The sequence below is a fragment of the Polynucleobacter hallstattensis genome (assembly GCF_018881835.1).
Taxonomy (GTDB): domain Bacteria; phylum Pseudomonadota; class Gammaproteobacteria; order Burkholderiales; family Burkholderiaceae; genus Polynucleobacter; species Polynucleobacter hallstattensis.
Genome location: NZ_JACVPO010000002.1, coordinates 742,470 through 797,587 on the forward strand (window position 1 = coordinate 742,470; position 55,118 = coordinate 797,587).

Annotated in this window: 66 protein-coding genes and 1 riboswitch (2 of these 67 cut by a window edge); of the genes, 25 read left to right on the forward strand and 41 right to left on the reverse strand. The window is 45.0% G+C overall.

The genetic code is table 11. The annotated features are described in order from the left end of the window. Positions 1–399, forward strand: the end of a protein-coding gene (locus ICN26_RS10195; protein WP_215297081.1) for a hypothetical protein. It extends 405 nt beyond the left edge of the window; 399 of the gene's 804 nt are visible here — the last part of the coding sequence; its start codon lies off the left edge, out of view; the stop codon is at positions 397–399. A gap of 6 nt (positions 400–405) precedes the next feature. On the opposite strand, the gene ICN26_RS10200 is transcribed toward ICN26_RS10195, so the two are convergent. From ICN26_RS10200 to ICN26_RS10210, 3 genes are all read right to left on the reverse strand, one after another. Further along, the gene (locus ICN26_RS10200) at positions 406–1,353 is read right to left on the reverse strand and encodes a DNA cytosine methyltransferase (protein WP_215297082.1); all 948 of its coding nucleotides are present in this window, start codon (positions 1,351–1,353) and stop codon (positions 406–408) included. A gap of 305 nt (positions 1,354–1,658) precedes the next feature. After that, complete coding sequence (locus ICN26_RS10205; RefSeq protein ID WP_216268282.1) at positions 1,659–2,099, reverse strand: hypothetical protein; 441 nt, start codon at positions 2,097–2,099, stop codon at positions 1,659–1,661. Positions 2,100–2,114: 15 nt separating this feature from the next. Continuing rightward, positions 2,115–4,022, reverse strand: coding sequence for a DUF3857 domain-containing transglutaminase family protein (locus ICN26_RS10210; protein WP_216268283.1), 1,908 nt, complete (start codon positions 4,020–4,022; stop codon positions 2,115–2,117). A gap of 414 nt (positions 4,023–4,436) precedes the next feature. Between ICN26_RS10210 and ICN26_RS10215 the strand changes: the two genes are divergently transcribed. From ICN26_RS10215 to ICN26_RS10230, 4 genes are all read left to right on the forward strand, one after another. Continuing rightward, the gene (locus tag ICN26_RS10215) at positions 4,437–4,751 is read left to right on the forward strand and encodes a hypothetical protein (RefSeq protein ID WP_216268284.1); all 315 of its coding nucleotides are present in this window, start codon (positions 4,437–4,439) and stop codon (positions 4,749–4,751) included. Between the two features lie 205 nt (positions 4,752–4,956). Beyond that, positions 4,957–5,262, forward strand: coding sequence for a hypothetical protein (locus ICN26_RS10220; RefSeq protein ID WP_215358068.1), 306 nt, complete (start codon positions 4,957–4,959; stop codon positions 5,260–5,262). Next, positions 5,259–5,816 (forward strand): hypothetical protein, encoded by a 558-nt coding sequence (locus tag ICN26_RS10225; RefSeq protein ID WP_216268285.1) that lies wholly within the window; start codon positions 5,259–5,261, stop codon positions 5,814–5,816. Before ICN26_RS10220 ends, ICN26_RS10225 begins: the two co-directional genes overlap by 4 nt. Beyond that, on the forward strand, positions 5,813–6,229 hold the full coding sequence (locus ICN26_RS10230; protein WP_216268286.1) for an HAD domain-containing protein: 417 nt from the start codon (positions 5,813–5,815) through the stop codon (positions 6,227–6,229). Before ICN26_RS10225 ends, ICN26_RS10230 begins: the two co-directional genes overlap by 4 nt. Before the next feature lie 13 nt (positions 6,230–6,242). Here the strand turns inward: ICN26_RS10230 and ICN26_RS10235 are convergent, their stop codons facing one another. Both ICN26_RS10235 and ICN26_RS10240 read right to left on the reverse strand, forming a co-directional pair. Further along, the gene (locus tag ICN26_RS10235; RefSeq protein ID WP_216268287.1) at positions 6,243–6,662 is read right to left on the reverse strand and encodes a hypothetical protein; all 420 of its coding nucleotides are present in this window, start codon (positions 6,660–6,662) and stop codon (positions 6,243–6,245) included. A 133-nt stretch (positions 6,663–6,795) separates the two neighbouring features. Then, on the reverse strand, positions 6,796–6,981 hold the full coding sequence (locus ICN26_RS10240; protein ID WP_215310583.1) for a hypothetical protein: 186 nt from the start codon (positions 6,979–6,981) through the stop codon (positions 6,796–6,798). 114 nt (positions 6,982–7,095) lie between these two features. Here ICN26_RS10240 and ICN26_RS10245 point away from each other — a divergent pair, with 114 nt between their 5' ends. After that, a complete protein-coding gene (locus tag ICN26_RS10245) occupies positions 7,096–8,064 on the forward strand; it encodes a helix-turn-helix transcriptional regulator (protein WP_216268288.1) in 969 nt (322 codons plus the stop codon). Positions 8,065–8,144: 80 nt separating this feature from the next. Further along, complete coding sequence (locus tag ICN26_RS10250; protein WP_216268289.1) at positions 8,145–8,573, forward strand: hypothetical protein; 429 nt, start codon at positions 8,145–8,147, stop codon at positions 8,571–8,573. Between the two features lie 16 nt (positions 8,574–8,589). On the opposite strand, the gene ICN26_RS10255 is transcribed toward ICN26_RS10250, so the two are convergent. The 9 genes from ICN26_RS10255 to ICN26_RS10295 form a co-directional block, all read right to left on the reverse strand. Further along, on the reverse strand, positions 8,590–9,063 hold the full coding sequence (locus ICN26_RS10255) for an HD domain-containing protein (protein WP_216268290.1): 474 nt from the start codon (positions 9,061–9,063) through the stop codon (positions 8,590–8,592). Then, the gene (locus tag ICN26_RS10260; RefSeq protein WP_216268291.1) at positions 9,063–9,518 is read right to left on the reverse strand and encodes a DUF3293 domain-containing protein; all 456 of its coding nucleotides are present in this window, start codon (positions 9,516–9,518) and stop codon (positions 9,063–9,065) included. Before ICN26_RS10260 ends, ICN26_RS10255 begins: the two co-directional genes overlap by 1 nt. Then, on the reverse strand, positions 9,515–9,811 hold the full coding sequence (locus ICN26_RS10265; RefSeq protein ID WP_216268292.1) for a hypothetical protein: 297 nt from the start codon (positions 9,809–9,811) through the stop codon (positions 9,515–9,517). The genes ICN26_RS10260 and ICN26_RS10265 overlap by 4 nt, the downstream gene beginning before the upstream one ends. 2 nt (positions 9,812–9,813) lie before the next feature. Next, positions 9,814–10,098, reverse strand: coding sequence for a hypothetical protein (locus ICN26_RS10270; RefSeq protein ID WP_216268293.1), 285 nt, complete (start codon positions 10,096–10,098; stop codon positions 9,814–9,816). An 80-nt stretch (positions 10,099–10,178) separates the two neighbouring features. Then, entirely contained in the window at positions 10,179–10,541 is a 363-nt protein-coding gene (locus tag ICN26_RS10275) for a hypothetical protein (RefSeq protein ID WP_216268294.1), read from the reverse strand. A gap of 111 nt (positions 10,542–10,652) precedes the next feature. After that, a riboswitch (SAM-I-IV-variant riboswitch) is annotated at positions 10,653–10,751 on the reverse strand. A gap of 28 nt (positions 10,752–10,779) precedes the next feature. After that, entirely contained in the window at positions 10,780–12,237 is a 1,458-nt protein-coding gene (locus tag ICN26_RS10280; RefSeq protein WP_216268295.1) for a DUF2779 domain-containing protein, read from the reverse strand. 5 nt (positions 12,238–12,242) lie between these two features. Then, on the reverse strand, positions 12,243–12,788 hold the full coding sequence (locus ICN26_RS10285; RefSeq protein ID WP_216268467.1) for an HD domain-containing protein: 546 nt from the start codon (positions 12,786–12,788) through the stop codon (positions 12,243–12,245). Between the two features lie 106 nt (positions 12,789–12,894). Next, positions 12,895–13,131, reverse strand: coding sequence for a hypothetical protein (locus tag ICN26_RS10290; RefSeq protein ID WP_216268296.1), 237 nt, complete (start codon positions 13,129–13,131; stop codon positions 12,895–12,897). A gap of 42 nt (positions 13,132–13,173) precedes the next feature. After that, positions 13,174–14,322 carry a hypothetical protein gene (locus ICN26_RS10295; RefSeq protein WP_216268297.1) on the reverse strand — a complete coding sequence of 383 codons (1,149 nt, stop codon included), beginning with the start codon at positions 14,320–14,322 and terminating at the stop codon, positions 13,174–13,176. A gap of 432 nt (positions 14,323–14,754) precedes the next feature. On the opposite strand from ICN26_RS10295, the gene ICN26_RS10300 reads away from it, so the two are divergent. Next, positions 14,755–15,903 carry a Fic family protein gene (locus ICN26_RS10300; RefSeq protein WP_216268298.1) on the forward strand — a complete coding sequence of 383 codons (1,149 nt, stop codon included), beginning with the start codon at positions 14,755–14,757 and terminating at the stop codon, positions 15,901–15,903. 169 nt (positions 15,904–16,072) lie between these two features. Here ICN26_RS10300 and ICN26_RS10305 read toward each other — a convergent pair whose 3' ends face one another. After that, positions 16,073–17,824, reverse strand: a complete 1,752-nt coding sequence (locus tag ICN26_RS10305; protein WP_216268299.1) for an IlvD/Edd family dehydratase — start codon at positions 17,822–17,824, stop codon at positions 16,073–16,075. Positions 17,825–17,948: 124 nt separating this feature from the next. On the opposite strand from ICN26_RS10305, the gene ICN26_RS10310 reads away from it, so the two are divergent. Further along, positions 17,949–18,371, forward strand: coding sequence for a VOC family protein (locus tag ICN26_RS10310; RefSeq protein ID WP_215304897.1), 423 nt, complete (start codon positions 17,949–17,951; stop codon positions 18,369–18,371). A gap of 41 nt (positions 18,372–18,412) precedes the next feature. On the opposite strand, the gene ICN26_RS10315 is transcribed toward ICN26_RS10310, so the two are convergent. From ICN26_RS10315 to ICN26_RS10340, 6 genes are all read right to left on the reverse strand, one after another. Next, positions 18,413–20,470, reverse strand: coding sequence for a TonB-dependent receptor family protein (locus ICN26_RS10315; protein WP_216268300.1), 2,058 nt, complete (start codon positions 20,468–20,470; stop codon positions 18,413–18,415). A gap of 93 nt (positions 20,471–20,563) precedes the next feature. Further along, positions 20,564–20,677, reverse strand: a complete 114-nt coding sequence (gene hemP, locus ICN26_RS11100) for a hemin uptake protein HemP (protein WP_369411832.1) — start codon at positions 20,675–20,677, stop codon at positions 20,564–20,566. Between the two features lie 64 nt (positions 20,678–20,741). Continuing rightward, on the reverse strand, positions 20,742–21,305 hold the full coding sequence (locus ICN26_RS10325; protein WP_216268302.1) for an energy transducer TonB: 564 nt from the start codon (positions 21,303–21,305) through the stop codon (positions 20,742–20,744). Between the two features lie 145 nt (positions 21,306–21,450). After that, positions 21,451–22,650: a methyltransferase gene (locus tag ICN26_RS10330; RefSeq protein ID WP_216268303.1), complete on the reverse strand. Its 1,200-nt coding sequence runs from the start codon at positions 22,648–22,650 to the stop codon at positions 21,451–21,453. Between the two features lie 3 nt (positions 22,651–22,653). Beyond that, a complete protein-coding gene (locus ICN26_RS10335; protein ID WP_216268304.1) occupies positions 22,654–23,205 on the reverse strand; it encodes a carboxymuconolactone decarboxylase family protein in 552 nt (183 codons plus the stop codon). Between the two features lie 9 nt (positions 23,206–23,214). After that, a complete protein-coding gene (locus ICN26_RS10340; RefSeq protein WP_216268305.1) occupies positions 23,215–24,213 on the reverse strand; it encodes a tripartite tricarboxylate transporter substrate binding protein in 999 nt (332 codons plus the stop codon). Between the two features lie 90 nt (positions 24,214–24,303). Between ICN26_RS10340 and ICN26_RS10345 the strand changes: the two genes are divergently transcribed. Continuing rightward, on the forward strand, positions 24,304–25,071 hold the full coding sequence (locus ICN26_RS10345; protein WP_216268306.1) for a sulfurtransferase: 768 nt from the start codon (positions 24,304–24,306) through the stop codon (positions 25,069–25,071). A 12-nt stretch (positions 25,072–25,083) separates the two neighbouring features. On the opposite strand, the gene ICN26_RS10350 is transcribed toward ICN26_RS10345, so the two are convergent. After that, positions 25,084–25,386, reverse strand: a complete 303-nt coding sequence (locus ICN26_RS10350; protein WP_216268468.1) for an antibiotic biosynthesis monooxygenase family protein — start codon at positions 25,384–25,386, stop codon at positions 25,084–25,086. Positions 25,387–25,461: 75 nt separating this feature from the next. On the opposite strand from ICN26_RS10350, the gene ICN26_RS10355 reads away from it, so the two are divergent. The 4 genes from ICN26_RS10355 to ICN26_RS10370 are packed head-to-tail and all read left to right on the forward strand — an operon-like array spanning position 25,462 to position 28,470. Beyond that, positions 25,462–26,436, forward strand: a complete 975-nt coding sequence (locus ICN26_RS10355; RefSeq protein ID WP_216268307.1) for a D-2-hydroxyacid dehydrogenase family protein — start codon at positions 25,462–25,464, stop codon at positions 26,434–26,436. Further along, a complete protein-coding gene (locus ICN26_RS10360; RefSeq protein WP_255534474.1) occupies positions 26,394–26,978 on the forward strand; it encodes a chromate transporter in 585 nt (194 codons plus the stop codon). The genes ICN26_RS10355 and ICN26_RS10360 overlap by 43 nt, the downstream gene beginning before the upstream one ends. Next, on the forward strand, positions 26,978–27,499 hold the full coding sequence (locus tag ICN26_RS10365; RefSeq protein WP_216268308.1) for a chromate transporter: 522 nt from the start codon (positions 26,978–26,980) through the stop codon (positions 27,497–27,499). Before ICN26_RS10360 ends, ICN26_RS10365 begins: the two co-directional genes overlap by 1 nt. Then, complete coding sequence (locus ICN26_RS10370) at positions 27,496–28,470, forward strand: Bug family tripartite tricarboxylate transporter substrate binding protein (RefSeq protein WP_216268309.1); 975 nt, start codon at positions 27,496–27,498, stop codon at positions 28,468–28,470. Before ICN26_RS10365 ends, ICN26_RS10370 begins: the two co-directional genes overlap by 4 nt. Before the next feature lie 15 nt (positions 28,471–28,485). Here ICN26_RS10370 and crcB read toward each other — a convergent pair whose 3' ends face one another. From crcB to ICN26_RS10390, 4 genes are read right to left on the reverse strand one after another with little or no spacing between them, the layout of a single operon-like run. Next, complete coding sequence (gene crcB / locus ICN26_RS10375; protein WP_216268310.1) at positions 28,486–28,863, reverse strand: fluoride efflux transporter CrcB; 378 nt, start codon at positions 28,861–28,863, stop codon at positions 28,486–28,488. A 9-nt stretch (positions 28,864–28,872) separates the two neighbouring features. After that, positions 28,873–29,652 carry a 4,5-DOPA-extradiol-dioxygenase gene (gene ygiD, locus ICN26_RS10380; RefSeq protein ID WP_216268311.1) on the reverse strand — a complete coding sequence of 260 codons (780 nt, stop codon included), beginning with the start codon at positions 29,650–29,652 and terminating at the stop codon, positions 28,873–28,875. Positions 29,653–29,661: 9 nt separating this feature from the next. Continuing rightward, positions 29,662–29,799 (reverse strand): hypothetical protein, encoded by a 138-nt coding sequence (locus ICN26_RS10385; protein WP_170217005.1) that lies wholly within the window; start codon positions 29,797–29,799, stop codon positions 29,662–29,664. 44 nt (positions 29,800–29,843) lie between these two features. Continuing rightward, positions 29,844–30,011 carry a hypothetical protein gene (locus ICN26_RS10390; protein ID WP_216225094.1) on the reverse strand — a complete coding sequence of 56 codons (168 nt, stop codon included), beginning with the start codon at positions 30,009–30,011 and terminating at the stop codon, positions 29,844–29,846. A 28-nt stretch (positions 30,012–30,039) separates the two neighbouring features. Between ICN26_RS10390 and ICN26_RS10395 the strand changes: the two genes are divergently transcribed. Beyond that, positions 30,040–30,702, forward strand: a complete 663-nt coding sequence (locus ICN26_RS10395) for a site-2 protease family protein (protein ID WP_216268312.1) — start codon at positions 30,040–30,042, stop codon at positions 30,700–30,702. Positions 30,703–30,763: 61 nt separating this feature from the next. Beyond that, entirely contained in the window at positions 30,764–31,216 is a 453-nt protein-coding gene (locus ICN26_RS10400; RefSeq protein ID WP_216268313.1) for a c-type cytochrome, read from the forward strand. Here ICN26_RS10400 and ICN26_RS10405 read toward each other — a convergent pair whose 3' ends face one another. After that, positions 31,217–31,897, reverse strand: coding sequence for a cytochrome b/b6 domain-containing protein (locus tag ICN26_RS10405; RefSeq protein WP_216268314.1), 681 nt, complete (start codon positions 31,895–31,897; stop codon positions 31,217–31,219). A gap of 44 nt (positions 31,898–31,941) precedes the next feature. Here ICN26_RS10405 and ICN26_RS10410 point away from each other — a divergent pair, with 44 nt between their 5' ends. Next, positions 31,942–33,147: an MFS transporter gene (locus ICN26_RS10410; RefSeq protein WP_216268315.1), complete on the forward strand. Its 1,206-nt coding sequence runs from the start codon at positions 31,942–31,944 to the stop codon at positions 33,145–33,147. A gap of 16 nt (positions 33,148–33,163) precedes the next feature. On the opposite strand, the gene ICN26_RS10415 is transcribed toward ICN26_RS10410, so the two are convergent. Beyond that, positions 33,164–34,105: a 3-hydroxyacyl-CoA dehydrogenase family protein gene (locus tag ICN26_RS10415; protein ID WP_216268316.1), complete on the reverse strand. Its 942-nt coding sequence runs from the start codon at positions 34,103–34,105 to the stop codon at positions 33,164–33,166. A gap of 84 nt (positions 34,106–34,189) precedes the next feature. Between ICN26_RS10415 and ICN26_RS10420 the strand changes: the two genes are divergently transcribed. The 4 genes from ICN26_RS10420 to ICN26_RS10435 all read left to right on the forward strand — a co-directional run bounded on the left by ICN26_RS10420 (position 34,190) and on the right by ICN26_RS10435 (position 39,126). Continuing rightward, entirely contained in the window at positions 34,190–35,119 is a 930-nt protein-coding gene (locus tag ICN26_RS10420; protein WP_216268317.1) for a 2-hydroxyacid dehydrogenase, read from the forward strand. Positions 35,120–35,131: 12 nt separating this feature from the next. Next, entirely contained in the window at positions 35,132–36,058 is a 927-nt protein-coding gene (locus ICN26_RS10425) for a dihydrodipicolinate synthase family protein (protein WP_216268318.1), read from the forward strand. 28 nt (positions 36,059–36,086) lie between these two features. Continuing rightward, a complete protein-coding gene (locus ICN26_RS10430; RefSeq protein WP_216268319.1) occupies positions 36,087–37,037 on the forward strand; it encodes a TAXI family TRAP transporter solute-binding subunit in 951 nt (316 codons plus the stop codon). Between the two features lie 76 nt (positions 37,038–37,113). Continuing rightward, the gene (locus ICN26_RS10435) at positions 37,114–39,126 is read left to right on the forward strand and encodes a TRAP transporter permease (protein ID WP_216268320.1); all 2,013 of its coding nucleotides are present in this window, start codon (positions 37,114–37,116) and stop codon (positions 39,124–39,126) included. A gap of 78 nt (positions 39,127–39,204) precedes the next feature. Here the strand turns inward: ICN26_RS10435 and ICN26_RS10440 are convergent, their stop codons facing one another. Continuing rightward, positions 39,205–40,338 carry a mandelate racemase/muconate lactonizing enzyme family protein gene (locus ICN26_RS10440; RefSeq protein ID WP_216268321.1) on the reverse strand — a complete coding sequence of 378 codons (1,134 nt, stop codon included), beginning with the start codon at positions 40,336–40,338 and terminating at the stop codon, positions 39,205–39,207. Between the two features lie 128 nt (positions 40,339–40,466). Between ICN26_RS10440 and ICN26_RS10445 the strand changes: the two genes are divergently transcribed. Further along, entirely contained in the window at positions 40,467–41,909 is a 1,443-nt protein-coding gene (locus ICN26_RS10445) for a M23 family metallopeptidase (RefSeq protein ID WP_216268322.1), read from the forward strand. Between the two features lie 65 nt (positions 41,910–41,974). Here the strand turns inward: ICN26_RS10445 and ICN26_RS10450 are convergent, their stop codons facing one another. Further along, positions 41,975–42,415, reverse strand: a complete 441-nt coding sequence (locus tag ICN26_RS10450; protein ID WP_216268323.1) for a universal stress protein — start codon at positions 42,413–42,415, stop codon at positions 41,975–41,977. Positions 42,416–42,522: 107 nt separating this feature from the next. Here ICN26_RS10450 and ICN26_RS10455 point away from each other — a divergent pair, with 107 nt between their 5' ends. Together ICN26_RS10455 and ICN26_RS10460 are read left to right on the forward strand one after the other, a co-directional pair. Beyond that, positions 42,523–42,906 (forward strand): DUF2177 family protein, encoded by a 384-nt coding sequence (locus ICN26_RS10455; protein WP_369411828.1) that lies wholly within the window; start codon positions 42,523–42,525, stop codon positions 42,904–42,906. A gap of 13 nt (positions 42,907–42,919) precedes the next feature. Continuing rightward, on the forward strand, positions 42,920–44,548 hold the full coding sequence (locus ICN26_RS10460; RefSeq protein WP_216268325.1) for a SulP family inorganic anion transporter: 1,629 nt from the start codon (positions 42,920–42,922) through the stop codon (positions 44,546–44,548). 5 nt (positions 44,549–44,553) lie between these two features. On the opposite strand, the gene ICN26_RS10465 is transcribed toward ICN26_RS10460, so the two are convergent. Continuing rightward, positions 44,554–45,285, reverse strand: coding sequence for a sulfite exporter TauE/SafE family protein (locus tag ICN26_RS10465; protein WP_216268326.1), 732 nt, complete (start codon positions 45,283–45,285; stop codon positions 44,554–44,556). 66 nt (positions 45,286–45,351) lie between these two features. Between ICN26_RS10465 and ICN26_RS10470 the strand changes: the two genes are divergently transcribed. Next, entirely contained in the window at positions 45,352–46,110 is a 759-nt protein-coding gene (locus ICN26_RS10470) for a helix-turn-helix domain-containing protein (RefSeq protein WP_216268327.1), read from the forward strand. Here the strand turns inward: ICN26_RS10470 and ICN26_RS10475 are convergent. The 10 genes from ICN26_RS10475 to ICN26_RS10520 all read right to left on the reverse strand — a co-directional run. Beyond that, positions 46,107–46,367, reverse strand: a complete 261-nt coding sequence (locus ICN26_RS10475) for a hypothetical protein (RefSeq protein WP_216268328.1) — start codon at positions 46,365–46,367, stop codon at positions 46,107–46,109. The genes ICN26_RS10470 and ICN26_RS10475 overlap by 4 nt on opposite strands. Beyond that, on the reverse strand, positions 46,364–46,567 hold the full coding sequence (locus tag ICN26_RS10480; RefSeq protein ID WP_216268329.1) for a FixH family protein: 204 nt from the start codon (positions 46,565–46,567) through the stop codon (positions 46,364–46,366). Before ICN26_RS10480 ends, ICN26_RS10475 begins: the two co-directional genes overlap by 4 nt. 30 nt (positions 46,568–46,597) lie before the next feature. After that, positions 46,598–48,055 (reverse strand): cytochrome c oxidase accessory protein CcoG, encoded by a 1,458-nt coding sequence (ccoG, locus tag ICN26_RS10485; RefSeq protein WP_216268330.1) that lies wholly within the window; start codon positions 48,053–48,055, stop codon positions 46,598–46,600. 3 nt (positions 48,056–48,058) lie between these two features. Further along, positions 48,059–48,982 (reverse strand): cytochrome-c oxidase, cbb3-type subunit III, encoded by a 924-nt coding sequence (gene ccoP / locus ICN26_RS10490; RefSeq protein ID WP_216268331.1) that lies wholly within the window; start codon positions 48,980–48,982, stop codon positions 48,059–48,061. Then, positions 48,979–49,146 (reverse strand): cbb3-type cytochrome oxidase subunit 3, encoded by a 168-nt coding sequence (locus tag ICN26_RS10495; protein ID WP_216860410.1) that lies wholly within the window; start codon positions 49,144–49,146, stop codon positions 48,979–48,981. The genes ccoP and ICN26_RS10495 overlap by 4 nt, the downstream gene beginning before the upstream one ends. A gap of 5 nt (positions 49,147–49,151) precedes the next feature. Continuing rightward, positions 49,152–49,802 (reverse strand): cytochrome-c oxidase, cbb3-type subunit II, encoded by a 651-nt coding sequence (gene ccoO, locus ICN26_RS10500; RefSeq protein ID WP_216268332.1) that lies wholly within the window; start codon positions 49,800–49,802, stop codon positions 49,152–49,154. Positions 49,803–49,813: 11 nt separating this feature from the next. Then, complete coding sequence (gene ccoN, locus ICN26_RS10505; RefSeq protein WP_216268333.1) at positions 49,814–51,256, reverse strand: cytochrome-c oxidase, cbb3-type subunit I; 1,443 nt, start codon at positions 51,254–51,256, stop codon at positions 49,814–49,816. Positions 51,257–51,426: 170 nt separating this feature from the next. Further along, complete coding sequence (gene ccoS / locus ICN26_RS10510; protein ID WP_216268334.1) at positions 51,427–51,606, reverse strand: cbb3-type cytochrome oxidase assembly protein CcoS; 180 nt, start codon at positions 51,604–51,606, stop codon at positions 51,427–51,429. Between the two features lie 9 nt (positions 51,607–51,615). Further along, positions 51,616–54,111: a heavy metal translocating P-type ATPase gene (locus ICN26_RS10515; protein ID WP_255534476.1), complete on the reverse strand. Its 2,496-nt coding sequence runs from the start codon at positions 54,109–54,111 to the stop codon at positions 51,616–51,618. Next, a protein-coding gene (locus ICN26_RS10520; RefSeq protein ID WP_216268335.1) for an MFS transporter crosses the window boundary here: on the reverse strand, positions 54,062–55,118 show its 3' portion. Its footprint extends 188 nt past the window's final position; only the last 1,057 of its 1,245 coding nucleotides appear in the window; the start codon falls outside the window, past its right edge — the gene reads right to left on this strand; the stop codon is at positions 54,062–54,064. The genes ICN26_RS10515 and ICN26_RS10520 overlap by 50 nt, the downstream gene beginning before the upstream one ends.

Genomic DNA, 55,118 nt, shown 5'->3' on the forward strand with positions numbered 1-55,118 from the left:
TCGGACTACTGGAGGTTACGTCTATCGGGCGTTATCTCTGAAGATACGGCCAATTCAGACCAAAATTCACCGTTTTCAAAGCATTTCAATACTCTACTTCCATTTTTAGAGTACTTCGCATTTGACGGGACAGCCACAAAACTCTCATACCATCCTGCCAATGAAGTGATTGAATTTTCAGACCCTTGCGACATCACAACATGGAGACTGCTTAATAAGACGCAGCTAATTGCCAGCCTATGGCCACGGTTAGTTTTCTCGATCAGAAGCAAGAAAGGCATGCCCAGCGCAAGAATGTTTTCCTCTATGACAGTACAAGAAAAAGCATCCGTTATGCAATGGTCGCGCCAATTAAATGGGGAGCTAAAAGGGGCCTTGCACGTACGAATCAGACATTAAATGTAATTACTTTTTGATTCTAGGTTTTTTTCCTGTGGCTAAATAGGCAACCATTTGCTCTGCCACCGCCTCAATCGCGTCTACAGCCACGCTATTCCCCAGCTGTTTCATTGCCTGACCCTTTGCAACTGGAAATTTAAAGGACTTAGGGAAGCCCATCATCCTCTTCCCCTCATCTGGACCAAGTCGTCGAACCTCTCCATCAACCAAATATGCATCCCAATTACGCCGATCGTTGATACCGGAGCCCTTTCCACCCACCCTAAGGGTGAATCCAACCTCCCTTGAACAATCGCCGCCCCACACGTCTGACATATTGAACTTTAGTTTCTTCTTTTCAGGAAACTCAAACTGCTCTGGGTAAGCATAGTCATTACTAAATCCTATAATGAAAATTCTTGGTCTATGCTGGGGTAATCCGTAATCGGATGCCTTAACGATCTTGTAGTAAATCGTGTAATCCAACTCATTTTTTAAAATCTGCTTGATTGTGTCAAAAGTACGGCCATCATCATGATTCTCTAGATGGCGTACATTTTCTAAAAAGAATGCTTTTGGTTTTTTTTCTTCCAAAATATCGCGAATCCAGAAAAACATGTTGCCCCGATCTTCCCGCTCTTCGTTAAATCCTTTTTTATGCCCAGCCTGAGAAAAAGGCTGACAAGGAAATCCTGCGCACAAAATGTCGTGATCTTTAATTTGCTTTTGGATATTCGTTAAATTCGTTATGTCATTGTTGAATAATGGGCTCTCAAGCAAATCCTTTTCAAATAAATTAGGGGAAATTTTCCTAAAATTCTCGTAGTATGTTTGGCGTGCGAACGGATCTTTTTCAGATGCAAATACGCACTCAGCGCCTTGTCTATGAAAGGCTAAATGAAAGCCGCCGATCCCTGCGAATAGATCTATAAATCTTAATTTAGGCTTTGGTTTACTAGTTTTAGCGCTAGGCATTGTTTGCAATTCAAAATATTAGTCGAGTCATTTTATATCGGAGGGGTTAACCTTGCCTACCAAATCCCCCATAATCATGCCACCTTCTCGATAGATTGCAATACATCGATTCAAACGGACAGACTTTGCCAACTCTTCATCATCCTCACATAGGTGAACCTCTTTTTGACAATCGTCACAGAAACTTATCTTTTCATCGTCCGTAGGCGTTAACCCAGTCCACTGTGCCGTACATTTAAATGCAAATACGCAATTACGTATTGTTAACCCATCATTCATTTTTCATTCCTTTTTGCAAAATTACATTACAAATAAGCGGACGGCTGGGGCAATCTGCCGCTTTCAATCTGCTGATACTCAAAGTATTCATATCCAATCTCACCCTCAAAATTATTGCCAATAATGTTGATGCAACTTTCCGTCAGTGAGACTGAATTACCAGTTTGCTTATCTACGCCACGATCACCATGAATAATGATTTTTGGCAGTACAAAGCCCTTGTGACTATAGGTTCCTGACGTTATCTTTGGTAGCTTAAGCATCTGGTTAATCCCAATAAAAAGGAGTAATTCAAAAAAAGTGTTGTCTTTATCATCGGACTTAATTGATAGGTAACTTATCCAAGATTTGAATTTCCTTATTACAGCAGTCTCTATGGATACATCCCAGTTATATGCATAATTCTCGACCGAGATTTCCTCATCATGGGCAATGGGACCTCCAAAAAGTAATTCAATCTTTGCCATGATTAATAAAACCCCCTACTCATAAAAAACCTGTGCTCGCATATCTTTTATAAAAATCTGATAAAAGTCTTTCCACTTCTGAAGCTCTTCAGGCTGACATACGGCACCAGGTCGCTGGACTTTCAAGACTCTTGTTACAGAGACAACGTTTTTAGATTCTTCATAGGTTGATTCATACTCTATGCCGCCTTTCTTATAACTCGTATTTGGCGGGATTCGCGTTACCTTGGCATTGCTTGGGAAGCCAATCTTGTAGCTTTCCCCTATCCACTTAGTGGCACATGTATATGGCACAGTGAATTTCTCTGGAGGCCTGTCATTTGCAATGAGCGCTAGCTCACCGGGTGCGAGGCCTACAGGTATGGCTATAGCTCCTGGGCCAGGCACATTGGCAATAGCATCTAATGTGAACTCAGTATTTGTCGTAAACGGCTCATTTAAGTCATATACGTAACTGGTCGTGATCTTTCCTTCACCAGTCTGCCTAAATTTAGCCAGATCACTTCTGACGAGCTTTTCTGAAAGCGTAGTTTCCGCGCCCTCATATCTATAACGTGCATTAATTTCAGCACTGCCAAAGTACATGGTGTGCGTTTTTCCTTTAATCCGGCCATCCTTCTCTATTTGCATAGTGATACCGGTAAGGATTTTGCTATCTTCTTTTTTTGGCTTCGGCGTATGCCCCACCTTAGCTAACTTAGTTAATAAGGTCGGCTTATCTATCTCGCTTGATGGCAAGGTACCAAATGGCGCCATCTCTGCCGTAGAGTCCAAATAGAGGTCCCAAGCTGGAATATAGGTAATGACATGGTTAAAGGGCCCAATTACTGGATATTTAGGAAGCGTATAGGCTACGCCTGAGTTAATTAAGGCGCTACTTGCATTAATACCTTTAGCTGCCAGCAAGGCTATGAGCAACGCGTTGTGATCCTTGCAGTCGCCATAACGATTCTTCAGAATGCTTGTGGCGTCATGGGGCACGATACCTCCATCCCCAAGGTAGATGGCTACATATCGGATATTTCGAGATACCCAGTTATAAAGCGCTCGAGCCCGCTCCTTCTTTAGGTTCAGCGTCTTATCTGCAGCCACCTTCTTATCCACGTCTTTAGTAATTTCATCAGCCATCTTCTGAATATCAGGAGTTACCAATGACTTATCCGTAATGCGAGCCTCATAGGCTTTAGCAAAGTCTTCTTGGCTAGCAAAGGTTGAGATATAGATATGAGGGGAAAAATCACTGCTAGCTACCTGAAGCTGCTCTTTCTTTTTCATCTTCAGATTTTGATAGGTATAACTCACATGGCGCACACCGTCTATTACCTCATCCCTGGTTTGCTTAACGTCTTTGATATCGCTATAGAGCTTTAGATCTTCGGGATAATTTAAGTTGTACTCATAAGACAATACCTCTGCATTCGGAGAAAACGTCAGGCGCGTATAAAAGTATCCTGGCAATAGAGGCTTAAAGGTTGTGAGCTTGGTTTTGTAATAAGTCTTTGAACCAGGGGTTACCTTTGGAAAGATGATGATCTTGTGCTTCTGGTCTGAGAACATTGCCGCCCCAGCGCTGTTGTCATCCTCCACAGTTCTAATAGCATTGGGTGCTACAGATATCTTCTCGCCCTTAGGGGTAATGGTGTAAGCCTCTAAGACCTCTAGCTTAGATAGCGTTGAGTTGTATGGCAGATCCGCCTGGGACTCTGCATCAACCACCAATTGGGATTTAACTAGCGTAGTTAGTTCGTCAATTTCAACTACAGTGCCATCAGCTTGAATAGTTTCAGTGATTACTGCTCGCTCTACTGCTGAGAGAGATTCCAACTCTCCTCTACCTGCACTAGTGATACCAACATTGGCTAGCAATAAAAATCCTAGAAGAACCGCTCCAAGACTACTGATGGATTGAAGTGCAAATTTCATAGGATCTTTAACGTCTCACATACGACTGTATGTAAGCCTTTCGTTTGTTTACTTCGCCTGTAAAAATAATTCCTGCGCTGTCGTGAACCATGGCTAACGGCTCTTGTAATAGAGTCTTATCTGGAAGATAAGGATTACCATTTCGATCCCTGAGCCTAAATTTAGGCAATCCTAGGATCCTAGAGGTATCCACATAGACAGCAACCGCTAATGGGGTAGAGAGGGGTACACCTGATTTTCCAGCTGGTGATACCTGGAGCGGCATGAGGGCAATGAATATAAGGGAGCTAATCAAGGGGATCTTTTTTAGTTATTTAGTTTTTTTATTGTGTTGATCCACTAGCTCATTAGGTGAGCTCCATGGTTTTTATTCTGAAATTGTTGTGTTTTCAGATAACTTTTTGGGAGTCACCCATGAAATACCTCATCACCCTATTTTTAATTGCTCAAGCAGTTCTATTGGTGCGGGGCGTATCTGCCCAAGCCATTTATGGCCCAACCGGTAACTATGTTGGATATAGCCAAACATCCCCCAGTGGCGTGACTAATGTCTATAACGCTACCGGCCAGAATGTTCAGTCATTTCAGACTGATAACGGGCAGACTAATTTTTATAACCCTCAAGGCGCGTATCAAGGAGCCTCTACAACTCCTGTATTTGCAAGTCCTAATACAACGATCAATACTCCACGCCAAGCACCTCAGGCGCCTTCAGTGAAAGGTTGGTAAGAAATGAAACGATTACTTATTGCCGCCTTGTTGACGAGCTTCACGATCCCTAGTTTTGCAAGGACTGATGGTGGGGGCAAAAAGAGTTCTCAAAAATATAACAACCCAAGTGGTCATGAAAATTGCTATTACTGCTGGAAGGACTTAAGTACCACCTATACGCCCTCCCGTCATAAATACGCTAAAAAATCTTAAGGAGACCCAAATGAAACGATTACTTTTTATTGGCACCCTTCTTATCTCTAGCCTCAGCTATGCTCAAGTAACAAGCTGGGAAAACTCCCCCTTCAATTACAACAATAGTCAGTACAACTACAACAACAGTTCGTATAACTACAATAACTCCCCATATAACTACAACAACAGTCAGTACAACTACAACGCCAATAATGGGGTGTATGACAACAGCGGCAATCGTATTGGCTATGAGACCCAATCACCAACTGGCGTGACTAATGTCTTTGATAACAACGGAAATCGGATTGGGTACTCCCCTAGCAAAAGACAATGATCGCCGAAATGATCATCGATACCGAGGAGTTTCTGGCGGTATTGAAAAGATTAAAGCCTAGAAAAACGACAAAGGCCTCCTTAGCTGAAGAGCTTTATATTGCGCTCTTTAATGGTGAGGCCATCTTCTGCGTAAGAGGAGTCCAAACTAAATGCTTGGTTGAGAAATCAATCAACTGGAGGGGCTATATTGAAGTTAATTCTGGGGTTGTGCTGTCATTCTTAGCTGCAAGACCTGCCGGGTCGAATATCAAGCTGAGCGTTCGTGGCGATGTATTTCAGATAGAGAACATTAAGGTGCCCTGTAAGACCATGCAATCCCCAGAGTGGATTACTGCAATGAGCTTTGAGGCTCACCTACATGACGATCCTAAAGCTAAACCTCACACCATCAATTTGTATTGCCCAAAATGCGGCAAGAAGCGCGGGGAATTCTTTAAACAAAAGATTGTGAAGCAAAGGGAACTGGGTGATCCACCTCCCCCAAAGTATCCAAGCTCAAGAAAATGTGCAGCTTGTAGACACGAATGGCTAGAATTTAACGACCCATTATGAATAAATTACTCTTCTTGGATTTTGATGGAGCACTCCACCCAACCCACTTCGCTGGTGAAGACCCTTTCAATAGAGTTCATCTGCTTGAGGAAACTCTTGAAGGATCAAATATCGGAATTGTGATTTCTTCGAGTTGGCGCTTTACACATAGCCTTGAAAAACTACAGAAACTATTACCAAACTCAATCTCCAGTATGGTTATTGGCGTTACTGGATCACCAGTCATTGGCAAACATCCGCGCTATCTGGAAATTCGGGCCTTCTTACAATCTCATGGACATAGTAACTGGAGAGCTTTAGATGACTCCTACTGGGAGTTTCCAACTCCATGCCCAGAACTCATTCGCTGCAACCCCAATACCGGGATCTCAGATAAGCAGATCCAGGAATTAAGCAAATGGATGCTTATCTGACAGTTGCTTATTTTTAGTAAGTATTCCACCCGCCAGCTCCATTAGGCAAAGTTTGTATGAGTTTTCCATTAGGTGTGTAGGTGTTGTAACCGCCCGCACCACTAGGCAATGTTTGAGTCACCCCACCATTTGGCCCATACGTGTTGTAACCACCCGCACCATTTGGCAAAGTTTGTGTGAGCTGCCCATTAGGTGAATACGTGTTGTACCCGCCAGCGCCATTGGGTAACGTCTGAGTCAACTGTCCATTTGGTCCATAGGTGTTGTACCCACCAGCGCCGTTGGGTAAGGTCTGAGTTAGCGCTCCATTGCGACCATAGGTGTTATAGCCACCCGCACCGTTGGGCAATGTCTGAATAGGTTGGGCCGCTACAAACTCAATGCAAGATAAAGTAACTGCAAAAACGATCGTCTTTATGTTTGAAATGCTCATAGAGCCTCCGGATTTATTAAAGAAAGATCCACTTCATGAAATTGAGCCTGCAATTCTTCCGACTCTGAAAACTCATCCAATAGATACCCTATGGAGGGAGTAATTCTTCGCACGGCGTAATTGAGCATGCTCATTAACGTCTCCGATACTTAGCTCGCACTTTTTCACGCTGCACAAATGACACATGCGCAATTAATGCCTCGCTGAAAAACATAAATAAGCCGATAAAGAAGGCTTGAACTAGCCCCAAATCCAGCCCGCCCTGCTCTAGGCAATAAGCACTGATAAACATTAAGAATAGACCTAATAACTTAACCATTTTTCACCCCTTTTGTTGATATAGGTCAGATTAATGACCCACTAGCTCACGAAATGAGCTATAAAGTGATTAAAGTTATAAAAACAACAAAAGATATAACCATTAGGGGCTCTTATGAGTGATATGGAACGGCTGCACCGCATTAAGTACATGATTCAGCAGCGTAAATGCGTACCTAGGGAAGATTTCTTGTCTGAGCTAGAGGTATCACCAGCAACCTTTAAGCGCGATCTTGAGTACCTACGTAGCCGCCTAAAGGCTTCTATCGTTTATGACCGCTTTATGGGTGGATATAAGTTTGAGAACCCAGACCAAGTAGACAAGATCGAAATGCCAGGGCTTTGGTTCTCTGAAAAAGAGGCTACTGCTTTAGTACTCATGCAGCACTTACTCTCTTCGCTTGATCAGGGTGGACTTATTGGCCCACATATTGAACCCTTAACTGCAATCATCGATGGCATCTTAGGTCAGAGCGAGACATCTGCCAAGGAACTTCGCAAGCGAATCAAAGTGCTTGGAATGGGTGCGCGAAAAAATTCAATCGATAACTTCTCTGAAATTGGTGCAGCTCTACTCAAACGAAATCGCCTGGAGATTTCTTATTACGCTAAAGGGAAGGATGAACTCACAGAGAGGGAGATATCCCCCCAACGCCTTATCTTTTATCGCGAGAACTGGTACCTGGATGGATATTGTCACTTACGCGATGGTTTGCGAAGTTTTGCAGTGGATGGGATTCGCAAGGCAACCTTAAGCAATAAGAGGGCACAAGAGATATCGGAGAAGGAGTGTCAAGAACACTTCTCAGAAAGCTATGGCATCTTCTCTGGTAAAGCCACCCAAAGGGCCAAGTTGCGCTTTACTCCTGAACATGCTCGTTGGGTTTCTGGCGAGAATTGGCACGGTCAACAGGTTGGCAGTTTTGATAAGGATGGTTATTACACACTTGAGTTTGACTACAACCAAGATCCTGAGTTGGTAATGGATATCCTAAAACATGGATCCGGGGTTGAGGTTCTAGGACCAGCAAGTCTTAAGAAGCGAATTAAAGATGAACTCACTAAATCCCTGGAAAGATATTAATCATGGAAGACCTCCTAAGAGAACCATCCCCACTACTGACAAGAGAATCTCCAAGACAAATAATCCTTGAAGACTTCAAAATGGATTTGCCTATTACGGGTGGCTGGGGTTACGACTTTGATACAGCTTGCGTAATAGATAAAAAAGATTCTTCGGTGAATCCAAATATGCCCTTCGATGGTCTAGGTATTGAGTATGTCTTTGTGGAAAAACGAATTTATGAAGAAATGATTATCTTTCGCCAATCCCACGAGAAGTTTTCTGGAATACGCTGGGACCTTGAAAAGCAAGAGCTTATATCTCGAGATGAAAAGCACTACGACAAGCTAATCTTTAACGTCCTCGGGTTCTCCGATGCTATATGGGATGAACTCACCAGTCGTTTTGAAGTAATCCAAAAGAGCGGTGAGCTTGAAAAAATGGTTGAATTAGATGCCTATAGAGAATCTAAGGCATATCGATTTAAAAGAGAGTTTTACTTCGATATCACAAGCTTCTACGGAACATAAATAGAATTGGTATGGCCTACTTTCCAAGACTCCAGTCGTGAGCTAAATCAATAAAGATGGCGGCCTCTGGGGAGAGGAACTCAGATGATGGAAAAATCCCCACGCGACCTAAATCTAATCGATCTGCATCCCAGCAAGTTTGAATGGTTGCATCCAGAGAGACATCTCCGCCAGAATGGTGCTTCAACGCGTAGCAAAGTCTATCTAATTGCTTTGGCTCTAGATCATAGAAGTCCCCGTGAATACCATGTGCAAACTCGGCAGCTCGCTGCCCATGTAAGGGATCACGCCCATCATTTAACCTGCAGCTGTCATGCAAAAAACCAAAAAGCTCAATCACCATCAAGTCAGCCTTGCGGAGTTGGCCAATATTTTTTCCATGATGCAAGACTCGCGCCCAGTGGTTGGCACCATGAATCCCTTGCCAATCGAGCTTAAATTCAGATCTGATGAGGGCAATCATGCCAGAGCAATCGTATTCAGCTTTCATTAATTAAGTCCTCTAACGGGGTAGCGCAAATTGAGGCTCACTAAGCCATCATCGCATTCAATCCATAGATAGGCATTTTGTCCATATCGCCCCGCTAAGAGTTCTGCACTTTGATGTGAGATTCCCAGCACAAGAACGCTTGGCTCACTAGGCCAAATATTTAATGGGTCCCCGCCCTCTCCTGCAATAAACTCCAGCCCAAGAGATTTAATATCTTCAACTAAGGCATTGTGTTTATGTACATTGACTTCTGCAGTCGCAAGAATGCTGTGAGGATTAAAAGCAGTTAAGAATGCAGCACTCTTAGCCCCATATCTCTTCATCGATGAGATCAACTCTAGGCTGGGTTGACCAACCCTAAGATGGATATCTCCATCTTCTCCGTGAATAACATAGAACGCATCGCTATATGCCTTTGCTAAATCAGCAGGAATATCCTGGATTGGATTACTCATATCGTGAGCTCATCTAGTTTTTCTTGGCTTTCTGCCATCGGAGATTCATCCCCTAGGTTTATAAGTGGCCTCAATTTATACCTATCGGTGATGGCCTCCGTGGAATAACCTTTAACCAGCTTTGTTCCACGCCACATTTGGTTAAATTTACGACTTGTCACTGTTTTAATCTCATACGCATCTTCGCGGCCGTCATACATTCCTAAATGACAGACTACCTCAACTATTAACCCAAGGTTTTCGGGGCAGCCACCAACGATGACACATAAGGTTCCAGGTTTTAAGTGTGACATCGTTATCTCCTAGCTAGTTCTGTAGGTGTTGTAGCATCTAACGCCTTGTTAATACGATGATGCAGCTTTAAGGCCGTTGAGAAGTAATACAACTTTGGGTTTAACTTGATGTTGGCGTATTCCCAATCCTTAATTTCTAGGCTTACCCCTTTTGCCCAGTAGTAATACTTGCCACCGTCTTCAATTGCTATGCCGGTATATCGATACTCCGATAACCCTTGCTCGGCCGGATCAAACTTCTTGAACTCATCTGAATGCAGTTCAACACTAATTAATTGGAAATTCATTTTCTTCTCCTATTTAGCCAATTGGACAAATGTCGGGGCTTGGCAATTCGGTTTAACTCCGCCCTCACTACTTTATGAATCTAGTGGATCACTGCCTCCGCTACTTCAGGCTTTCCCTCTGGGTCTTTTTTTTGGCTAGTAACCAAGAATTCCTTAGTCTCTAGGGCAACTTTCAGATATTCATCAGTAGCAGCTCTAAAGTTATCTACGCCATCTTCTTTGCTAAAGATGTAGGTAAGGCTATAAATCAAGTTATCCGCATCTTCACCATCAACTGTGACGGTATTTCCTTCATCGCTATCAACAACCCTAAGGCCTCTTGAAAATACAGGCTTTTCACTATCAACCCAACTCATATCGAGACGGTCAATATCAAACCGAAGGCTGCGAAACAAATTATTTACAGTAAAACGGGCGCCGCCTAAATATGTGTAGTCACGCATAAGACCTCCAAATAAATTAATTAGCTTTACAAACAAATTATCAAGACTGGGAGGCTCAAATATTGAGCTAGATCTTCTTTGCCCAATAAAAAACCCACCAAATTTGATGGGTTTGTCGCTTTTGATTACCCTTTCAGGGTCTCATCTTTTTAGCACCTTACTAGCGTTAGCAGGTTGCTGTGGCGACAAAGCCATCTCTTGATGTAGATTTGATTATGCTAACTTTAGTTAAATCTTGTCAAGATGATTTCTGACCCCATGCTTGCACAATCTTGACCATTGCAATCGTATCTTGCTTGCAGTACTTAAGCATGGCATGCCGCACATTCTCTTTTCGCTCTGGAGTAGTTTGGCTATGTATAGCTTCTTTATAAGCTTCTTGTGCCATTGCCCCATCACTAACCTCTAGGTTTGCATAATCCAATTCAGGTGCAATTGTGGGCAGGACGTCTTTGATTGACCAAGACCCCTTCATATCAGGGTGGTAGTAATGATTACGCGCTAGTGGCAGTAAATCAAAGAAGCGATCAGGAATTGCTAATAGCCCTGAAGAAAGATGTGGGAAGGCTGTGGCTAACTCTTTAATACGCGCCCCTTCAAAACCAGCGTTGTAAACAATTACTGGTCCCTGTGTAGAAACGGCCTCAATCAATGTTCTGGCGAACATTTCCCTGGGGTCGTTTCCCGAAAGATCTAAAAACTCTTTATGCGTGATCGATCCGTCGGTCTGCTCAATATGACATGACCACTGAAATGGCAGTTGCATATAAGGACGCGTGCCCGCCCAGACCGGAACAGCAAAACCAATAGTTTCAAAATCGAGGTAATAACGTGGATATGGCAAAGCCTGTATTTGCTTAATAGCCTCGGACTCTAGTATGGCCTGACCACTGAGAGTGGCCGCATGCACTTTGAGGTGCTTGGGATTACTCAAACGTTCGGAGGGCACATCACGCAAATCTTTGTAGCCATCGCTCCTTAATTCGGAAGCAATCGATTTGCCGTAGGGCAAGATTTCGACTGGATACTCCACGCCCTCTTCAGGCGGAGAGCAATAGGCAATAAAGTCACAGGTAAATGGATCTGTACATTGTTCACCAGGAGCAATCGCAGGCTCAATTGTTAATGCTAAGGTTTTTTCGGCGGCTTCAACCCAAGATTGCACTTGAGAGATATTCGGCTTTACCTGGTTTGATAAATCAGCCTCAGCAAATAAACCTTCGTAATTTCCATCGCCCTGATAGACAAATTTATTATTGATATAAGCTAAGGCCATGCTAGTTGGTGAACAACCCGCCTTCTCCATAACCCAACTTTGAACTGTTACATCATCAACATGGTAGCTTTTCACGCCAGTAGAAGATTTGACTTCCACTAGACGATATCCATCTTTTTCTGGGAAGAGTAAATCTGCGCGAATCATGACGTTCTCTTCAAAGAAGGCACCCTCGAAGATTGTTTGGTGTTTCGATACAGCCTCTTTAGTTTGGGCGATAGCCTCTACCCGATTAAGAGTCTCTATAAAAACTCCGCCTAGATAATTCTGGCGAGCAATATCTCCGACTTTGTTGCCCTCATCAAATCTAACCTGGGTTGCTGCGCTAATTTGGATGAGCTCAGGCCGATTTATTTGCAGCCATAGGCGTTTAGGGCACTGGCGGTGGGCAATGATCTTTGACTTGCTCAGACTTGCCATGAGAGTTACTTACCTATCTCAGATTGATACTCGGCCCTACCTTTTTCAAGTAAAGCATCAAATACTTTCTCTAACTTGGAGTTTGACCCTCTAATTCCAGCAACCACAGCAGCCGCCCATTCAAAGTATTCCTGCTTTCTTTTGGTATCCCAACCACTTGGGGGTGAAGCCAAGATATCCCGAAGATTGCAAATCTTATCGGCAAGTTTGACTAACTTAGCCTCATGAGATGAATGAGGGGCGTGTGCAATTTGCTGCAGCTTGCGCTCTGCCTTAGGTAGCGTCTTGTCGTCTGTCACCTCCAAAACGATTGAGGCTACGTTCTTTCCGAATGCTTTAGTTAACTCTTCAGCCGTAGTTTGGGTATCTTCAATCGTGTCATGCAATAAGGCAGCGCATAGGACATCCCAATTTTGAACACCGCCCTCGTTTACAAGAACTTCAACTAATGCGATTGGGTGATTGATGTATGGAGATGCTTCAACGTCCTTGCGGCGCTGGTCTCGATGCTTAGTTGCAGAAAATGCAAGGGCAGTGACAAATTGATTAATCATGATTCTTCCATTCTATAAGGTTTGTCTAGTGCCACTAGACTCCATTACAGCCTGAACACACGATAAGGCAAGTAAAGCTCATCAGGTGAGCCACTCGCCTGACTTACTCGATAAAGGGCTCCCGAGTCCAATGATCGCGCCCCTCGACCTTGCCTGTAGAGATCTTGGTTTTACGGTGCGATTCCTCTGATCTTATGGCCTCCTCGAAAGCCTTCTCTTGAGCCTCTGCTTCAGCCTTATTTTTTGCTAACTCGGAAGCAGGCACGACATCTTTACTGTCAATCATCTGCTTGAGAGTTTTCATGCCTTTTATTTTTCCAACATACTCAAGATCACTCATGCGTTAATCATAATTCTTTCTCGAGTGCGTACTCGGAAAACTTTATTCAAATCCATCGTCTCTAATGGGCTCATTCTGTCCGGGCAGACTCATACCGCTTGCCACCTTATAAATTGGATCCCTTGCGTTAATTTGCTCTTGCGCCCAACTTATCCAGCCGCCTAGCTCTTCTTTGTTTTTACGCCTTACAACCCTGTTGCTCTTTATGGCTTTTACAAACTCTCTAAGTACGGCCAATTCATTCCAGCGCTCTGCTGCATCCTTGAGCTGACCCCATTTCCAAGCATCGACCTCCTTGGCCCATTTGATATCAGCTAGGCGCTTACGCTCTGCCTGCTCTCTGGCTTCGCTAGCCTCTCGCTCCACTCTTGCTATCTTGGCATCAAATGAAAGCTCAGCAATGAGATTTATCAATTTCCCAAGCTGCTCCTCAACGCTAGTCTTTTCAGAGTCTTTAACAATCTTCCAGCCATATATATCGTTATGACGAATTCTTAGCTCTAACCTTCCAGATGGGATGTATTCAATATCCATCATGTATGAGTGAGTGTGCCCACCACTAGTCCAGCTGCTTTTTCTTTTCATTGGCTTTGGCGGCTTAGTACTTACTTCATAGAACTCAATTGTCACTACGTCATCATCCCTCTTAAATGCAGTAACTTCTGCATTGGAGTATTTTCTATGACCACCCAGCCTATAGCCGCGAGAGATAAATTCGTTGATGAGGGTCTGAAGTATTCGCTTTACCCGTGGAACGCTATGTGGACCAATCTGGACATCAAAGCCAGCTTTAGATTCTGACCTTCCAAATTTGGAATGGTTTTCCATCTGGAAGTCTTTGAAGGTCTTCTCGATCTCTTCATGGAATTTATTGCCCTTATAAATCTCTATGACAGGAATGGGCTCAGCAGGTTTATTTAACCTAGCCTCCATGATCGCTTTATCCCGAGTCCGGACATGTATCAGGGGATCATGCTCGTTCCACCAAGGCTCTAATGGAGGCCTCTGCACTGCTATCTTCCCATGCTCCAGCTTGGCCCAGTAACCCAATGGCGGCTTTGGTACACCGTATTGCTTGCACCACTTGCCAAGGGCAACATCGGAGAGCCCAATCCGCAGCGCAACCTTAGTGGCCGGCTCAGTCCACAGGAGTTCATATATTTCAGTGCGTGTGTATGATTCTCTTTCCATCAATAACCCCCTTCACAATGTGAAGACAATTAAAGCAAATTGTAAGGATGGAATGTGGGGGTACTTTTGGGGGTACTTAGTGAAATTCGAACTCTTTTAACCTCTTCCAAGTACCTGTATTTAGAGCAGAAAGAGGCTTTTAGTTCGATCTCCGCCGACCCACCATTTTGTAGTACGTAACAGTCCAACGCCACCCACCAGGGTGGCGTTTTTCTTTATATATAAAGGCTCGTCAAGGGTGCGCAAGCCATCCCCCTTTGGAGCGCCCTTGACGGAATACCAATCGGGTGTAATTGGGTGTAGAAATGGGTAAAATCTGCATTTAAAGCACTTGCAAGCTTGATTTACCCCTAATTAATGGGGACTTTAATAGCTTGACTCTTTATTAAAGAATCCTTTAATATACATATTTACATTAAAGAGCTCTTTAATATGAACCGAGTTAGCGGTACTTACGTTGTTACAACTACCCTTAGCGAATCCGTTAAGGCATTTGTTCCTGCGTTACTACCACCCAAAGATCCTGCGCTCTCACCTGCCTGTTATGTAGAGCAAAACCAAGCTGCTGAGCTCGCATTAGCGCGCCTATCTGGTGTGACAGGTTTAGTGCCATCGATTGATTGGTTGCTTTATGGCGCCATCCGTAAAGAGGCTTTGCTGACCTCCCAGATTGAAGGCACTCAAGCCACCCTCGCCGACCTGTTTGATGATGAGGCTGGCTTAGATATTAAGAATGCTGATGACATTGAAGAAGTCACCAACTACATGCAAGCATTTCGGTTTGTTAGAGAAAACTTGCGCGATGAGCCTGGTCTGCCTATTAGCGTTCGTCTTTTATGTAGTGCCCATCAATTACTGCTCAATGGCGTAAGAGGTACAGGCAAGCAACCGGGTGAGCTTCGTAAATCCCAAAACTGGATTGGTGGCACAAGGCCGGGTAATGCAGTTTTTGTTCCACCGCCGGCAGATGAGGTGCCTAAGCTTCTCACCAATCTCGAGCAATTTATTCACAAGGAAGATGATGGTCTACCGCGTCTGGTAAATATCGCCCTTGCTCATGCCCAGTTTGAAACCATTCACCCATTCTTAGATGGTAATGGTCGTATTGGGCGACTTCTGATTGCGGCATTGATGGAATATTTTGGCTTGCTACCAGAGCCTCTGATGTATTTAAGCTCTTACTTAAAAGAGCATCAAATGGAGTATTACCGCTTACTTGGCGCTATCAGAACTGAGGGTGATTGGGAGTCGTGGGTCAGCTTCTTTTTAGAAGGTGTTACCGAGGCAGCTACATCAGCTGAAAGAGGAATTATTGAAGTGGCATCTAGAGTATCAGCTGATAGGCGTCTGTTGCTTGCATCTCAAAATGCAAGTCCTGCGAGTTTGCGCCTCTTTGAATTGTTACCAATGATGCCGCGCTTTACGATTGATCGCATCAAGGCAGAGCTAAAGACAACCTTTCCAACTGCGAATGCTGCGGCCAGGACTTTAGAAGGACTTGGAATCGTTACCGAGGTAACTGGTCAATCTCGCAACCGCAGCTTTAGCTATCAACCTTACATTGATTTGATTTCAAAGTAAGGTTGATATCAAGCTTGATGCTTAGTTAAATCCACATATTGCCTAGGTGCTGGGCAATACGATCCATCGGTTGCTCAGAGCTAGCCACCGGTGCACCTAGACTTGCTGTTCGCACCCGTATAGGTTGAGGTCGATGATCAGGCCTCTCTTTATATTGCGCAATCTTGATTCAACGTTTTGGTGTTTTGCCCACCATCTTTACCGCTCGCAAGAAATCAAAGTCAACGCCCTTGTCTGCTTGCGTAACAGTATCTAAAAATAGTTTGAGATAGCCACGCTCTGCAGTGGGCTCTATCACTGGATTCTCTTTTGCACGCTTGGCTAACTCTTCCTCAGAGATCAACAAACTAATCTCACGATTCTTCACGCTCAAGCGAATACGGTCACCATTATTTACAAATGCCAGTGGTCCACCTACTGCGGCCTCTGGAGTCACGTGCAACACAATGGTTCCGAACGCTGTACCACTCATGCGTCCATCAGAAATTCGCACAATATCTTTTACGCCAGCACGAGCAAGCTTCATCGGAATCGGAATGTACCCCGCCTCAGGCATACCAGGTGCGCCTTTAGGGCCAATGTTCTTCAGTACCAAAATATCATCTGCCGTCACATCTAGGTCTGGACTATCAATGCGATTGGCTAGGTCTTCACTGTTTTCAAACACAACAGCGCGGCCCTCATGCTCCATGAGTTTTTCATTGGCCGCGGATTGTTTGATGATGGCGCCACCGGGCGCTAAGTTGCCATGCAAAACTGCAATGCTGCCACGTGGATAAATCGGGTTATCGAACTTGCGCACTACATCTTGCTTAAAGCTTGGCGGAGCTGCATCAATCTCTTCGCCTAAAGTACGACCCGTTACCGTCATCGCATCGAGTTTTAATAAAGGCTTGAGCTCGCGTAGCAGCGTAGTCATGCCACCAGCATCATGGAAGTTTTCCATGTAGTGATCACCAGATGGCTTTAAATCGACTAACACTGGCGTCTCATCACCCATCTTATCGAGTGCATCCAGGTCTATCTCTAGACCCATACGACCAGCGATAGCAGCTAAATGTACGATGCCGTTAGTCGAGCCACCAATCGCCAATAAAACACGCATCGCGTTTTCAAAAGCATCTGCTGTTAATACCTTATCAATCGTTAAGCCGTCTTTTGCCATTTGCACAGCGCGAGTACCAGTTTCTTCTGCAATCCGAATGCGGTCGGCAGTGACCGCTGGCGGCGTTGCCCCACCAGGCACAGTCATACCGAGGGCCTCAGAGATACATGCCATCGTACTAGCAGTGCCCATGACTGAGCAGGTACCTACACTAGCTACCAATTGGTCATTCACTTCATCTTTTTCAGCTTCATCAATTTCGCCAGCACGGAATTTTCCCCAATAGCGGCGACAGTCAGTGCATGCACCCACACGCTCACTACGATGGGAGCCAGTCAGCATGGAGCCAGTAATCAACTGAATTGCTGGAAGACCGGCAGAAGCAGCGCCCATCATTTGCGCGGGTACGGTTTTATCGCAACCACCAATCATCACTACCGCATCCATCGGCTGAGCACGTAACATCTCTTCCGTATCCATTGACATCAGGTTACGCAAATACATGCTGGTAGGAGCGGCAAAGCTTTCATGGATTGAGATTGTTGGAAAATCCATCGGCAAGCCACCAGCCAACATCACGCCACGTTTTACAGCCTCAATCAATTGCGGCATGTTGCCGTGACAGGGGTTATAAGCGCTGCCAGTATTAATAATGCCAATGACGGGGCGATCTAAGGCGCTATTGGTATAGCCAGCACCCTTGATAAATGCTTTACGCAAAAACAAGGAGAAGCCTTTATCACCATAACTGGTTAAGCCTTTGCGAAGCCCGCCCTCTGGTGCCAGTTTTTTGGTCTCGTCCGAACTGTTGCTCATAGCTTGCCCAATAGAATGCTCAAGATCTTAGTCTCCGTTGAATATCAATGTAGTTCTTAGTTAAATATACTAAACTTTGTAAATTATCGTATCTACAACCAGCAAGATTTCATCAGGGGTCGCTATGTCCAACATTCAACCATTTCACCTTGCCTTTCCAGTAGACAATTTAGAGGCAGCCCGCACTTTTTACGGTAGCACCTTAGGTTGCGCGGAAGGTCGCAGCTCCGATGAGTGGATTGATTTTGACTTCTTTGGGCATCAATTAGTTGCCCACCTAGCACCTGAAGAATGCAGTCATGCAGCTTCAAATGAGGTTGACGGGCATCAAGTTCCCGTAAAACACTTTGGGGTGGTGCTGACAATGCCAGATTGGCATGCGTTGGCGGATAGATTAAGCAGTAGTGGCATGAAGTTCATCATCGAGCCACAGATTCGCTTCAAAGGAAAAGTAGGCGAGCAAGCTACGATGTTCTTTCTAGATCCTGCTGGTAATGCCCTGGAGTTCAAGGCATTTGAGGATCCCAGCCAACTATTTGCTAAATAATCGGCCGAGATAGAGAAGCTGACTGCAAGCAATCTACTGCATCAGAAAAACTGGTAACTCATACCCGCCTGGAAATTGATGGGTGCGCCAGCAAAAATCCCGTCAGGACTTCTACTGGAAATATAGCGCCTGTTCAACAAGTTGTTCACCACACCAAATACTTTCAAACTTTTATTGATAGCATAATTTGCACTCCAATTCACGGTGGTGATGGCAGGAATTTCCCCTAGAGTGCCAATGGAGTTTGGCAAAGCAGTATTTGCTGAATCGGCAAATTGAGGTGATAAGTAATTCAGACTAACTAAAGTATTGAGGCCATTTTTCTGATAGCTGATACCTAAATTCGATACCAACTCTGATGTGTATGGGATACGGTTTCCATCTTTTCCCATGGATGAGTTACCAACAAATTTAGCAACTGGAATATAAGTCAGATTCCCACTCAGACCCCATCCAGATTCAAGTCCATACCCTAAAGATAATTCCATGCCCTGATGTAAGCTCTTGCCGCCATTGGCTTTAGTAATACCCGCAGCAAGACTTTGATTGACGATTTGATTACTAAAGTTCATGCTAAATATCGCCGCATCATAGCTAAAACCATTATTAAATCCCCTTAGACCAAACTCGAAATTGGTTGATCTCTCAGGATCCAATTGCTGATCCACGCCCTTTTCACTAATGGCAGTTGTTAATTGAGCAGGCGCAAATCCTTTATATACGCTCGAGTAAATCTGTATCTCTGGAATCAGTTGCCAGCTTGCTCCAATTTGCGGAACAGTTTCTAAATTCTTTGCGCTACCTGACTTTTCAGTCAGGACATTATTTCGAGATTGGTTATAGCTTTCAATACGTATCCCAGGAGTCACTGCAAAGTCTTTTGATAGCAAGAATCTATTTTGCGCAAAGAGAGCCACTGAATTGGCTTTATTTTCTTCATGCCCCGACACTCTTCCAGACTTAGCTAAGCTTCGGGATGCCACTAGCTGGTTTGATTGCGACTCAGTATGCAAGCGCAGTCCGAATTCAAACTCATTATTCATACCCATTGCCTCATAGGCATGAGTCACACGCGAATCTACTCCGAGCATTTGAAATTCACGGTTGCGCCCGAACATACAATCATTATCACCATTGCACGGAGTAAAACTCGTTTTGTCTGAAGTCCGGCCACTAACGACTTGACGCCAGTAATCTCGATCTAGGCGACTCCAGTAAAGCAATGTATTCAGCTTTGTCCCGGCGCTGAGCTCCCAGGAATGGTTGAGGTCAACCGCATTTCTCTGCGTAACAAAGTAATCATTAGGAGCGGGATTTCCTGAAAATCGAGCAGCATATTGATTTGGTCTCAAGCCAACATATGAGGTATTAATATTGTTGTCATAGTGGGTATATTTCAGGCTGAGCCATTGATTTTGATCAATGGCCACCCCACCCTTGAAAAGAATGTCGTACATCTTGAAGCCATTGCCTTGATACCCATCACTCTCTGACTTAATGATGTTGATGCCTGCGATCGCTCCATTGCTTTCGGACTTTCCGCCGGCCTCGATTTGGGCAAATTGATAACCATAATTACCCGCTTTACCAGAAAGCTTAAAGCCCTCCTCCGGAGTCTTGGTCAGGTAATTAATAACACCTCCAATATTGGAAGGACCATACTGCAAGCCTGATGCCCCCTTTAAAACTTCAATGCCGCTCATACGATCAACAGGCGGGCTGTAATAAGAGGCGCTAGAAATAAATAGACTAGGATGAATAGGAGCGCCATCCTCCAGTAACAACACTTTCTGACTACGACTAGGATTCAGCCCACGAATCCCAATATTAGGAATGGAACCTAAGCCACCTTCATCGCCTCGTATATTGATGCCAGGAATAGTCTTAAGGGCATCTTGAATAGATAAGGGTTGAAGTAACTCTAACTGCTTTTGATTAATCACATCGACTGTACCCGGAATTTTCGAACGCGCATTTTCCTCGCTGCCGACAATATCCATTCTTGGTAAATCTATTTCCTTAGCCCCAATACCCAAGCTTAAGGAACATCCGAAAACTAAGGCTAAGCGTAAAGCCCAGGCCAATTTTTTTTGCTTCATATGCAATCTCCAGAGATAAAAACATCAAATCGCTGGCTAATCGCATATCAAAATACTTTTGCTGGCTAATAAATTAGGGTGCTTAGTGCATCACTATTTAGTCAAAATAAGCTTCTTTAATTTAGTAATTCTTAAAATATATCTTTCGCCATCATGGATGATGACAAGGGTTTTATCTTTGCCAAATAAAGTCGTACTGGCAATCACCTTGTTCAAACTCGATTGAGGATTTACAAAATCTGCTGTCGAGACATTTAACTCTGATTCCAATTTAAGTCTCTAACCTGAAGTGGACCGGGAGATGGTAGCAGTGAGATAAGGCTTGATCCTTAGTCTCTAGAGCAGAAAATTTCCACTCTCTAACACCCTCTATGGCGGATCTATCTAGTTTTTCATAGCCAGAACTTTTGACCAACTGAACATGTTCAACGCGCCCTCGACCATCAATACATAACTTGAGTTGAACGGCCCCTTGCTCACGCATACGCCTACTTAAAAGGGGGTAAATGGGTTTTGGATTGAAAAATATATCTCTATCACGAAAAGTTCTAGCTACTGGAGACAACATGCTTGGCTCATGATTACTGAAGTCCTTCGCAAGCGTTGATGCAAGGTAACTTGGAGTGATATTGATGTCCTGAGTTTGTTTTGATACTTTAGATACAGCGCGATGATCAAGCGAGTCCCTCAAACTGATAGAGAACCTCTCTGTTGCAAAAGTCTGTGGAGCCCTCTCTTGAAATATCCCCACTCCAAAAATAATGGAAATATGAATACCAATCACCCAAAGAGGAATGAGCTTAGACGCACTAATCTTTAATTTTTTTCCTATCAAGAAATAAAGCCCTTAAATACATCAACTCAAATATGAAAGATGATAATCATTCTCATTTATTTTATTGGATGTTTTGCGCGCCAACAACCCTTTAAATCAAAGGCCTGCTTGCTCCAAGGACATTAGGAAGGCTTACTAGATTAAGCTAATGCTTCTGATGAATTTGTAAGCGCCAGAGTGAAGTGATTTCAGCTGCTCTTGCAAAATGAAGAGAGTCTGAATCATCAAATGCTTTCGGATGTTTAGGTTTGGTATCAATACGTTCAAGAACAACTAATCCGGCGTCTTCAATCCAAGAGAGTAGTTCTTGTCGGGATCTGAGTTCAAGATGCTCAGCCAAATCAGACAGAATCAACCAGCCCTCACCTTGAGGCAGCAAATGTTCTTTCAATCCCGCTAAAAATCCTTTAAGCATCTGACTCTCTGGATCATAGACCGCATGCTCTAATAAGGAGCTAGGTCTTGCAGGCACCCATGGTGGGTTACAGATAATTAATGAAGCCTTTCCTGCTGGAAATAAATTGGCCTTCACAATGTCTATTTGAGAACCCAAACCTAGGAGTGCAATATTTTCTTTGGCACATATAAACGCTCGATCATCTTGATCAGTGGCAACAATTTTTTGGACATCCCGCATTGCCAAAATAATCGACAGCACACCAGTACCAACACCAATATCAAAAGCTATGGATGCCCCATCAAGGGATTTGGGTAAAGGGGCGCTACAAACTAACTCAATGTACTCACCCCGAACAGGTGAGAAAACGCCGTAATGAGGGTAAACGTAAATTGGCTCGCCATTTTCATCAGCCAGAATAGGTAATCCATTTTTGCGCCATTCATGAGCGCTGACTACGCCCAAGAGCTCACGCAAAGAAACTACATAAGACTGATCAACGGTGCCATACACCTCTGAACATGCTTGCGTGATATCGGGCGCACGACGTAAGGGGATGGTGTGATCCGGATTGCATTGGATTAACAACATACCTAGTATTCGGGCACGCTGAGATTGAATCAAGCGGTGTTGATTAAAAATATCTTTTGCTGTTTTCTTAGGGATGACATCATTAGACTTATCTATTCTCTTGCCGGCACGCTTTGATTTTTTTGATGGTTTATCTATACGACGAACTAAAGCCTGCAATAGCTGTCTAGCGTTTTGGAAATCGCCCTTCCAAAGAATAGCCGTACCTTCACATGCCAAATGATAAGCATCATCTGCCGTTAATGTATCGTCGGCAATCACCACTTTTTTATGTGCTGCTATGCCATTTTCAGAATGCCAAACTGCGCAGCAATTCTGGCCACCCTCTTCCCAATAAATGGAGCTACCCTCGTTCATGAATTACTCAGGAGGATGCTCCTCAGGATTGACATCTAAGGCGATCAAAAACCGAGAGACCATGTTGTAAGCTGCCACTACAGTGACAAGCTCAACGGTATCGGTATTTCCCAAAGCGGACTGTAAACGTTTCATCAGAGCGCTATCAACCTGGATATTGCGCGTCATCTGAAATGTGAGTGCTACTGCATCATTTTCAATAGTAGAAAATAAGGGGCTAGGAAAGCTTGGCTGGCCAATTAAACGTAGTGCTTGAACTTGCTCTTCAGTACCACCTGCTTTAATAAACGGCGGGGCGTGGTGAAAAAATTCATATTCGGCGCCATTAAGAACAGCCACCCCACACATTGCAAGCTCGCGCAGCTTTGGATCCAAGGAGAGATTATTGCGAATCTCACCCACGAAATGATTCCAACCCTCGGCAATGGGGGTGCTATGTAACAGCATGCGATCCAAATTAATAAACTGGCCACCACGTCTTTTACGAATAGCTGCTACCAACTCAGCAGGCTCAGATAAGTCCATCGGCTGATAGGGGATTAAACGCTCACTCATATCAATTCCTTATTGCGCTTCTTTAATATTGTTCTCAATCACGAACTTACCCCAAATCGCAATTTGCTTACCGATAAAGTCACGCAAAGTTTCTGGGTTACCGGCGACAATCTGAATCCCTTGAGACTTCAGTTTCTCCGATACAGCTGGTGTTTTTAATGCTTTAGTGACAGCCTCATTCATGGCATTCACAATTGCTGGTGGGGTTTTACCTGGGGCCAATACTGCCCACCATGCTGGCGCATTAAATCCAGGGAAACCACTTTCAGCAATCGTTGGCACATTCGGCAACTCAGGAGATCTTTTGGCGGTAGTGATTACTAAGGGAATAACACCGCCACTATCGACATGGGGCTTCACTAAGAATTCTGAGCCAACAGCCAGTGGAACTTGACCACCCAGTACATCTTGCATCAATGGGCCTCCACCACGGTAAGGAACGTGATTCCAATCAAAGCCTGCTTGCTTAGCTAAACGTGCCATCGCTAAGTGACCCAAGCTACCAATGCCAATAGATCCATAACTAAATGGTTTGCCAGCCTTAGACTGGTCTACCAACTGCTTAAAGCTGGTGATCCCAGAATTCTTACTAGCGACTAATACCATCGGTGAAGTGCCAATTAAGGTCACAGGCGCTATATCTTTAATCGTGTCATATGGGAGCTTATCTTTGAGGATTGGATTGACACCGTGCGTGTCAAATACCACTGCAAAGGTGTAACCATCGGGATCTGACCTTGTCATAGCAGCAGTTCCAATCACACCAGATGCCCCACCAATATTTTCAACAATGACGTTTTGCTTTAATTCCGCTTGTAATGCTGGGGCCAAGGTGCGCGCCACTTGATCCACAGAGCCCCCTGGCGGGAAAACAGCAATCAGACGAATCGGTTTTTGAGTGGGCCAAGCGCCCACACCGGTAGTTTGAGCGCTAGCAAAAGAACCAGCAAACATCACAAATAGGCTAAATAAAAGCGCTTTTTTAGTTATTTTCAAGTAAATCGGCATAACAACGTCTCCCTCGATTAAGACTGCAAGATTACCACCCATCCTCGCCGCTTGTTTGATAATAGATGCCAGAGCAAGATGAGATTACCCATGAAACCAATTTTGAACATAGCTGCTTACTTATTTGTCAGTCTAGACAATTTAACTGAGCTACGCACCAAGATCTTGGATGAGTGTAATTCTGGCGAGTTAAAGGGCACCATTCTCTTGACTGGTGAGGGTATCAATATGTTCTTAGCTGGAAGCGAACCAGCATTGCGTAGCTTTCTAGATTACTTGCGCCAGGATCCGCGTTTTGCACCCCTGCAAACCAAAGATAGCTGGTCTGAAACGCAGCCCTTTAAGAAGATGCTGGTCAAAATTAAGAATGAAATTATTCGAATGAATCATCCAGCGATTCGTCCGGAAGAGGGTCGCGCCAACTTCATCACACCAAAAAAATTACAAGAGTGGCTTGATCGTGGAACAGATGATTTAGGACGCCCGGTCGTCATGGTCGATACACGCAATGCTTTTGAAGTTGAGTATGGAACTTTTGAAAATGCACTGCATTTCAATATCGAGAAATTTACAGAATTTCCCGAGGCCATCACTGCACATAAAGATGAGCTAGCTGATAAAACTTTAGTAAGCTTTTGTACCGGCGGAATTCGTTGTGAAAAATCCGGGCTGTACATGCGCGAAATTGGCATGCAACACAGTTATCAGCTTGAAGGCGGCATTCTCAAGTACTTTGAAGAAGTAGGCTCCGCACATTACACCGGCAGCTGTTTTGTATTTGATGAGCGGGAAGCGCTAGAACCCAATCTAGACACCATCCCACTGGAGCGCTCAATCCGAAAAAAACAAAGCGCGTAATTACTGAAGTTACTAGCTCGATTTACCCACTAAAGTCATATGCTCAACAAAAGGGGGTTTTACGAAGAATGGCCCGACAATAGCTCGCCAATCAGCAAAAGCATCTGACCCCCTAAAGTCGACTGTATGGTTATCCAGGGTATCCCAGTAAATCAACAATAAATAACGGGCAGGACTTTCGATACTGCGATTCACCTTAAAGCCCTGAAAGCCTTTAGCTTTAGCTATCACCGTATTGACGCCACGCACAATAGCCTCTTCAAATTCAGCACCCTTAGTTGGGTCAATTTCAATATCGCAGTGCTCCAAAATCATGGGGATTTCCTTTGTCAAAATTACTCAGTGATCGATAGTAAACTCAAGCAGAATAACAAATCAGCAAAGAGAGTCATGGCCAATTTACCCAATATTGTCATCCTAGGAGATTACGAGCGCGCTCTGCGTCGCTTCTCTCAATGGGACCGGATAGAGCAAAATTCAAACCTCATCATTCATCATGAGCCTTTAAAGGATGAGGCCTTGTATGAGGCAGTCAAAGACGCTGATGTGATTGCCATCGTACGCGACCGATCCCCATTTAACGAAGCTATGATTGCGAGGCTGCCAAAGCTCAAATTATTGATGTTCACAGGCAAGCGGAATGGCACGCTAGATAGCGCCGCCCTTCTTTCTCGCAACATTCCGATTGCCTGCTCGCCTGGAGGCCCTTCGAAAGAAACTACTGCCGAGTTAACCTGGGCATTAATTTTGGGCGCTTCAAAACAATTGGTTCGCCAAAATAATCTGGTGAGCTCCGGTGGCTGGCGCGATGAACTCTCCGTTCTACCCATGCTCTCGGGTGAGCGTTTGGGCGTTATTGGTCTTGGCGCAATCGGCAGCGCTGTTGCTCGCGTTGGCAAGGCATTCGGTATGGAGATTGTCACCTGGAGTCCCAATATGACTCCTGAACGCGCTGCAATTGAAAATGCAAGCTCCGTCAGTCTCGATGAATTACTACGCACATCAAAAGTAGTTACCTTGCACTTAGTAGCAGGCCCTGGAACTAAAGGCCTCATCAGCGCCGATCAACTCGCCTTAATGCGTCCAGACTCCCTCCTGGTTAATACCTCGCGCTCTGCATTGATTAATATGTCCGACTTATGCGCCGCCCTCAAAAAAGGTTGCCCCGGCCAAGCTGCTGTTGACGTATTTGATATTGAACCATTACCGTCCAATGATCCCTTACGCAATACCCCAAATCTATTGGTAACTCCCCACTTAGGCTTTATCGCTGAACCTGTATTCAAAATGTTCTCTCAAGGGATTACTGAAACTCTGGAGGCATGGTTGGATCAAAAGCCAGCACCTTATCCATACCAGCCTTAACGCTTTTGAAAACGCTGACTCCAACAGAATTATTTATTACTTTTAGCAAAATCGGTATGTCTGGTTTTGGTGGGGTGTTGCCTTGGGCTCGCCGTACTTTGGTAGAGCGAGATAAGGTGCTGAGTTCAGAAGAGTTCAGCGCCATTCTTGGAATATGTCAAATTGTTCCAGGGCCCAATATTCTCAATCTTGCCGTCTGCATTGGCTCTCGTCTTTGTGGAGCTAAGGGTGCCTTTGCCGCAGCGCTTGGTCTGACTCTTGGGCCAATCTGCATTGTGATGTTGCTAGCAGTCTTGTATCAGCATTACAGCAATTTAGAAAATATTCAAGGACTACTCAGAGGTATCTCTGCAGTGGGCGTAGGATTAATTGCCTCTACCGGCATCAAAATGTTGCGTGATGAGTTTAAATATCCCGCAATGCTATTGGTCGTAGCCCTGACAGTGGTAGCCGCAAGCTATTTCCATTTAGGCCTTGGCTGGGTTGTTCTCCTGGTATCACCGCTTGCTTTGCTTTTAGCATTTAAGAAGGCGCGTAAGTGATGGGCATACTTCTCAGTCTATTCTTAAAGCTTTCTGCTTTTTCTCTCATTGCCTTCGGCGGGATTAATGCATTACTTCCCAGTCTCTTGGAGCTATCAGTTAATCAAGAGCAGTGGATCGACCTACAAACTTTTGCTGATTACTTTGCAATTGCGCAAGCTGCTCCCGGCCCGAATTTCATGACGGTTACCCTAATCGGCTGGCATGTTGGAGGGGTCCTAGGGGCGCTACTAGCTACTTTTGCTATTGCCTGGCCATCATCTATTTTGGTGTACTTTGTACAACGGCTGATCCTGAGTATGAATGATGAACAAAAAAAGAAGGCGATTCAGTATGCTGCTGCAGCACTAGCAATTGGCTTAGTGCTTTCCTCTGCATGGCAGATTGCGCTGCAAATCAATCATAGCTATGCTGCATATGGATTGACTCTACTCACTATTGGATTGACGGTATTTACCCGCTGGCACCCTTTATATTTGATTGCACTGGGCGCAGCCCTTGGACTAATGGGATTGATATGAAACTTACCTTACTTCGCACTTTAATTCCTGGCTTGGCGCTCTCGTTAGCGCTGACTGCGCAGGCTCAAAATACGTACCCTAACAAATCAATTAATTTAATAGTGCCTTATGGTGCAGGTGGCAGTGCAGATTCTCGGAGCAGACAACTGGCTCAGAAAATGAGCATCATTCTGAAGCAAGCTATTGTGATTGATAACAAACCAGGTGCCGGTGGAAATATCGGCACTGAGTTTATTGCAAAAGCTGCGCCAGATGGCTACACCATTGGGATGGGAAACTTTGCACCAATGGCGGTAAACAAAACGCTTTTTGGCAATTTACGGTATGACCCAGAGACGGATCTGACCCCCATCATCCTAATAGAAAAGGGTCCACTAATTCTGGTGGTGAACCCAAATTCCCCGTACAAAACTATTCAAGATATTGTTGCAGCAGCTAAGGCAAAACCAGGGACTCTGACATTCTCCTCAGGAGGAATCGGTGGCAGTCATCAACTCTCAGCTGAGCTGTTTATGCAAAATGCCGGCATTCAAATGATTCATGTGCCCTATAAGAGTGGTTCTGCTGCTTTAACGGATTTGATGGCAGGTAACGTCGATATGATGTTTGATCAGATGTACTCTGCAGTTCCCAATATCAAAGCAGATAAACTGCGTCCTATTGCCATCACGAGTAAAAAGAGATCTCCACTATTTCCAAATGTACCCAGCTTTGCAGAGCTGAGCTACCCTAAGGTGGAAGTACTCAATTGGCAAGGATTTATTGCGCCTGCTGGCACACCTAAGCGCATTATCGACACATTAAATAAGGCCGCTAATGAGGCGCTGAAAGATCCACAGCTAAGAGAGTTAATGCTCTCCCAAGGAAATGAAATTGGCGGTGGTAGTCCCGCCGATTTTGCAGCCCTGATCAAATCAGAGGCTGCAAAATGGAGTGCTGTGGTTAGGGCCGGAAACATCAAGCCCGAGTAAGCTAGATACGCAAACTTACTTCAGTGCCTGGTAAGTCAGAATACCTAAAAAAGTTAAGCAGAGTGAGCCAGCTAAATGTAGGAGCGCAGTACCCAGTGCCCAGCTCACTTCGCCACGCTGCATAAAACCGACCACTTCAGCAGAAAAGCTAGAGAAGGTAGTAAGGCCACCTAAAAAACCGGTAATCACAAATAACTTCCACTCGGGGGAGAGACTTTGGTTGTTACCAAAAAAGGCCACGGCAATTCCGACGAAATACCCGCCAACCATATTGGAAATAAAAGTTCCTAATGGCAGGGTTGAGGCAAGGCTGACTGTTGCGAGATTAAAGCCCGCCCTTAGCAAGGCTCCAAGACCAGCACCACAAAAAATTGCAAAAATAGATGGCCACATATTAGATATTTATTGGATTGAGAAAGTCAGCATGCTAATGGATCCCATTTCCACTCCATTGATCAATACCTTAGGAGCCTCACCTTGCTCTTGTAGGGCAAGCACATACAAAGCTGGCCAATAATGCTCAGGGGTCGGAATAGATAAATGCGCGGCATCACCACACTGCTCCCAATGAATTAAATTGTCGTGATGATTTGCATGCATCTCAGAAACAAAAAAATCATTGAACTCTCTAGCCCATGGATAAGGTGTTGCACCCTCCTCCCAATGAATGGTGCGCAAGTTATGCACAACATTACCGCTAGCCAAGATCAAGATATTCTCGTCACGCAAAGGACGCAATTTTTTAGCAAGCTCGTAATGCTCACTCGCAGATATGGAGCCATCTAGACTTAGTTGTACTACCGGTACATCTGCATTTGGATAGAGGTATGTCAGAACAGACCATGCGCCATGATCAACACCCCACTCGTTCTCCTCAAGCACCACGGGAACATCCAATAATTCTTTTACGCGATCTGCCAGCGCAGGACTACCTAGTGCTGGATATTGAATATCAAACAAGGCTTGAGGAAATCCACCAAAGTCATGAATAGTTTTGGGTTTAGCCATTGCTGTAACCCAAACTCCACGGGTTACCCAATGGGCCGAGATGACCAAGATGGCATCTGGGCGTTTGAGTGATTTACCAAGATTGGCCCAAGCAGCCGTATAGCGATTGGGCTCAATGGCGTACATCGGACTGCCATGGCCAGCAAATACTGCAGGTTGGCGATGGCTAGTCATTAATGCAGATTAGCCAAATACGTAGCCAGTGTGAGCTGCAACCAATGCAAACAAAATAGCCAAACTAGTAGCGGCTGCCAACATCACGATCAAGGTGATGATTTTCTTATTAACTTCTTCTTTTGACTCTTTATGCCATTCGTTCATGCTAATTCCCTATTAAACACATTATTTGATAGCTTAATTATCCACTATCGGCCGCGACCAGCCTTGCGCATCATGGCTTTTCCACCCCCAAAGCCTGCCTGAGGCCTACCGCCTGGGCCGGATGGGCCTTTGGGGGCTGGTGGACGGGCTACGGGCTTAGCTACTACAGGCTTAGCGGGGGTTTTTGATTCAGGTTTTTTATCGTCAGTCACTTTTTGCTCCTATGGATATCATATTGCCATGTTTACTGACTATTCTATCCAAGCTGTAGCCATTAATGCGATTCCTTTGATTTTCGCCATTACGATTCATGAGGCTGCCCATGGGTATGCAGCCCGTCAATTTGGCGACAATACCGCTTATATGCTCGGGAGAGTCAGCCTCAACCCCATTAAACATATAGATCCGGTGGGAACTATTCTTATTCCCCTACTGTTGATTCTGAGTGGTTCCCCCTTTTTAGTGGGTTATGCCAAGCCGGTACCAGTCAATTTTGGGCGACTACGCAACCCTCGAATTGACTCCATCTGGGTGGCCTTAGCTGGGCCTGGATCCAATTTCATCCAAGCCCTCATTTGGGCCATCTACTTAATTACCCTCTTTGGTTTTGACGTCAATGAGCGATTTCTCTTGGCTGTGGCTCAAGCGGGAATCACCTGGAACTTAGTCTTACTCGTGTTTAACCTATTTCCGCTACCCCCACTAGATGGAGGTCGCATTCTGGCCAGCTTACTGCCAGCACGACAATCCATCGCCTTCGGAAAACTAGAGCCTTACGGATTCTTTATCGTTCTAGCCCTCGTCTTTACAGGCATCATTGGCAGCTTTTGGATGGAGCCCTTGACGGCCTTTTTTAAGAGTGTTGTTTACTTTGTCACACTTCCCCTGCAAATGCTTTTCTGAAGTATTCTAAAAAAATTCGAACTCATCAACAGTAACCCACTGACCTCACTGGAGCTTAACTATGAAACTAAAACATGTAATTTTGGCCGCCATCATGCCCGCACTAGTCTCAGGAACAGGCCTTGCTTATGCACAATTTAAAAAACCAGAAGACGCTATTAAATATCGTCAAAGTGCTTTTACTGTGATGGCCAATTCCTTTGGAAAAATTGCTGCGGTTGTTAAAGGCGAGGTGCCATTTAATAAAGATGAAGTAGCGAAAAACGCGGCAGTTGTTGCCATGATCTCGACTTTGCCATGGCAAGCATTTAGCCCAGGTACAGAGGGTGGTAATGCACTTCCAGGCGTATGGTCAGATAACGCTAAATTTAAAGCAGCTGGTGAAAAAATGCAGTTGGCTGTTGCCAATCTGAATACCGCTGCGCAGTCAGGTGATCAAGAAGCAATTAAAAAGGCTTTTGGTGCAGCAGGCGCTACCTGCAAAGGTTGTCATGATGACTTTAAGAAAAAGTAATCACCTAGAAATGAAGTAACCCAGAGTTATCGCAATGAGGCTGAGTAGTAATAGCGCAAAGCCTCTTTGCAAACTTCCATCCTTGGAAGCCTGACCCAAGTCTGCAGAGGGATTGATTTCTGTTTCGCTTGGGTCAATTTCTTTATCACCCACTAACATGGGTTTGATTAAATTCTCACCTTTGAATTTTTGGTAATACAAGATCGCGCACAGATGAAGTGCAATCAAAATAATGAGAATGTTCTCGTTAAAATAATGAATTGACGTAAACAGCTGTACTGCATCATTAGAAACATATTTTGCAAAAGGCCCCTCAAAGGAAATGTCATCATTTGCAAAAAGACCGGTTACCGCTTGAAGTCCAACTGAAAAAAGTAAAGCCAGAACAGACAATGCGCCCAAGGGATTGTGGCCAAGCCCCACCTTAGTTTTACCGCTCAGAAAACGTATTAAGTCCTTTGGACTTGCTACAAAATGAATAAAGCGCGCATGGTAAGAGCCAACAAAGCCCCATATGATTCTGAAGACAATCAAGCTGAATACGCAGTATCCAGAAAACGCATGCCAACTCATCGCATTTCCGCCGATCTTGACAGTAACAAAACTCAGAATAATGCCGGCAACCAAGAGCCAGTGAAACAAGCGAATCGGCAAATCCCAAACGCGGATGATTTTTTTCATATCTAAAGAATAAATCACTACCCCCTTTAGAATAAGAAAAATTCATGAAAACTAGCCAAGCCTTTAAAACTCTGCTGCTCTACCGTATAGGCGCAACCTTGAGCTATCAAATCATGATGGTTGCAGTGGGGTGGCATATCTATGAGATTACCAATAGCGTTATTTCTCTTGGCCTAATTGGTCTTGCGGAGCTGATTCCCTACTTTGCGTTAGCACTCTATGCTGGCCATGCAGTAGATCGCCATTCTCGGAAATGGATCGCTGCGATTGCTTGCACTTTCCATATTGCCGTTGCCTTATTTCTAGTTGCAATAGCACTTGACTGGTTAGCGCCGCCCGTTCTCTTGATTTATTCAGCGGTAGCTTTTTTAGGTTTAGCTCGCGCACTATTGCGTCCTTCTTATCAGGCCATCTTTGGACAAATTATTCCCCGAGATCAAATGCCGCGCTATACCGCATATGCATCCTCTGCATTTCAGATTTGCGTAGTAGCTGGACCAGGTCTGGGCGGGCTCATGATTGGATTTGCTGGGTTGGAGTGGACCTATGCGCTGGCTGCATTGAGTGGAGCTGTCGGCCTATATGGAGTGAGCTTTATTCGCATCAAACATGAAAAGTCAGAGGGTATGAGTAATGATTTCCTCAAAAGCTTTTTGGAAGGCTTCAATTACGTACGAAAACACGAACTGATTGTCAGCATCATGCTGCTCGACATGTTTGCCGTGCTATTTGGTGGCGCAGTATCTATACTCCCCGCTTTTGTTAAGGAGGTTCTTAATGCTGGTCCAGAAACCTTGGGAATTCTGAGGGCGGCACCAGCAGCTGGAGCCGTTATTACAGGTCTTTATTTAGCGCGTCGACCACTGCTGGAAGATTCTGGAAGGCATTTATTGCTATCGGTTGGAGGCTTCGGGATTTCCATTATTGCCTTCGGACTTTCAAACAATCTTTGGCTTTGTGCACTCTTCTTATTCATTTCCGGCTGCTTTGACTCTATCTCGGTAGTCATCCGTGGCAGCATTATGCAATTGACTACCCCAGATCAGATGCGGGGCAGGATCAGTGCAATCAATGGGATATTTATTGGCTCCTCCAATGAATTGGGGGCACTTGAATCTGGCATTGCAGCGAGTCTTATGGGGCTTATTCCGTCAATCGTATTTGGTGGAGGTGCGACCTTGCTAGTTGTCTTGCTGACCTACAAGCTTGCACCCCAACTCAGAAAACTCAATCTCAAAGATCTTACCTAAATCGACTTAGTTAGTCTTAGTCAATCTGAGGCAGATCTTTTTGAATAATCTTTAGACCTTCGCGCAAGGCCTCCTGGTAGCGCTCTCGCTCCGCCTTCATGGTCTCTGCAGTCCAAGCATAAAAACCCTCGCCGGTTTTCATACCCAGCTTGCCACTAGCGATGCGATCACTTAAGCATTTGGCAATATCGGGGGAGTTATTGAGGGTTGGATAAATCGTTGCGCCACCGGCACCATGCACATCCAATCCAGCATGATCTCTCTGCATTGCAGGTCCTGCAGCGATGTAACGAAAGCCAAAGCCAAAACGTACGGCCTTATCGATATCTTCTAAGCTAGCAATCCCAGCATCAACCATTGCGAAGGCTTCGCGGGACAAGGCATGCTGCAAGCGATTTGCCAAGAAACCTGGCAAATCTTTTTTCACAGTTACGGGAACCATGCCGCAAGCTGTCATCAGACGAGAAAGGCTTTCGCCCACCATCGGCGAAGTCTTTGCACCGTAAACCACTTCTACGCAAGGCACTAGATGCGCAGGCATGAAGAAATGCAAGCCAATCATCCGTGCCGCTGTTTTCAGTCCCGCTGAAATATCACTAATTGGAAAGCTGGTGCTATTACTCGCCAAGACCGCCTCTGGTTTTGCATATTGCTCTAGTTTGGCAAATAACTCTTGCTTGATATCCAAGCGCTCAGGCACGCACTCGATCACTAAATCGATTTCTGACCAATCTATTTCCTCCAGGGAGCCTGCTGTAGAGAGTAAGTGAAGGCGGTGCTCATAACCAAGATCGATCATGGTGTTGGCAAAGTAATCCGGTAAAAGTGCACGGCGCTCGGTAGTGGGCTCCAGCACCTGAACCGCACAGCCCCCGCGTGCGCAAACAGCAGCTACATCAGCGCCCATAGTGCCGCCACCAACGATAACGACCTTAGTTTCAGATGGGGTAAATAACATCTCAATTTCTCCTTCAGGGGCAAGATAAGGATCAAAAATCCTCTTACAATGCCTTCATTATTCCAATAAAAAAGTAAGTGAGACATGATCCCAGTCAATTCAGTGCTGCAGGTCGGGCAATTTCCTGAGGTAATGCAAGCGGCAATTGACCGGCGCATTAGCCCGGTTCGCTTTCCCGATCTCAACGCCAATCTACCTCCAGGCTCTTATGAGAGTATTTTGATTCGCTCAAACACTCAGCTACCCGCCCAATTACTTGAGAAGCTTCCTACGGTAAAGATGGTGGCTACTTGTGGCGTAGGTTATGACAATCTTCCTCTGGACTACCTGAAGGTCAATGGAATCAAGGCTAGCAATACTCCGGGTGTTTTAAATGACGCAGTTTGCGAGCTGGCGATTGGCATGCTCTTTGGTTTATTGCGTCGTATTCCACAGGCGCACGAGTTTGTTAAAAGTACTGCTTGGTCCAAGGGTTTATTTACCGTCACCACAACGCTTGCTGGTAAACAGGTCGGGATTGCAGGCATGGGTCGCATTGGACAAGATCTGGCAAAACGCTTAGAGCCTTTTAAGGTTAATTTGGCCTATACCGGCCCGACGCGAAAAGAGCTGCCCTACGAGTACTTTTCCGACATTCAATCTTTGGCAAAGGCATCTGACGTCCTTTTTCTCGCTTGCCCTGCCACCCCAGAAACAGAAAAAATGATCAATGCTGAAGTCTTAGAAGCTCTCGGACCTCAAGGCTATCTTATTAATATTGCACGCGGTAGCGTAGTAGATGAGGCTGCACTTTTAGTTGCACTGCAGCAAAAATGGATTGCTGGGGCAGCGCTCGATGTGTTTGAAAATGAACCAAATCCAAACCCAGGGTTCTTAAATATCGATAATGTTCTATTAACTCCGCATATTGGAAGTGCAACCTCCGAAACACGGCAATTAATGACAAATTTAGCGATAGATAATTTAGAAGCTTTCTATAATAAAAAACCACTTCTGACCGAAGTAAAAAATTAAAACGGAGCAAGTATGACTATTACCTTACATCCCTCAACATTACCTGCGGTACTCTCGCCTGTATTGACTCCGTTTAAAGCTGACGGTAGCCCTGATGCACAAAAATTGCTCAAGCAATGCCAATGGCTCGAAGCTAATGGTGTTGGACAAGCAATCTTCGGTACAAATTCAGAGGCCAACTCTATTTCAGCTCCACAAAAAATGGATACGCTAACAGCACTCATTAAAGGCGGCTTGAATCCCGCCCATATGATGCCTGGTACCGGCGCAACTTCGATTGACGCCACTGTCACGATGACCCGTCATGCAGTTCAACACCAATGTGCCGGCGTATTGATGTTGCCACCGTTCTATTACAAAGATGTCACTGATGATGGTCTGTTCGCCTTTTACTCAGAAGTCATCCAAAAAGTAGGTGATGCTGGTTTACAAATTTATATTTACAACATTCCACCAGTTACTAAGATTAATTTAAGCCTCTCTTTATTAGAGCGTCTCGCCAAAGCCTATCCAAAGACGATCGTTGGCATGAAAGATAGTTCCGGTGATTGGGCTTACACAGAATCCGTGATTAAACTGTTAGCACCCTCCGGTTTCCGCGTTTATGCTGGTAGCGAAGTCTTTCTCATGCGCACCTTGCACGCTGGTGGCGTAGGTTGTATCTCTGCCACAGCTAACGTAAACCCGGGGGCTATCTCCCATTTAGCAGCGCACTGGAAAGAATCTGATGCAGATCAACGGCAAACTGCTTTAGATCAAGTACGCTCTATATTTGCTCAATATCAAATGATTGCCGGTATGAAAACTGCGGTTGCGCATTACAGTAAGGATTCAGAGTGGTTGCGCGTGCGCCCACCACTGATGCAACTGAGTGCAGACCAGCAAGCAAAGCTATTGAGTGAGCTACAAAAAATTAATTTCAGCATGCCAGGCCTTTAATTTAATAGATGCAAAACAGGAGACAAAAATGAAACTTATAAAAGCAATTGCCGTATCTATCACGATGTTGTTCGGTGCTGCACAAGCACAAAACATCTCTATCGCAACCGGTGGTACCGGCGGCGTTTATTACCCAATGGGTGGAGGCCTAGCCTCAGTGTTATCCAAGCATGTACCAGGAATGTCAGCAACTGCTGAAGTGACAGGTGGTTCAGTAGATAATTTAAAACTCGTTGGCACTGGTAAACCATACGTTGGCTTCTCAATGGCTGATGCTGCTAAAGATGCTAAAGATGGTGAGGATAAATTTAAGGGCAAGCCAGTAGATTTACGCAATTTACTGATTCTGTATCCAAACCTCATGCACGTTGCTACCGTGGAATCCACTGGCATTAAGACCATGAAAGACCTCAAAGGTAAGCGCATCAGTACAGGCGCACCAGGCAGTGCTACAGAAGTAATGGCTTTTCGCTTGTTAGAGGCTGCAGGGCTGGACAAAGACAAAGATGTCAAGCGTGAGCGTTTGAGCGTTGCAGAATCTGTCAACGCTGTAAAAGACCGCAAGATTGATGCCTTCTTTTGGGTAGGTGGCTTACCAACTGCTGCTGTAACCGATTTAGCAAACAGTCCTGGCATGAAAATTGTCATGGTAGACACTAATGCTGAAGTCCCTGCTATGAATAAAAAATATGGCAATCTTTATTTCCCATCCGAGATTACAAAGCAAACTTATAGCGGCATGGAGAAAGATAACAAAGTAGCAGCGGTTGCCAATCTTTTGGTTGTGAACGCTACGATGTCTGATGCAGAGGCATACAAAATTGTTAAGGCTATTTTTGATAACCAACTTGAACTCGTCCGCTCACATGCTGAGTACAGAAATATCAAGTTAGAAAACCAAAAAGCAAATGCCTCACCGATTGCCTATCATCCAGGCGCACTAAAGTACTTTAAAGAAAAAGGTATCAAAGTAAACTAAGCGATATCGGGGTGAGTCAATCTCACCCCTTCTGCTTTATTGCCGTACATAAATATAAAAATAGATTGATTAAGACATGAATCAAAATGTAATTGATAACGAAACCCAAGAAAAATTAGATGCCTTCATTAAACAAGAGGAGGGTGATTCTAACGACTACAAAGGTATGCTGGCCGTATTCATTACGCTGGTAGCAATAGGCATGTCTTTATTTCATCTATATGCAGCTTATTCGATCGTTCCAACGCATCAGCTTAGAGTCATCCACGTTGCCTTGGTTTTGTTTTTAGTGTTCTTAAGCTTTCCGATTGCCGCTCGTTTTAAAAATAAATTGAAGTTTTGGGATGTTTTATTTGCCATAGGCTCCATTGCCATTGCTTATTACATTATGGCCGGCGGCGATAATCTCATGGACAGAAACACCGCCCCAAATTCTACCGATGTCATGGTTGGTATCGCCCTCATCCTGCTCATTCTTGAGGGCGTGAGAAGAACTAATGGCATGGTGCTCGTCACCGTTACAGTACTTTTCTTGCTATATGCCTTCTTTGGCAATTACCTTCCCGCCCCATGGACTCACAAAGGTTACGACTTAGATCGGCTCGTGGGTTATATGTATATGAGTCTTGAGGGTATTTATGGCACCGCAGTCGACGTCTCTGCGACTCTGATTATTCTTTTCACTATCTTTGGCGCCTTTTTACAATTTACTGGCGCGGGAAAATTCTTTATCGACTTCTCTTTTGCCGCAATGGGCGGCAAATCATCTGGGGTAGGTAGAACGATTGTCTTGTCCTCCTTCCTCATGGGTGGCCCATCAGGATCCGGTGTGGCAACTACCGTCACGGTCGGCTCTGTAGCTGCACCTATGCTTGAAAAAGTAGGTTACGAAAAAAATGCCGCGGGTGGTCTTTTGGCTGCAGGCGGACTTGGTGCGATCATCTCACCACCAGTATTGGGAGCGGCCGCCTTTCTGATTGCCGACTTCCTCAAAATCTCCTACTTAGATGTGTTGCTCATGGCAACTATCCCCACAATTTTGTTCTACCTTGGCTTGTTTGTCATGGTTGAAATTGACGTACGTAAGTACGGTATGAAAAATATTCATTTTCCATCCGCAGAAAGCGCCTGGCAGTTAACTAAAAAATATTGGTTTCATTTTTTCTCTTTGATTTCTATTGTAGTTTTCATGATGTTTGGCTTCTCGCCAGTGATGTCAGTCTTTTGGGCTACCGTTGTTTCTGCGCTGTCTAGCATGTTGCGCGAAGATACCGCAATCATTCCATGGGCCTGGTTCAAAGGTAAAGAACCTTTCATTTCTGGTCTTTATCGATCCAGCTTATCGAAGGCGCTCTCATCTGGTTCTACGGGCGTATTGGCGATTGCGGCAACGTGTGCAGGTGCAGGCCTCATCGTTGGTACTGTTACCCTCACTGGCCTAGGTCTCAAATTTAGTTCCATCGTGATTCAATATGCGGGAGGCTCATTGCTGCTAACGGCCATTTTTACAGCATTGATTGTGTGGATCGTTGGCCTCGCAGTACCAGTAACCGCCTCTTATATTATTTGCGCTGTGATTGCTGCGCCGGCACTCATTAACTTAGGTGTGCCTGCATTTGCTGCGCACATGTTCATCTTCTATTACGCCGTACTTTCTGAGGTGTCGCCCCCAACAGCTTTATCTCCATTTGCTGCAGCCGCAATTTGTAAAGGCAATCCCTATAGAACCACTTTACAAACTTGGAAATACGTTGCCCCAGCAATCTTGGTGCCATTTATGTTTGTCCTCGATAAATCAGGCGTGAGCTTGCTCCTGATGGGGTCTACCAGTGCACTAGAGCAGGCTGACTGGACGCAGATTGCATGGATTTCATTTACTGCTGTAGTTGGCATCATTTGTTTAGCTGGTGGCTTGCAGGGTTGGTTTATTGAAAAAACCAAAGTATTTGAGCGCGTCATTATGGTGATCTCCGGGGTGGCTTTAGCCTATCCCTCCACGGAGGCTGATCTCATTGGTTTTATTGGGTTTGCTTTGGTACTGATCACCCAACTCATTACTCATTACAAACTCAATCCCAAATCTACCTGAACATATTGAAGTAGTTCAAGATCATAAAAAAATCCCGCCTTTTGAGCGGGATTTTTTATTACCTAGTATGTAAATACATTAAACAATCTTCGTCCAAGCAGCCTTGCCAGCATACTTTTTGATAGCAGTTTCATCAAACTCAAATCCTAAGCCTGGTGTCTTATGTAAGATCAAATCGCCATTCTTGAAGGTGAGCTGCTTGTTAATCAATCTACGGAAGTTTAAGACCTGATCATCTAAGAAGAATTCCACAAAACGTGCATTTGGCGTTGCTGCCACTAAAGGAGCATGCAGATCATGCATCCAATGTGGGCAAACAATCACACCCTTCAAATCCGCATAAGCAGAAATACGGCGCCATTCCGTGATGCCACCGCAAACTGCCGCATCAGACTGCAAAATAGCGACGCCACCAGCTTCAATTAACTCCCTAAAACGCCAGCGTCCAGCCTCCATCTCACCAGTAGCAACGTTGATTTTGGTCTGACGAGCTAGGGCCGCATGCAGATCGATAGCATCCGGGGAAAATGGCTCTTCGATCCAATAGGGGTTGTAAGCCTCAAAGCGACGAACGTATTCAAGGGCAGTCGGTAGATCACGCCAGGCATTGTTAGCATCTAGGGTCAGCAAAACATCGTCGCCTACAGCCTTACGAGCAGCTTTAACCCTCGCCTCTTCTTCTCTTGGGGATAAGCGCCCTACCTTCATTTTGACGGCCTTAAAGCCCTGTTTTACGTAGGACTCCATTTCTTTACCCAGCATGGCGGGTGTTTTACCATCAAGGTAGTAGCCACCGCTGGCATAAGCTGGGACGCGATCATCTACGACTGATCCCAAGTATTGATGAAGAGGTAATTTCGCAGCACGCGCATTTAAGTCCCAGAGGGCAGTGTCGAGAATTGAGATGCCACGCATCACTGCGCCGGCCCGCCCTTGCAAAATAGACTCGTTATACATATCCATCCAGAGACCTTCACTGCGATGACTATTTTGACCAATCAGTTTTGGGGCTAGTAACTGCTCAACGGCAATCTTGGCAATATCTCCACCCGCACTGCCGACATAGCAAAATCCAATACCCTCATTACCATCCTTACCCCGCACTTTAACCAAGCAATAGTGCCGCTCTGAAACCGTTCGAGTGGAAAAAGAGGTGACCTTATCTAGAGGCACCGCTATAGCAGCAACTGATACAGACTCAATAATCGGCATGAAAATTCCTTTAACGAAAAATTTATTGTATCTACAACTTTTGCCACTTTCCTTGACCAACTTCAATAGAAAATTGCTGCACTACAACATAAAAAATAGGGGGCTTGGTGACAATATTGGATAATTGGATGGTGAAAAAAATAGCGGGCCAATTACCTTACTTATTGAGAAACGTCATCAACGTTGTCAGCCTCTCTCTGATCGTATTTATTTCAAGCGCGCAAGCACAACCAGCAAGTCAAACAAGTCAGGCTAGCAAAACCCCTCAGATAAAACAAAAAGCCGTCAGTACTAGTAATAAGCAGGCTGGCATTCAGCTGAAAGAAAATTCACTCAATCGCTCCACCAAAAGCATGAACTTAAATCCTGAATTATTTAAACGGATTGAGGGCGTATATAGCAATGAAAGCGGTGCGAATCTGGACTATCGGGTCCAGCGTGGTTGCCTACGTCGCAGCTTTAATGAGGAAAATCTTCCAGCTAATCTGGGTTTAGAAAACCGAGAATTGAATGATTTCTTCAAATCTCAAACTAAAGGGTTCTTTGATCGAATGCGGGGTGATTGCATCCCTTATGCATTAGCTCTAGGTAGCCGCAACCGCTTTGAATCCTTGAGTGTAATGAATGGTCCGATACAGGATGCCAAGACTGAGATTTGGACTTTTACGCCATCAGCAGCGGGCAACTTCTTGATTCAGCAAGACTACCTGAAAGATGAGTCCAAGCGCTTTACGGAAATCCAATTGCCTCTGAGTGCTGTTTTATATGACCCCAAAAAAGTGGGAGATAAATTACCCGTTGAACTGGTTTGGGAACTGAACTCCATCATCAAGCAAATTTACCCCGAAGAAAATAATGCGCTTGAAAATACCAATAGCATTGTTCGTCTGATTGTCGACTTTGGTGATAAGGAACGTTGGGCTCAAATCTGGGCAGTCGAAATTATTGAAGCATCCTCTAGTGAAGTATTTGCCAGCGCTTTTTGGGTCGAAAGAAGTGATATTCCCGGGGGCTTCTATACCGGCAGTGGGGAATCTATTGAACGTACCTTCTGGACTAACCCCCTGAGCTATCGACGCATCTCCCGCGGGGTTGGTAGTGTTAGAGCATCAAGCAAAAAAGCTGCGCCGCCAAAGAACGGCAGCGCTGCTGTCGCTGCCCCCAAGCAAAGATATCGCACCCATATGGGAATTGATTATTCTGCGCCAATTGGGACGCCAATCTTTAGTGTAGCCACAGGCAAGGTAGTGCATTTGGGCTATAGCGGCGCGTTTGGTAACCTCATCATTCTTGAGCATCCCGGTAATTACCGCACCTACTACGCCCACTTGAGTGGCTATAACACCGAACTAGAAGTGGGTAATGAAGTACGACGAGGCCTAGAGATTGGCTATGTCGGATCAACCGGACGCTCCACCGGCCCCCATCTCCATTTTGAATTGAGAAAAGATGGGGTCTATGTTGATCCCTATGCCGTAAAAACCCAGCTGGATTTATGGAGTATGCGTGATAGCGATAGCGGCTTACTTACCCGAGAAATTCTACTGCTGGGTACACCACTAATGAATTAGGAAATACAAATCAGCAATTGAAAAAGGGGCCTCCAAGGCCTCTTTATTTTTAGATGCGCCAGATATTAACCAAGCACCAATACCGGTATCTTAGAATGCACGATCACCTCGTGTGTTTCACTACCTAATAAGATACTCTTAATACCAGTGCGCTTGTGTGAGGCCATCACAATCACGTCAGCCTTTGATTTCTTGGCACCATCCAAAATACCCTCTGATAAATTGCTATTAGGAATATGGAGCGTGCTTGCTTTTACGCTAGCACCCAATAAAAGAGAAGCCTTTTTAAAGACATCCAAGGCATAAGCTTCGCAGACCTTCTTATGGTCTTTTTGAGAAATGCCGTAACCCATAGAGCTATCGGAATAGACCATCGGTGGCATTGGATCAGAAACATAAACCAATGTCACTGCAGCTTTATCGGCTTTTGCAAGCTCAGCTACCTTTTTTAAGGACTTTTTACTTACATCTGAACCATCCACTGGTACTAATAAGTGCTTGAACATATCAACTCCTATTAAATTAACCTTAATACCTTTCATTCCATCATAATCTTTATTGTTCAACTGTAAAAGCATAAAAAAAGGAAACTAAATTGCTCAAGTACTTTGCAGTGTATTTTTCGTTCCTCTTATCACTGATCATCATTGATTTGATTTGGCTTCTTGTCATCGCCAAAAATCTCTATCGTGACGAGATGGGTTCGCTCATGGCTAGCGAGCCAAAATTATGGGCAGGATTAGTTTTTTATCTCTTATATGCACTTGGGGCTTCGATTTTCGTGATCTTTCCAGCGATTTCAAAACAGTCCTGGATATATGCGGCGCAGTATGGGGCCCTCTTTGGTTTCTTTTGTTATATGACTTACGATCTAACCAATCTCGCAGTGATTCGCGACTTTTCTATGCGCTTGGCATTTGTAGACATTGTCTGGGGATCGGCTGTTACCGCGCTATCCGCAACTATCGCCTACTGGGTTGGCAATCGAGTGACTTAAGAGTCTTTTGCACATGCGTTTTTTTCACCCCAAACTACTCGATTCTCTTAAGGGCTATAACGGCGCCCTTTTAAGCAAAGATATATTGGCAGGCATTACGGTTGGGGTAGTCGCACTACCTTTAGCGATGGCATTTGCGATTGCCAGCGGACTCAAACCAGAAGCAGGTATTTTTACCGCAATCATCGCTGGTGGATTCATTTCTATCTTGGGCGGCAGTCGTGTACAAATTGGTGGGCCAGCTGGTGCATTTATTGTCATCGTATACGGCATTGTTGAGAACTATGGCGTTGCCAATTTACTCCTAGCGACTGTAATGTCTGGAGTATTTTTATTTCTGATGGGTCTCTTTCGGCTAGGGACATTAATTCGCTTTATTCCGATCGCGGTCATTATTGGTTTTACTAATGGCATTGCCGTACTGATTGGACTATCTCAAGTAAAAGAATTTTTTGGTCTTCAAATCACTAAAATGCCTGCTGAGTTTTTTCAAGCAGTCCAAACTCTGTATGCTGCTGCAGACACTATTAATCCTCACGCTTTCATACTATCGATCGGAACCCTCGCCATTCTGATTGCTTGGCGAGCCTTTCAAAAACAGCTTGGCTATCTTAGCCGCCTCCCAGGAACTGTCATTGCCATGGCTGCGGCCACCATAGTGACGAGTGCATTCAATCTTCCAGTAGATACCATCGGTAGTCGTTTTGGCGGCATCCCATCTAGTCTTCCTAGTTTTGAATGGATCCCCATTAGCTGGAGTACCGCTCAATTTGTCATTGCACCTGCCATTACTCTTGCCCTACTTGGGGCGATTGAATCACTGTTATGCGCCCGGATTGCTGATGGGCTGATTCATGATCGTCACGACTCCAATCAAGAGCTGATGGCTCAAGGTGTTGCCAATGTAGTCACTCCATTCTTTGGTGGCATGCCAGCCACAGGAACTATTGCTAGAACGGTGACCAATATACAAAGCGGAGGAAGCACCCCAATTGCCGGGGTCGTTCACTCGGCAACCTTGCTGGTGATTATTTTATTTGGAGCACCGCTAGCAAAAAATATTCCTCTGGCTAGTCTAGCTGCCATCCTGATGTTTGTTGCTTGGAATATGGGTGAATGGAGAAAGTTTGCAGACCTCAAGCAATTTCGTCTCCCTTATCGCTTAACTATGTTGAGTGTATTTTTTCTGACCATCGTCTTAGACCTTACCATCGCAATACAAGTGGGGCTACTGCTTGCATTCATTACCTTCGTTTATCGCATTTCGAGTTTGTCGCGCTATGAACCGGTCAATCTCATGGATTTTCCAGAGCTACAGCAATATCAGGGAACCATTGCTGCATTTAGAATTTATGGCGCCATCTTTTTCGGCGCAGTCAAAATTCTGGAGAACATTGAAAACGAATTACCCTCAAAAGTATTGATACTTGATCTTAAGAATGTGATCTACATCGACGTCTCCGGAATGGATGCCGTACTTGAACTTGAAGCAGTTTGTAAAAATCGCAATATTAAGCTCATAGTTTGTGGACTGGCGCATCAACCCTACGAGATGGCCACTCGAGCAGGCCTCTTAGAGCACCTGCCTGCCGATTGCATCTACCCGGACCTGCAACAGGGAATTGCTCGAGCAATTAGTTAATCCTATTAACTGATACAGAAACCGCCTTTAAGTAAAGCTTCTGGCAAATACCAGGCACGATAAAGACCAAATAGTGCGGCTGACAATAAAAGGCCTGCAGCAATGTATCTCACCACAGCATATTGACTCAGTTGCGCCATAGTCGCTGAAAACTTTGAAATCAGCAATAGATTAGGTAAGGTGCCCAAACCAAACGCCAACATGAGCGCTGCACCTGCTAAGGTATCGCCCGATAAAAAGGCGAGCGGCAAAACACTGTAGACCAAACCACAAGGAACAAGCCCCCATACCATCCCACTAAACCAGCGCGATGAACGGCTTGTGAAACCCCCTAAATATTGAGCCCAATAAGTAGCCAATCGTGCGCCAAGCCACTTCCCGGGCAATGGAGAAGCATTAGATCTTGGGCGCAAAAGACGTAAACCCATGAGCAATAAAAGGAGCGATGTAATTGCAAATAAAGGGCGCTGAATGGGCACTATATTTTGCTGCCAAAGAACTGCTCCAACCCGAGCCGCTAAGGCGCCGAGCAAAACATAGGTCGTCAAACGTCCAGCATGCATGATGAGCTGAAGATAAAAAAGCTCAGACTTACTTAGCAACGGAACAGAAGTCGCTTTACTAGAGTTACCTTGACGCTCAACTGCTGCAGCAATACCGCCACACATCAAGGCACAGTGCCACCCACTGACTAAAGTGCCCAAGAAGATGGCTAACAGAAGGCTAGCAGTCAGCATTGCAGAGAAATATTAAAATTGCACATTATCCGAGTAGAATAAACTGATACGGCAACTTGATCTAATATGAATTACACCAACTCAGATGTCCCCAGCGGCAAATGCTCAGTCTGTGTACTAGGTCAGTTTTGCTTGCCCGCAGGCATCAGCCCATCTGACATTGCCAAGATTGATACTCTCGTAAAAGAACGGGTTCACTTACAAAAAGGTGAAAGCCTCTACCGTCACGGTGACCCACTTTCTGCGGTTTATAGCGTCCGCTTTGGCACCCTCAAGACTGAATACGGGCTGGAGGATGGACGTCAACAAGTAATTGGTTTTCATCTGCCTGGCGAGATCTTGGGGCTCGATGGCATTGGCGAGGGAAGTTATCAATCTGAAGCGATTGCTCTAGAGGAGAGTGAAGTTTGCATTATTCGCTATGAGGCATTTGAGGATTTGGCACGCCAAATTCCAGCTCTACAAAAACAGTTCCACCGCATTCTGAGTCGCGAACTCACACAAGATCAACGTCACCTACTCTCACTTGGTAGTCTGCGCGCAGAAGAGCGTTTAGCGGCCTTCTTATTGAGCCTTTCTCAGCGCCTAGCTGCTCGCGGCTATCAAAACAATGAATTTGATTTACGCATGAGTCGCGTAGAGATTGGTAGCTACCTTGGCATCCAGATTGAGACGGTCAGCCGAATGCTCTCACGTTTTACTGAGTCAGGGCTAATTCAAATCAAACAGCGTCACATCAAACTGATTGACATGGATGGGCTATATGAACTAGCTGGAGTCCCCAATCCAGATCGCGCCCTTCAAATCAAGCCTATACACTCTTAAATCAAGCCGCGATCCTGTCCATTACTGCCATCCGAGTCGATGCCTGGCAAGATGTAGGCCGTAAGAGCGCTTGAAAATGAGCAAAAGATCCAAATAACAAAAAATCCAATTGTGTAAATGCCTTCATCCGAAATGTTAGGGTGAACACCAAAGAACAACAGCTCGGCAGGATGCACAATACTAAAGAGTAGACCTTCAGCCAAAATAGAAACTAAGAATGATGGCCACATAATCCAAATAAATAGACGGTGCTTCATTTGCTGCCCCGCTCTACTTTAAGCTGCTCTACTTTGAGTCCACGCTTCAGAACGCCATCTCGTACTGGCTTATCTGAGTATAAATTTACAGCCAAATAAATAGTAATCACGCAACCAATGGCAGCGACTGCTGGTCCACTAATTAGCAACCATGGCCATAGCTGCTTAAACCATGGTTTGCTTGTTTCATGTTGTGACATATTCATCCTCTCTATCTCTTGCAATATAGCTTAGCGGGGAACAATAAAACTGGATTTTTCATCGCGAGTTCTGGTAATCAACTCATTGCCAGACCTCTCATGACCAATCACATCAAAATGAATTCGGTAGTTACCGGGCTCATGCGCCCCAACAGTAGTACTTACTTTTACCGGAATTAATAGATTGCTAGCTGGACCCACCTCAACTTCAGTAATAACTTGCCCTTGCGAATTCAGAATTCTTAAATCAGATAAGCCACTTGCCTTGAGCTGTACATTCATATTATTTTCTGATGCATTCATGATCTGAATGCGGTAAATATTTTCGATACGAACGCCATCTACTTCGCGAGCTAAAGCTCCGCGGTCTCTCATCACATCTACCCGCAATGGATTTCGAGTAATTAATGAAATCAGGAAAGCGCTAGTAAGAACCGTAATAAAAGCAGCATAAATCAAAACGCGTGGACGTAAAATATGGCGAATAGCACTCTGATTGGTTTCTTGATCTTCAATAGCCCGCTCGGTTGTATAGCGAATCAAGCCTTTTGGATAATCTACTTTTTCCATTACTTGATCACAAGCATCAATACAGGCGCCACAACCAATGCACATGTATTGCAGACCATCACGGATATCAATACCGGTTGGGCAAACTTGTACACAAATACTGCAATCTACGCAATCACCAAGACCAAGAGTTGCATGATCTGCTGATTTGTTACGACTACCCCGTGGCTCACCGCGGACCTTATCGTAGGTAACCAAGAAAGTATCCTTATCGACCATCACACTTTGAAAGCGCGCATAAGGGCACATATATTTACACACTTGCTCACGCATGAAACCCGCATTACCCCAGGTTGCAAAGCTATAGAAACACAACCAAAAGGTTTGCCATGGTCCCAAAGATAGATGCAGGATTGCGGCACCGAGCGTTTCAATTGGGGTGAAATAGCCAATGAAGGTAAACCCAGTCCAAAAAGCAATCAAGAGCCACAGGAAATGCTTGGTAATCTTGAGGCGCCACTTATGAATACCCCAAGGCCACTCCTCACCATCTAAGCGAATCCGCGCAAAACGATCGCCTTCAACCTTACGCTCGATCCACATAAAAATTTCGGTATAGACCGTTTGGGGACAAGCGTAGCCACAAAATAATCGACCCGCAATCGCCGTGAATAAAAAGAGAGCTAAGGCAGAGAGAATTAACAGGAGCGTGAGATAAATTACATCCTGTGGCCACAGCACGAGACCGAAGATATAAAACTTACGCTGAATTAAATCAAAGAGTACTGCTTGACGATCATTCCAACTAATCCAAGGCAGACCATAAAACAATAATTGCGTTGCAAATACCAAAATGAGACGCCAGCGAGCAAATAAGCCACTAACAGATCGTGGGTAAATCTTTCGCCGGATCTCATAAAGAGATTCCTCTATGACATCTATCGGAATAGGCTTGCCTATCGGCGAATGATCTGACACTGATTACTTGGCTGCAGACGTCTTGTTATTAGACAAACCCCAAACATAAGCCGTTAAAAGATGAATCTTTTCAGGGCTCAATACTTTATCTTGAGATGGCATCATAGCCATTCGGCCTTTAGTGATGGTCTCCACTATGGTTGCCTCTGATCCACCATATAGCCATGTCTTATCAGTTAGGTTAGGTGCTCCCATGGCAATATTGCCTTTACCATCCACACCATGACAAGCCACGCAATTGGATTTAAATAATTCTGCGCCACGAGCGACTTTTATATCATCAGCAGGTAGACCAGACAAACTGCGAACATAGTTGGCTAAATCTACAATCTGCACAGTCTCGAGATGTCCATATGCAGGCATCACTCCATTGCGTCCATTAATGAGGGTCGTCTTAATATTTTCAGGAGATCCACCATAGAGCCAGTCACCATCGGTTAAATTTGGAAAGCCTTTAGAGCCGCCGGCATCTGAACCATGGCACTGAGCACAGGAGTTCAAGAACAAACGTTGGCCCATTTCACGCGCCTTAGGATCTGCAGCAACTTCCTCAATGTTCATCTTCACATATTTAGCGTAGACGGGCTTTAACTCATCATTGGCCTCTGTCATCGAGCTCATCAAAGCGCCGTCAGTGGTGTAGCCAACCACCCCCGGAAATGAGCCCAACCCCGGAAATAAAATCAGGTAGCCAAAGGCAAAGATGCAAGATAGTAAGAACATCCAGGCCCACCAGCGTGGCAATGGGTTATTGAGTTCGCGCAAATCGCCATCCCAAACATGACCCGTATCCGCTACTGCACCGTCTGCTGTATGAATTACCTTGGCCTTACGTTGTGAAGCCAGAAGCCAAATACACCAAACAATACCGACCAATGAAACTAGCGCGATGTAGTTACTCCAACCGCTATTAAAAAAGTCACTCATGATTTGTCCTTACTAAATTCATCCGGGAGATCAAATGGCAGTTCAGCTGATTCTTCGTTGGCAGACTTTCTACCGGGTGACCAAGCCCACCAAATAATTCCTACAAAAAAGGCGAGTCCAATGACTGTTGAAAAAGCGGAAAGGTAAGCTGTGATCTGTTCCATTTGATTTATTTCACAACAACTTCATCAACCATGATGTAGCGACGATTGACACCCAAACCTTGAAGGTAGGCAATCAGGGCATCCTCTTCAGTTTTACCTTCCAACTCCTTGGGAGCTTTTGCAATCATTTCATCAGTGTAAGGAACGCCTAAACGACGCATCGCCATCATATGAGACTGAATCGAGGACGCATCGGCAGCACTCTGCTGCAACCAAGGATATCCGGGCATATTGGACTCAGGGACGACATCACGCGGGTTACGCAAGTGGATACGATGCCAATCATCCGAGTAACGAGCGCCAACCCGAGCTAAATCAGGGCCGGTACGCTTACTACCCCATAGGAAAGGACGATCAAATACTGACTCGCCAGCCAAAGAGTAAGGACCGTAACGCTCAACTTCAGATCGTAATGTACGAATCTGTTGTGAGTGACAGCCAACGCAACCTTCGCGCTGGTAGATATCACGGCCAGCCAAACGCAATGCTGTGTATGGCACTACGCCAGAGCTTGGTTCAGTTGTGGTGTGCTGAAAAAATAGCGGGACGATTTGAACTAAACCAGCAATCGACACCACAATAATGGTGGCAATAATTAACCAACCAACATTTTTTTCAAGCGTTCCGTGGGAAAAGAATTTATTTTCGTTAGACATTTTTCTTCCCCTTAGTGAACAGCTACCGATGTTTGTGGAATAGGGGCATTGACGAATGTTTTACCAATTACTGTCTTGTAAACGTTATATGCCATCAAGAACATGCCGCTTAAGTAACAGAGGCCGCCTAACAAACGAATCACATAGAAAGGATAGGTTGCTTTTACAGATTCAACAAAGCTATAAGTTAATGTACCGTCTGGTTCAAATGCTCTCCACATTAAGCCTTGCATTACTCCGGCAATCCACATTGCAGCAATGTACAGCACAACACCAATCGTAGCGATCCAGAAATGGACCTCAATCAAACGGGTGCTGTACATATCCTTTTGCCCAACTAAACGGGGGATGAGATAGTACAAGGATCCAATCGTAATCATGGCAACCCATCCAAGGGCACCTGAATGAACGTGGCCAATAGTCCAGTCGGTGTAATGGGACAAGCTATTCACAGTCTTGATAGACATCATTGAACCTTCAAACGTAGACATGCCGTAGAAAGACAATGCCACTACTAAGAATTTCAAGATGGGATCGGTGCGTAATTTAAACCAAGCACCAGATAAAGTCATGATGCCGTTGATCATGCCGCCCCATGATGGAGCCAGCAGAATAATTGAGAACACTGTTCCAAGGGACTGTGTCCAGTCAGGCAAGGACGTGTGTTGTAAATGATGGGGTCCAGCCCACATATAGGTGAAGTTCAAAGCCCAGAAGTGAACGATGGATAAGCGATATGAATAGATTGGACGCTCTGCTTGCTTGGGAATGAAGTAATACATCATGCCTAAGAAGCTGGTCGTTAAGAAGAAACCAACTGCATTGTGGCCATACCACCACTGCACCATGGCATCTTGTACACCAGCATATGCAGAATAGGATTTCCACATACTTGCTGGCATTTCCAAATTGTTAAAAATATGCAGAATGGCAATCGTCAGGATGTACGCACCAAAGAACCAATTAGAAACATAAATATGTTTGGTTTTGCGCTTCATGATGGTACCAAAAAATACTACAGCATAGGCAACCCAAACCACAGTGATTAGGATATCAATTGGCCACTCTAGCTCTGCATACTCTTTAGAAGTTGAGATGCCCAATGGCAAGGTTACTGCTGCCAACACAATCACAGCCTGCCAACCCCAAAAAGTAAAAGCAGCTAGCTTGTCACAAAAAAGTCTTGCCTGACATGTGCGCTGCACGATGTAATAAGACGTCGCAAACAAGGCTGATCCACCGAATGCAAAGATGACCGCATTGGTATGTAATGGACGTAAGCGACCATAGCTTAACCAGGGAATATTGAAAGTAATATCAGGCCAAATAAGCTGTGCTGCAAGAATCACTCCCACGAGCATACCCACAATTCCCCAAAGTACTGTAACGATGGCAAATTGACTGACAACCTTGTAATTGAAGGTATCTTGATTGCCCCCCACGGTAAGTCCCATGGTTTCTCCTTTTTTGTGACCTAACAGCGACATAATCTAAATAGACTGAATTCATTATCAAAGTAAGCCTGATGGGTCGTTTTGATCTATATCAAAAAGGATGCGTGCATTTACGCTTTTTGCAACTGGATTGAGTTCTTTGTATTACCTAACTACCTAAAAAAATAGAGTTATTTTTTATTGCAATCATTCCTATTTTTAGATTGAGGCGTATCGTCATCCATCAAAATCGCCTCCCCTGGACCCTCTAGATCATCAAATTGACCGGCTTTCACAGACCAAAAGAAAATCCAGGCCAAGAGCCCGATTAAGAGTAAGGAAATGGGGATCAATAGATAAAGGCTTTCCATAGCTCTAGTCTAGGCCTTTCTGAGGCGCCAAGCATTTAATGTAACTGCGAGAGAAGACAAAGACATGCCGATACCGGCAACCCAGGGGTTGACCCACCCCATCATCGCCACTGGAATAGCCAGCAAGTTATAGACTAGCGCCCAAATCAAGTTTTCTTTAATAACCCGCTGTGTTTTATCAGCCAGTAAGAGCGATTTGGCCAAAGGGGCTAAAGAGCTTGCAGTCAAAATCGCATCTGCACCCGCTGTAGCGAGGGGCGCGCCGGCCCCGACCGCAATAGAAACATCCGCCCGCGCCAATAGAGGGGCATCGTTAATACCATCACCAATTGCCCAAACAACACGACCCTGGTTTTGCAGGCTCTCAATATAGCGATATTTATCTTCTGGAGAGCACACACCTTTGAACCGATCGATACCAACATGGTGCGCCCACCATGCCACCGTCACTTCATCATCACCTGAAACCAAATGGACCGCAATCTTGCGAGACCGCGCTGCAGTTAATAACTTTTCCAATCCTGCTCTTGGAGTATCTAAGAATAGAAAGCTCGCAATCAACCCTTTGTTATCCGCTAGATGCACTTGTCCATATTGACCGTCTTGCGCAATCTGCTGAGCACCCACCCACGCAGCACTTCCCAGTCGATAAATACCCGAGCTCAGGCCTTTGCCCAATTGATTAATAACCGCCTCAGGCAAGGTGCCTAGCGAAAGATTGTCAGCTTCTGCAGCACGCAATAGCGATAGTGCAAGAGGATGTTTTTGACCTGCCTCCATTGATGCAGCAATGCTCAATACATCTGCTCGAGAAAACTCCGGGCGAACAACTATGACTTCTTGTAATTCTGGTTGACCCATAGTGAGGGTACCAGTTTTGTCCAGCACTAAATCCGTTGCCTTGACCAAACCTTCTAGCACATGACCACGCACAATCAATAAGCCGAGCTTTGTTACAGCACCCTGAGCTGCAGCCATTGCCGTTGGTACGGCAAGAGATAGGGCGCAAGGACAACTGGCAACCAGTACGGAGACTAAAACAGTCCAAGCTCTGCTAGGGTCGACGTAATACCAAATTGCTGAAGATAAAAAAGCAACCATCAACAGAAAGCCTACAAAATATCCAGCCCACTTTTCTGCGAGACTCACCATGACAGGTTTGGCTTGCAATGCTTGAGCTAGTAATGAGGCAATACCTGCAATACGAGTAGATTGGCCTACCGCATCGATTCTCATCAATATCGGATTGAGAATATTGTGCGTACCTGCGTACACTCGATCACCAATCTTCTTATCAATCGGCTTAGATTCACCAGTCAGAAGCGACTCATCTAAAGAGCTCTCAGACTCAATCAAAATTCCGTCAGCTGGAACTACATCACCCGGAGGAACACGAATCACTTCACCAGGATTACAGTGAACCACCGGCACAATTTCAACTTGCTGAGAGGTGGGATAGCTTGGCACTCTCTCACACGTAGCAGGTAACTGCTTTGCCAGAGCCTCTGCTCCACCCTGCGCATCTTGTCGAGCCAACAACTCTACATAGCGTGCCGCCAAAATAAAGGCAACAAACATGGTGATGGAATCAAAATAACCCTGACCTGAGCCTGCCACAAGATTTACGGTACCCGCACTAAATGCTAGGGCTAGAGCTAGAGCAATCGGCACATCCATACCCAACATATGCGTTTGCCGAAACGAAGCAACACTCCTCAAGGCCGCCCTGAAAATAGGGCCTGCTGAATAAGTCATCACTGGAACCGTGAGGATCCAGCTAGTCCAGCCCAATAGAAGGTCATACTCCACCGTAATATCGCTGTCACCCACATACGTTGGCCAGGCATACATCATGACTTGCATCATGCCTAGTAATGCAACCCCTAGTCTAGTCAGTAATTGACGACGTTCTTTTTTAGACTTCTCAATTGAGAGTGAAGGCTCAAAAGGCCACGCTTCGTAACCAATACGCTCTATTTCAAAGAGTAGGCGAGCAAGACTAGTTTTCTCAGGCGAAAATTCCACCTTGACCTTTTGACTGACGTAGTTAATCTGCACTTCTTTGACACCAGGGATACGGCGTAAGTGCTGCTCGCATAACCACACACAAGCAGCGCAGCGAATCTTCTCCAATCGTAGAGTAGTCTCTAAATAAGCTTCTTTACTACTCGGCCGCGTGTATCTACCGAGCAAAGAAGGATCATCGTAGGGGGTCAGACTGTCAGGAATTTCACTTGAAGCAAGGTAGGCTGCTGGCTTATCGCTTGACTGTGCGCGGCGTGCATAGAACACTTCTAGGCCTTCGCCATGAATCGTTTGTGCAATTGCCATACAACCAGCACAACAGAATTTTTTATTGATGCCGCTAAGCTCAAGCTCGTAAGGGTCGTTCGGAAGAATAAAGCTGCCACAGTGATAACAGCTATTGCTTGGCAAGCTAGAGCTCATAAATGAATCATGACTTGCGGGTGATAGACCTACTAACCCAGCCGTTACGACGCTCATAGAGCACAAACAGAACACCCCAAACTACCACCGCAGCATAGGCCCAGACCCAAGATATTTGGGAGGCACGTGAGCCAGTTAAATCAAGCACAAAACCAAAAATAGCTGGGCCCAACAACCCGCCTCCAAAGCCCATCAGGGAATGGAGCCCCATTGCAGCCCCTTTAATATTGTCTTTAGCACTAATGACTAAGCCCGCGGTTAAGGTGGAAGAATCGGCCATGATGAAAATCGTATGCCCCACTGCTAAAGCAATAATCAACCACCAAGATTGTCCGGTAGAGCAAGCGAGCGCCACTCCAAATGCTGCGCTAGATAGCATGACAAAGAAAATCCATTTTTGGCGCCCTATTCTTAAGGCAATCTCGTTTCCGATAATGGATGCAGGAACGCCAAAGAAATTAATCACACCTGCAAGAGTAGTGGCAGTGAATAGAAAGGGATCGCCTGTCATCATTGCACAGAAACCAAAAAAGGCTACGATCCAACTGCGGGAAGCAAATAACTCGATTGAGTGGACGGTATAGCCAAAAATAAACCCTGAGGCTGTTTTATCTTGCAAGACTAAGCGCCACTTATCAAGCGGAAAAATATCTTGTAAACGAATGCTTACTGGACCGTGCCACTTTTCATGGGCGAGCGCAGGAATAAATAAGAGCACAATCAACAGTGCAGTGAATGGACCCAAGGCGATGATTCCAAAAACATAGCGCCAGCCCAAGCTACTTAAGATCCAACCAGAGCAAAGATAAGAGAAGCCAGTGCCAATACCAAAGAATGCAGTGTAGAAAGCAATGTGGCGGGTTAGTTCGCCAGTCTGAATACGATCTGACAGAATTTTTAAGCCAGGCATATAAGTGCCCGCTAAACCAACTCCATTGAGCGCCATAAATATCAAAGCGGTCCAAAAGTTATAGGCAAAGAAGCTCATGCCGAGTAATCCACAAGTCGCTGAGAGACCGCCTACAAGATAGACTTGTTTGGCATCAACGCGATCAGTGAGAGCC

Bases quoted from the DNA above. Each gene is read 5' to 3' on its own strand.
- ICN26_RS10200 (WP_215297082.1), bottom strand. From the start codon at position 1,353: ATGCCTAGCGCTAAAACTAGTAAACCAAAGCCTAAATTAAGATTTATA.
- ICN26_RS10205 (WP_216268282.1), bottom strand. From the start codon at position 2,099: ATGGCAAAGATTGAATTACTTTTTGGAGGTCCCATTGCCCATGATGAG.
- ICN26_RS10210 (WP_216268283.1), bottom strand. From the start codon at position 4,022: ATGAAATTTGCACTTCAATCCATCAGTAGTCTTGGAGCGGTTCTTCTA.
- ICN26_RS10215 (WP_216268284.1), top strand. From the start codon at position 4,437: ATGAAATACCTCATCACCCTATTTTTAATTGCTCAAGCAGTTCTATTG.
- ICN26_RS10220 (WP_215358068.1), top strand. From the start codon at position 4,957: ATGAAACGATTACTTTTTATTGGCACCCTTCTTATCTCTAGCCTCAGC.
- ICN26_RS10225 (WP_216268285.1), top strand. From the start codon at position 5,259: ATGATCGCCGAAATGATCATCGATACCGAGGAGTTTCTGGCGGTATTG.
- ICN26_RS10230 (WP_216268286.1), top strand. From the start codon at position 5,813: ATGAATAAATTACTCTTCTTGGATTTTGATGGAGCACTCCACCCAACC.
- ICN26_RS10235 (WP_216268287.1), bottom strand. From the start codon at position 6,662: ATGAGCATTTCAAACATAAAGACGATCGTTTTTGCAGTTACTTTATCT.
- ICN26_RS10240 (WP_215310583.1), bottom strand. From the start codon at position 6,981: ATGGTTAAGTTATTAGGTCTATTCTTAATGTTTATCAGTGCTTATTGC.
- ICN26_RS10245 (WP_216268288.1), top strand. From the start codon at position 7,096: ATGAGTGATATGGAACGGCTGCACCGCATTAAGTACATGATTCAGCAG.
- ICN26_RS10250 (WP_216268289.1), top strand. From the start codon at position 8,145: ATGGATTTGCCTATTACGGGTGGCTGGGGTTACGACTTTGATACAGCT.
- ICN26_RS10255 (WP_216268290.1), bottom strand. From the start codon at position 9,063: ATGAAAGCTGAATACGATTGCTCTGGCATGATTGCCCTCATCAGATCT.
- ICN26_RS10260 (WP_216268291.1), bottom strand. From the start codon at position 9,518: ATGAGTAATCCAATCCAGGATATTCCTGCTGATTTAGCAAAGGCATAT.
- ICN26_RS10265 (WP_216268292.1), bottom strand. From the start codon at position 9,811: ATGTCACACTTAAAACCTGGAACCTTATGTGTCATCGTTGGTGGCTGC.
- ICN26_RS10270 (WP_216268293.1), bottom strand. From the start codon at position 10,098: ATGAATTTCCAATTAATTAGTGTTGAACTGCATTCAGATGAGTTCAAG.
- ICN26_RS10275 (WP_216268294.1), bottom strand. From the start codon at position 10,541: ATGCGTGACTACACATATTTAGGCGGCGCCCGTTTTACTGTAAATAAT.
- ICN26_RS10280 (WP_216268295.1), bottom strand. From the start codon at position 12,237: ATGGCAAGTCTGAGCAAGTCAAAGATCATTGCCCACCGCCAGTGCCCT.
- ICN26_RS10290 (WP_216268296.1), bottom strand. From the start codon at position 13,131: ATGAGTGATCTTGAGTATGTTGGAAAAATAAAAGGCATGAAAACTCTC.
- ICN26_RS10295 (WP_216268297.1), bottom strand. From the start codon at position 14,322: ATGGAAAGAGAATCATACACACGCACTGAAATATATGAACTCCTGTGG.
- ICN26_RS10300 (WP_216268298.1), top strand. From the start codon at position 14,755: ATGAACCGAGTTAGCGGTACTTACGTTGTTACAACTACCCTTAGCGAA.
- ICN26_RS10305 (WP_216268299.1), bottom strand. From the start codon at position 17,824: ATGAGCAACAGTTCGGACGAGACCAAAAAACTGGCACCAGAGGGCGGG.
- ICN26_RS10310 (WP_215304897.1), top strand. From the start codon at position 17,949: ATGTCCAACATTCAACCATTTCACCTTGCCTTTCCAGTAGACAATTTA.
- ICN26_RS10315 (WP_216268300.1), bottom strand. From the start codon at position 20,470: ATGAAGCAAAAAAAATTGGCCTGGGCTTTACGCTTAGCCTTAGTTTTC.
- ICN26_RS10330 (WP_216268303.1), bottom strand. From the start codon at position 22,650: ATGAACGAGGGTAGCTCCATTTATTGGGAAGAGGGTGGCCAGAATTGC.
- ICN26_RS10335 (WP_216268304.1), bottom strand. From the start codon at position 23,205: ATGAGTGAGCGTTTAATCCCCTATCAGCCGATGGACTTATCTGAGCCT.
- ICN26_RS10340 (WP_216268305.1), bottom strand. From the start codon at position 24,213: ATGCCGATTTACTTGAAAATAACTAAAAAAGCGCTTTTATTTAGCCTA.
- ICN26_RS10345 (WP_216268306.1), top strand. From the start codon at position 24,304: ATGAAACCAATTTTGAACATAGCTGCTTACTTATTTGTCAGTCTAGAC.
- ICN26_RS10350 (WP_216268468.1), bottom strand. From the start codon at position 25,386: ATGATTTTGGAGCACTGCGATATTGAAATTGACCCAACTAAGGGTGCT.
- ICN26_RS10355 (WP_216268307.1), top strand. From the start codon at position 25,462: ATGGCCAATTTACCCAATATTGTCATCCTAGGAGATTACGAGCGCGCT.
- ICN26_RS10360 (WP_255534474.1), top strand. From the start codon at position 26,394: ATGGTTGGATCAAAAGCCAGCACCTTATCCATACCAGCCTTAACGCTT.
- ICN26_RS10365 (WP_216268308.1), top strand. From the start codon at position 26,978: ATGGGCATACTTCTCAGTCTATTCTTAAAGCTTTCTGCTTTTTCTCTC.
- ICN26_RS10370 (WP_216268309.1), top strand. From the start codon at position 27,496: ATGAAACTTACCTTACTTCGCACTTTAATTCCTGGCTTGGCGCTCTCG.
- crcB (WP_216268310.1), bottom strand. From the start codon at position 28,863: ATGTGGCCATCTATTTTTGCAATTTTTTGTGGTGCTGGTCTTGGAGCC.
- ygiD (WP_216268311.1), bottom strand. From the start codon at position 29,652: ATGACTAGCCATCGCCAACCTGCAGTATTTGCTGGCCATGGCAGTCCG.
- ICN26_RS10385 (WP_170217005.1), bottom strand. From the start codon at position 29,799: ATGAACGAATGGCATAAAGAGTCAAAAGAAGAAGTTAATAAGAAAATC.
- ICN26_RS10395 (WP_216268312.1), top strand. From the start codon at position 30,040: ATGTTTACTGACTATTCTATCCAAGCTGTAGCCATTAATGCGATTCCT.
- ICN26_RS10400 (WP_216268313.1), top strand. From the start codon at position 30,764: ATGAAACTAAAACATGTAATTTTGGCCGCCATCATGCCCGCACTAGTC.
- ICN26_RS10405 (WP_216268314.1), bottom strand. From the start codon at position 31,897: ATGAAAAAAATCATCCGCGTTTGGGATTTGCCGATTCGCTTGTTTCAC.
- ICN26_RS10410 (WP_216268315.1), top strand. From the start codon at position 31,942: ATGAAAACTAGCCAAGCCTTTAAAACTCTGCTGCTCTACCGTATAGGC.
- ICN26_RS10415 (WP_216268316.1), bottom strand. From the start codon at position 34,105: ATGTTATTTACCCCATCTGAAACTAAGGTCGTTATCGTTGGTGGCGGC.
- ICN26_RS10420 (WP_216268317.1), top strand. From the start codon at position 34,190: ATGATCCCAGTCAATTCAGTGCTGCAGGTCGGGCAATTTCCTGAGGTA.
- ICN26_RS10425 (WP_216268318.1), top strand. From the start codon at position 35,132: ATGACTATTACCTTACATCCCTCAACATTACCTGCGGTACTCTCGCCT.
- ICN26_RS10430 (WP_216268319.1), top strand. From the start codon at position 36,087: ATGAAACTTATAAAAGCAATTGCCGTATCTATCACGATGTTGTTCGGT.
- ICN26_RS10435 (WP_216268320.1), top strand. From the start codon at position 37,114: ATGAATCAAAATGTAATTGATAACGAAACCCAAGAAAAATTAGATGCC.
- ICN26_RS10440 (WP_216268321.1), bottom strand. From the start codon at position 40,338: ATGCCGATTATTGAGTCTGTATCAGTTGCTGCTATAGCGGTGCCTCTA.
- ICN26_RS10445 (WP_216268322.1), top strand. From the start codon at position 40,467: ATGGTGAAAAAAATAGCGGGCCAATTACCTTACTTATTGAGAAACGTC.
- ICN26_RS10450 (WP_216268323.1), bottom strand. From the start codon at position 42,415: ATGTTCAAGCACTTATTAGTACCAGTGGATGGTTCAGATGTAAGTAAA.
- ICN26_RS10460 (WP_216268325.1), top strand. From the start codon at position 42,920: ATGCGTTTTTTTCACCCCAAACTACTCGATTCTCTTAAGGGCTATAAC.
- ICN26_RS10465 (WP_216268326.1), bottom strand. From the start codon at position 45,285: ATGCTGACTGCTAGCCTTCTGTTAGCCATCTTCTTGGGCACTTTAGTC.
- ICN26_RS10470 (WP_216268327.1), top strand. From the start codon at position 45,352: ATGAATTACACCAACTCAGATGTCCCCAGCGGCAAATGCTCAGTCTGT.
- ICN26_RS10475 (WP_216268328.1), bottom strand. From the start codon at position 46,367: ATGAAGCACCGTCTATTTATTTGGATTATGTGGCCATCATTCTTAGTT.
- ICN26_RS10480 (WP_216268329.1), bottom strand. From the start codon at position 46,567: ATGTCACAACATGAAACAAGCAAACCATGGTTTAAGCAGCTATGGCCA.
- ccoP (WP_216268331.1), bottom strand. From the start codon at position 48,982: ATGAGTGACTTTTTTAATAGCGGTTGGAGTAACTACATCGCGCTAGTT.
- ICN26_RS10495 (WP_216860410.1), bottom strand. From the start codon at position 49,146: ATGGAACAGATCACAGCTTACCTTTCCGCTTTTTCAACAGTCATTGGA.
- ccoO (WP_216268332.1), bottom strand. From the start codon at position 49,802: ATGTCTAACGAAAATAAATTCTTTTCCCACGGAACGCTTGAAAAAAAT.
- ccoN (WP_216268333.1), bottom strand. From the start codon at position 51,256: ATGGGACTTACCGTGGGGGGCAATCAAGATACCTTCAATTACAAGGTT.
- ccoS (WP_216268334.1), bottom strand. From the start codon at position 51,606: ATGGAAAGCCTTTATCTATTGATCCCCATTTCCTTACTCTTAATCGGG.
- ICN26_RS10515 (WP_255534476.1), bottom strand. From the start codon at position 54,111: ATGAGCGTCGTAACGGCTGGGTTAGTAGGTCTATCACCCGCAAGTCAT.